Genomic DNA, 54476 nt, shown 5'->3' on the forward strand with positions numbered 1-54476 from the left:
TAAAGAGAGTGTATATGGTTCTTCACCGGCAGCGCAAGCGGCACTCCATACTTTTAATTTTCCGTTATTTTGTTCGAGTAATTTTGGTAGTGCTTTCGTCTCTAACGTTTGCCAACGTTCTTTATTTCTAAAAAACTCTGAAACGTTAATTGTAATATAGTCAATAAAACCTAAAAATAACTTTTGATCGGTACGTAAATTGCTTAGAAAACTAGTGTAGTTCTCAAAGCCCTTTCTCGAAATAAAAGCATCGATTCTACGACGCATTCTATCTTGTTTATACGAAGCGATATCCATATTGAATTGTTGTTTAAAACTCGCGATAAAATGATCATAATCTTGTTCAATTATCATATTTATAATAGGCACAATAACGATATTGTGCCTCCCCCTTTACATCATACGGATTTTTTGTTCAAAGTTTTTTTTCATCTGTTTTTCATGTAAACCTGGTAAATCATAAATAACAGCATCAATTCCTGCTTCTTTTGCAACGTCAACGGGAATGACAGATGTATGCTTATCCCCATTATAAAAACAGAGAACTAGATCGGTATCTTCGATTATTTGTTTTACAAAAAACATATAATCTGATCGGTAAATGGAGTCGGAAGGATGATCAAAAGCGACATACTCGGCTCCGTGTTTTTTTAAGTAATCAACGACCTCTTGAAATTCATCTGTTAATGCTTGTAACGGCTGTAGCGTGTAAAGGCATAAATTTTGAGCGAGTCTTTCGTTTTCGATGAAAAAACGAAGAATCTCATTTTCGATAGATTTATAACATAATATGTAAATTTTATGTTTGTGAGCATAGTCAGTTAAAAATTTTTTTATTTCTTCTTGATCTAATGCTGTTAATTGATTTGAACCACAAAGAAAAATATTCATAGATTTGTGCCACCTCATGCTAAATTGTAACATATCTTTTATAAAAAATAACTGCAAAATATTAGTGTTCAGAGTATAATTATAAATAACTGGATTTTACGATTAAGTTTAGGAAGAAATAAAAAAATAAATAGGTGATATATATGCTACGTTCGATCTCGCATAATCCAATTTTATCGCATATACCGCCTGCTACTCAAATGCCGAAAGAAGCAAATGTCAGGACAGGACTTGCATTTTCGGATAATTTGTATGCAGATCCGAAAAAAGATAAATTGCTAGAACAAATGGAAGCATTTGTTGATAACATTGGAGAAATTAAAGAGAAAATTGAAATGGAATTAACGCTTGATAATGTAATGGAATACAAAAATACAGTAAAATCATTTTTGAATTTTTACGTAGATAATGTATTGCAATATAAAGATGTCATGTCGCGTCATCCACGTTATGGCTATTCACAGAAAATGACGATTGTGAAACAGGCGGAAATGGGATTAAATGAGTTAGAAGATGTTATGAATTTAATTAATACGAAAACGGGACATTTAGAAATGTTAAATCAGATTGGAGAAATCCACGGTTTAATTGTAAATTTAGTCTTGTAAAAGGGAAGGAAACGATATGTACATACAATTATATGAAAAGCTCGTTATTATTCAAAAAGCATATGAAAACATTCAAACGCTTGGAGAACAAATATATGAGAATTTGAAACATAAAAATGTAAATGCAGTTCAAAAATTGCAAGTAGAGCAATTGCAGTACATAGATGGTTTAAAAGGATTATCAAGCTCGTTTGAAGAAATGGTTATTCAGTTTTGTAAAGAAAAGGGAATTGAGCCGTTTCGCGTAAGTGCATTATTTTCGTATTTTTCTAACGAAGAAATTAAAAAAATGGAAGAATTACAAAAAAATGTAGCTGAATTAGAAGAGAATGTAAAAATGATTCTTTTGAAAAATCAATATTACTTAAACGTACTATTAAAAACTACAGAAAGTATTGTGGATTCCGTTTCTGAATATAATTTAGAACGAAACAATAATTCACAAATCTTTATGAACGAACTATTGTAAAGGGGAAGTGAAACATTATGAGACTGTCTGATTATAATACACCGCTATCGGGTTTGTTAGCGGCACAAATGGGATTACAAACGACGAAACAAAATTTATCAAACATTCATACGCCTGGTTATGTGCGTCAAATGGTAAATTACGGATCGGCTGGAGCAAGTCAGGGCTATTCACCAGAACAAAAAATAGGTTACGGTGTACAAACGTTAGGCGTTGACCGTATTACAGATGAAGTGAAGACGAAACAGTTTAACGATCAATTATCTCAACTCTCTTACTATAACTACATGAATTCGACTTTATCACGTGTAGAATCTATGGTTGGAACGACAGGGAAAAATTCATTATCTAGTTTAATGGATGGCTTCTTTAATGCTTTTCGTGAAGTTGCAAAAAATCCAGAACAACCAAATTACTACGATACATTAATTTCTGAAACTGGGAAGTTTACAAGTCAAGTAAATCGTTTGGCAAAAAGCTTAGATACAGCAGAAGCACAAACGACAGAAGATATTGAAGCGCATGTCAATGAATTTAATCGTCTTGCTGGCAGCTTAGCGGAAGCGAATAAAAAAATTGGACAGGCAGGTACACAAGTGCCAAATCAACTTTTGGATGAACGTGATCGTATCATTACAGAAATGTCTAAGTATGCAAATATAGAAGTGTCTTATGAATCTATGAATCCTAATATCGCGAGTGTTAGAATGAATGGTGTTTTAACAGTAAATGGACAAGATACATATCCACTTCAATTAAATAAAGAAAAAGAACCAATGACTGCTGAAATTTACGGTTCGGAAATTCCTTTAACGAGTGGAGCAATCCAATCAGCGATCGATACGAAAGCGAAGATTGCTAGTTATAAGAAAAACCTTGAAGAACTAATGAGTTCTGTAAAGAATGAAGTAAACACAGTAATGGGGAAAGAGTTCTTCGTTGGAGATCAAGCGAAAGATATGAAATTAAACCCTGAATTTGCAAAAGATGTTTCGAAAATGAAAATATCAGCTGAAACAGCAAATAAACTAGCAGCAATTACAGATGGAAATTATAAAGAAGGTCTTTCTTATAAACAAGCATTAGATCAATTCGTAGTTGGCGTTGCATCTGATAAAAGTGCAGTGAATGCCTATCAAAAAATTCATGTGGATTTATTGGAGGGGATTCAGCAAGAAAAGATGGGTGTTGAAGGCGTTAATATGGAAGAAGAAATGGTTAATTTAATGGCCTTCCAAAAATATTTCGTTGCAAACTCTAAAGCTATTACAACGATGAATGAAGTGTTTGATAGTCTGTTTTCGATTATTAGATAATGAGAGGTAAAAACAAAACCCTTTTCTTTTATGTTTAAAGAGAGAGCCAGCAGAGTGAAGAAGCGGTCAGTGCCTAATAGAGGACCTATTGGTGTGAAATCAGAGATATGGGGCGGTAGAGGGATAAGTTAGGTAAGGGGAGAGCCGGAAATAATTCTGGTTTCTTCTTCAAATTAATTTGAAATAGATAAAGGAGGAGATAGAAATGAGAGTATCTACATTTCAAAATGCAAGTTGGGCAAAGAATCAGTTAATGGATTTGAATGTGCAACAACAATACCACCGAAATCAAGTAACTTCAGGGAAGAAAAACCTTTTTATGAGTGAAGATCCACTTGCAGCAAGTAAATCATTTGCGATTCAACATTCATTGGCGAATATGGAGCAAATGCAAAAAGATATAGCGGATTCGAAAAATGTATTAACACAAACTGAAACTGCTTTACAAGGTGTTTTAAAATCTGTAACAAGAGCAGATCAATTAGCGGTGCAGGCGTTAAATGGGCCAAATGGTGAAAAAGAATTGAAAGCCATCGGTGCAGAGATTGATCAAATTTTAAAACAAGTTGTATATTTAGCGAATACGAAAGAGCAAGGTCGTTATATTTTCGGTGGTGATAGTACAGAGAAACCACCATTTACAGAAGATGGTACGTATCAAGGTGGACAAAATGATGTGAACTGGCAACTAAATGACGGTTATGAATTAAAAGCATTTCGTAACGGTGAAGCGCTATTATCCCCTGTTATAAAAACGTTAAAACAGATGAGTGAAGCGATGCAAAAAGGTGACCAAAAAGCATTACAGCCGTTATTAGGAGAAAATAAGAAAAATTTAGACGGCATCATTAATCGTACAACTGAAGTTGGTTCGACAATGAATACAATGGAGACGTTTAAAACAATTTTAAGTGAACAAAATTTAGCGCTTCAAGAAAACCGTAAAGAAATTGAGGATGTTGACTTAGCGGTAGCAATTTCTGATTTAGCTTATATAAACGCAACGTATGAAGCTACGTTAAAAGCTGTTAGTACGATGAGTAAAACGAGTATTTTAGACTACATGTAATCTATAAGGAGTGAGAAATTATGGCAGGAACATTAACTGGTATCGGTGGTAGACAACAAATATGGAACCTTGGAAATAATATGATCGATACTTCTAACTTCGTCGAATTAGAAATGAATGCGTTAGATATGAGAAAAACACCGTATACAAATGAAAAGAATCAACTTTCACAAGATAAACTATTATATACAAGTTTAAAATCAGAATTTAGCTCTTTCACACAGACTTTTAAAAACTTAGCGGATTTTAAAGGGAACGAGAAAAAAGTAACGACAACGCAAGACGGATATATAAATGTAAAAGCTGATGGTGGTGCGATTGCAGGAACTTTCAATATGACGATTACACAGCTTGCGCAGCGTCATCAAATAGCCTCAAATGATATTTCTGATATAAATGCGAAGCTTCCAAGAAATGAAACGTTAAAACTAGGTGGTAAAGATCTAAAAGTAACAACTGATATGACATATAAAGATTTAATTAACAAAATTAATGATGGAGATTATGGTGTATCGGCTTATACACTTGGAACTAAAATTTTTATGTCCTCGAAAAAAGAAGGAACAGAGGGGGAAATTAAATTTGATGGGAACACATCTACGTTGTTTCAAGATATGGGTTTAGCTAAGGCGGATGGTACAGCACTCAATCTAATTAATAAAGCACAAAATGCTATATATTCTATTAATGGTATCGAAGGTAAAAGTTCTACCAATATAATTGAAGCACTTCCTGGTGTGAAAATTGAATTATTAAAGGTAACAGAGCAAACGGCAGAAGAAAAGCCAGAAGGAACAACAGATGTAGACCCAAAGACAACAGATGCAAAAGCAAAAGGTATAGATTTGAAATTTACAGTAAGTGACTCAAACGTAACAGATGCATCGAATGTTATTAAGAAGATGGTTGCGGATTATAATAAAGCTGTGAATACGGTAGATCTTTTTGCTGGTAAAGGTGGAGCTTTTCAAGGTCAAGCCGTTATGCAAAGTGTGCGTCAAGCGATGAACAATGTTGTAACATTTTCACAAGATGGTAATTATTTATTCACATTTGGTATTCAATTAAAGCAAGATGGAACGATGGAAGTTAATGACGAAGCATTAACGAAAGCGTTAAAAGAAAAACCGGATGCAGCGAAACAGTTTTTCTTTGGATCTAATGGTTTAGGGAAAATGATGGAAGAACCACTTGAAAAAATATTTGGTGATAAAGGTGTAGTTGGAGAACGAGTAAAAAACATTGATTCACGTGTAAGTGATTTAGATAAAAAGATTAAAGATATTGAGACGCAAAACTTGCAAAAACAAGATGAAATTGTGAAGAAGTATCAAAAGCTAGAGAGTACATTAGCGGCGCTTGATAGCCAATTAAAAACAATTAAAGCAATGACAAAACAAAAAAGTGATGATTAATGAAAGGTAAGGAAGTGATTGTATGCAAGCATGGCAACGTTATATGCAAAATGATATTATGACGAGTAATCCAATTAAAAATACAATTTTTATTTATGAAAGATGCATTGTAGAGTTTCGTAATTTAGAAGAACTGTTACATGCTTTTAAACTACAAGAAGGAGATGCACTTCTTGAAAAGTTAGAACGTATTTTCGAAGAATTAAAGCTTCAATTAAATCCTGAAATTACGAAAGATTTATATGATAGTTTATATGGCTTATATGATTGGATTAGCATTCAAATTCAAACAATGAAAGTAACGCGTGAAGCAAAAGACATGGATGCGATTGTGAAAGTGTTACAAGATTTAATAGACGGTTACCGCGGAGCACTTGAAAATGAACAATGATATTTATCGGACGTTTGTCGGCTGTTTTAATGAAATCGGTGAATTGCAAGTGTCAGATGAAGAGTTTGCTGAGAAGAGTGAAATGTTAAATCGCTGGATGATGACATTGGATGAGGAAACGCGTGCGCAAGTTGCAGCAGAAGTAAGTCCATTCATTATTAAGGCGGCACAGCATATTCGAGATAAGCAAAAGATTTTGGAAGAAATGATCATGACAAATGATGGGCGCATGAAAGCTAATTCATTTTACGGTAAATTTTAATGATAGAGTTTAGAAACGGATTCCCCTTTTTAAGAGGGGATCCATTCCTTAGTTTAAATGAAGACTTCCGCTGATTGAGGTTTCATTTTATGACTGTAATAAAAAAGTAGTAATCTAAATAATGTAAAAATGAACTTTAGTTTGTAGATCATAACTTTAAATGTTTCATAGATTATTGCGTGTATACAGTTTTTTTGTATTCTTTTTTATATTTTTGTATTTTTCTAAAGACAACAATGGAAAAATGGAATAAAATATGTAAGGGTACATGATTGTTAATATTTTAATAAACACATATAAGAAAATAAATAATGAAGTGAAACTTCCATCAGTGGATCATTAAGTTAAAAAAGAAAGGGTGTGGAATATGCCAGATTTAGTGAGTGATGTAGGCCATTATATGAATTATTTAGTGACGAAACGAAATACTGTTTCTAGTAATATTGCAAATGCGAATACACCCGGCTATAAAGCGCAAGATGTAACATTTGCTGAGCAAATGAATAAAAGTAGTGCACTATATAAGAACAATGCTGCAGACTTAAAGGGCAATCCAGATTTATATCAAACGAATGAAATGCACTTACCGACAGTAAATACGAAAAATACATATGCAAAGATTCAAACAAAATCAATGCAAACGAATAAAGATGGAAATAGTGTGGATGTAACGACAGAAATGCTAGATTTAATGAAAGCAAATCAGTTATACGGTATTTCAATTAACGCGATTAATACACAATATGCAATTAACCAAGCGGCACGCGGACGTTAAAAGTAGAAGGAGAGACAACGATGTTTCAGGCAATTAATGCAAGTGGCTCAGGACTAACGACAGCGAGAAAGTGGATGGAAGTTACTTCAAATAATATTGTAAATGCAAATACAACGGCGGCTCCGGGGGCAGATTTATATGAGCGTCGTAGTGTAGTGCTAGAATCAAACAATAGTTTTGCAAATATGTTAGATGGGTCTCCTACTAATGGAGTAAAAATAAAAAGTATTGAAGCAGATAAAACTGAAAACTTAGTGTATGACCCAACACATCCGCATGCAAATGAAGAAGGATATGTACGTTATCCAAATATTGATGTGACTGCTGAAATGACGAATGTAATGGTTGCCCAAAAAATGTACGAAGCAAATACAAGTGTATTAAATGCGAATAAAAAAATGCTTGATAAAGATTTAGAAATTGGCCGAGGATAAGGGGGAATATAGTAATATGAAAATCCAACCAATGTTAAATACGCAACCATTTGGAGCAATTCAGTCAATTGGTGCACCGAAAACTTCTCAAACATCAGTAGTTGAGGGGAAAAAGTTTATCGATTTATTGGAAGATATGAATCAAACACAAAACAATGCGCAAACAGCAGTATATGATTTACTAACTAAAGGGGTAGGAGAAACGCATGACGTTTTAATTCAGCAGAAGAAGGCTGAGTCTCAAATGAAGACGGCTGCTCTCGTACGTGATAATCTTATTGAAAATTATAAGTCACTAATTAATATGCAAATTTAGGAAAGTGGACGGGTGTGTTTAAATGGAAAAGATGAAAAATGTTATCCAATCGTTAAAAACGTGGCATAAGTTAGTAATCGGTGCTGCGCTTTTAGCGATTGTAACAGGAGCACTTTTATACTTCACCTTGCCAGATAAATATGTTGTTGTATATCAAAATTTAAATGATGCAGATAAGCAAGAGATTACAGCAGAATTATCAAAGTTAGGTGTAGATTATCAGTTAGCGGCCGATGGATCGATTCGTGTGCAAAAAAATGATGCTCCATGGGTACGAAAAGAAATGAATGGGTTAGGTTTACCGTTTAATTCTAAAAGCGGTGAGGAAATTTTATTAGAAAGCTCGCTCGGTTCAAGTGAGCAAGATAAAAAAATGAAGCAAGTTGTCGGTACGAAAAAGCAATTGGAGCAAGATATTGTAAGAAACTTTGCGACAGTTGAAACGGCGAATGTTCAAATTACATTACCTGAAAAAGAGACAATTTTTGATGAAGAAAAAGCAAAAGGAACAGCTGCGATTACGGTTGGTGTAAAACGTGGTCAATTATTAACTGCTGATCAAGTTGCGGGTATACAGCAAATGATTAGTGCAGCAGTTCCTGGGGTGAAAGCAGAAGAAGTAAGTGTGATTGATAGTAAAAAAGGTGTCATCTCAAAAGGGGCAGATGAAGCGCATTCTACTAGTTCCTCTTCTTATGAAAAAGAAGTAGAGATGCAGCATCAAATTGAAGGTAAATTAAAGCAAGATATTGATGCAACGTTAATGACGATGTTTAAACCAAATGAATATAAAGTGAATACGAAAGTATCTGTAAACTATGATGAAGTTACACGTCAGTCAGAAAAGTATGGTGATAAAGGTGTGCTTCGTAGTAAACAAGAGCAAGAAGAAAGCTCTACTGCACAAGAAGGAGCAGAGACGAAGCAAGGCGCTGGTATTACAGCGAATGGCGAAGTACCAAACTATGGTACGAACAATAATCAAAATGGTAAAATCGTCTACGATAATAAAAATGGTAACAAAATTGAAAACTATGAAATAGATAAAACAGTTGAAACAATTAAGAAACACCCAGAATTAACGAAAACAAATGTTGTAGTATGGGTAGACAACGATACGTTAGTAAAACGAAAAATAGATATGACTACTTTCAAAGAAGCAATCGGCACAGCTGCTGGGCTTCAAGCTGATCCGAATGGAAACTTTACAAACGGTCAAGTTAACGTTGTAACTGTTCAGTTTGATCAGCCGAAAGAAGAGAAGAAGAAAGAACCAGAAGAAAGCGGCATAAACTGGTGGTTATTCGGTGGAATTCCAGCTGGTTTATTAGCGATTGGTGGTTTAGTATGGTTCTTCTTAGCAAGACGTAAGAGAAAGAAAGAAGAAGAAGAGGAATACGAAGAATACTTAGCAGAAGAGGAAATTGCTGCAAGTAATGAAAGTATTATGGAAATTCCTGAAGAGAAAATAGTACCAGAGCCAAAACCAGAACCAGAAGAACCGAAAGAACCGACGTTAGATGAACAAGTGCAGGATGCTACGAAAGAACATGTAGAAGGAACTGCAAAAGTAATTAAAAAATGGTTAAATGGACAGTAAGGGAGGAACAACGATGTTAGATGAAATCTCCTCCAAAGAAAAAGCTGCCATCCTTATTCGTACATTAGAAGAAGGGGTGGCAGCAAAAGTCATTGAATATATGACGGCTGAGGAAAAAGAAGTATTACTTCGTGAAATCGCGAAGTTTCGTGTATATAAACCGGAAACGTTAGAAAATGTACTAGGGGAGTTCTTGTATGAATTAAATGTAAAAGAATTAAACCTAGTGACTCCAGATAAAGAATATATTCGTCGCATATTTAAAAATATGCCAGAAGACGAACTAGAAAAATTATTAGAAGATCTTTGGTATAACAAAGATAATCCGTTTGAATTCTTAAATTCACTTACAGATTTAGAACCACTTCTTACTGTACTTAATGATGAATCGCCACAAACGATTGCGATTATCGCTTCTTATATTAAACCGCAGCTTGCTTCTCAATTAATTGAGAGATTACCAGATCATAAGCGAGTAGAAACGGTAATGGGGATTGCGAAGCTAGAGCAAGTAGATGGTGAATTAATAAATCAAATTGGGGATTTATTAAAATCAAAATTAAATAATATGGCGTTTAATGCAATTAATAAAACAGATGGTTTGAAAACAATAGTAAACATTTTAAATAACGTTTCACGAGGTGTTGAAAAAACAGTCTTTCAAAAGCTGGATGAAATGGATTATGAGTTATCTGAGAGAATTAAAGAAAACATGTTTGTATTTGAAGACTTACTCGGACTTGAAGATCTCGCACTTCGTCGTGTATTAGAGGAAATTACAGATAATGGTGTTATTGCGAAAGCACTTAAAATTGCAAAAGAAGAAATTAAAGAGAAATTATTTACATGTATGTCTTCAAACCGTAAAGAGATGATTCTAGAAGAATTAGATGGCTTAGGACCGCTTAAGATGACGGATGCTGAGAAAGCACAGCAAACGATTACAGGCACAGTGAAAAAGCTAGAGAAGGAAGGAAGAATTATCGTTCAAAGAGGTGAAGATGATGTCCTTATTTAAAAACAGAATTCCGAAGAATTCTGTTTCTTTTTCTGAAGAAACGTATGAATTACAATTTCCAAAACCAATACCAGTTCAAGTAGAAGAAATACAGGTGGACCATGAAGAGCTTCTTGCACAGCAACAATCATTACATACTGAACTGAATCAACTAAGGCAAGAGCAGCAAATATTAGAACGAGAGCGCCAGCAGTTATTACATGATCAAGAACAATTTCAAATGCATGTTCAGCAGCAGATGAAAGAGATAGAGTCCGCACGTATACAGTTTCAAAAGGAACAACAAGAAACAGCATACGAATGGACAGAATTATTATGGGATCAATCTTTTCAATTAGCAGAAAAAATTGTGAATCAAGCAGTAGATTCGCGCTTACTTGATGTGTTACCCATTTTAACTGGCATCGTTCAAACGTTGCCGACTTCGTTTGAAAAATTGGTCATTACCGTACATCCAGAAACATTTGAACGCATCCAAGAAGAGAAGGAAAATACGAAAGAATATTGGTTACTACAATTAGTAGAATGGAAATATGATTTCTCCTTACAGTTCGGTGAATTTGTTCTAGAAGAAGAGAAAGAGTTCTTTGAATTTAAGTTTGCACCTATATTTGCGAAACTTCGCCAGAAATGGGAAGAAGAGAAGTTATTTGAGGAGCAAAATGTATGAATCGACTATTAATGAATGAAAACCAAAAATGGAATACATTTATTGAAACGCCGTTTTATACGAAAGTCGGTAAAGTTCATAGTGTACAAGAACAGTTTTTCGTAGCGAAAGGGCCAAAGGCGAAAATTGGAGATGTTTGTTTCGTTGGAGAACATAATGTTTTATGTGAAGTGATTGCGATTGAAAAAGAAAACAATATGTTACTCCCATTTGAACAAACAGAAAAAGTATGTTACGGAGATTCAGTTACACTAGTTTCAGAAGATGTTGTTGTACCTCGTGGTAATCACTTACTCGGAAAAGTATTAAGTGCAAATGGTGAAGTGCTAAATGAGAACGTTGAAAATATTCCATTGCAAAAAATAAAACTAGATGCCCCGCCTATTCATGCATTTGAACGTGAAGAAATTACCGATGTATTTGAAACGGGAATCAAATCTATTGATTCTATGCTAACAATTGGTATCGGTCAAAAGATTGGTATATTTGCTGGGTCAGGTGTTGGTAAATCTACTTTACTCGGAATGATTGCGAAAAACGCAAAAGCAGACATTAATGTTATTAGTTTAGTAGGAGAACGTGGCCGAGAAGTAAAAGACTTTATTCGAAAAGAATTAGGTGAAGAAGGTATGCGAAAAAGCGTCGTTGTTGTAGCGACGTCAGATGAAAATCACCTAATGCAACTTCGTGCAGCGAAGCTTGCGACATCTATTGCTGAATATTTCCGTGATCAAGGTAATAACGTACTACTTATGATGGACTCTGTTACTCGTTTTGCTGACGCGCGTAGAAGTGTTGATATTGCCGTTAAAGAGTTGCCGATTGGTGGTAAAACACTCTTAATGGAAAGTTATATGAAGAAGTTATTAGAGCGCTCTGGGAAAACACAAAAGGGATCCATAACAGGTATTTATACCGTACTCGTTGATGGGGATGATTTAAACGGACCTGTACCAGATTTAGCACGTGGTATTTTAGATGGACATATTGTATTAAAGCGTGAACTTGCAACGCTCAGTCATTACCCTGCTATTTCAGTGCTAGATTCAGTAAGTAGGATTATGGAAGAAATCGTGTCGCCAAATCACTGGCAACTTGCAAATGAAATGAGAAAAATCTTATCTGTTTATAAAGAAAATGAATTGTATTTTAAATTAGGGACGATTCAAGAAAATGCAGAAAATGCTTATATTTTTGAATGTAAAAACAAAGTAGAAGGTATAAATACGTTTTTAAAACAAGGTCGATCAGATCGTTTCCAATTTGCTGATATTGTTGAAGCGATGCACCATATCGTATAAGACCTCTGCCAAAGAGGTCTTATTTTTTTGTTTTTTAATATTTCACAGATTTTTTTGGAAAAAAACTATATAATAGAAAAAGAGAGCGTTATAATAGGAAGGGGCTATAAAAACAGGTGGATAAGCAGCAGTACGACACGATAAAGTTGCAAATAAATCAAGAAAAAGAACAGATTTTGAAAGAAGTGTATGAATTAACAGCTGAAAAAAGAAAAATAGAACAAAAAAAAGAATATGATTTATATGTAGTAAAATCGCGTAGTAAAGTCGTACAAACTGGGCAACGTATAATGGCTGGTATGCTTTCCTCACATACGTTTTCACCTGAAAGAATAGAAGAATGGAATCGGAAAATTAAAAAAACGGAAGATTTTATTCAAAAAAATGAAAGCCTTTTAGAACAAGTAAAAGAAAAAGAACGTGTCATTGATGAGATGTATCAAGAAGGTTGTAGAAAGCTTGCTAAAGTACGAGAAAAGCAGGAAGAAAAAATGCTTCTTGATTTGAAAATGTGTATGAATGGATGAGGTGAATATAGTGATACAGTCTGTATTACCGGTGCAACAAAGTTTACCTCCGCAAAAAGAAAAAGGGCTAGAAGTACAATCAAAAAGTGAAGATTCTTCATTCGATCGTACGATGAGAATGGAAAATAAAAAGCAGCCGAAAACGGAGAAAATGAAACGAGAAGAAGCACCAAAAGAAGAAAAAAAAGAATATATTCTTTCTAAACAATCAGTAACGAAAGAAGAGCCAATTGTAAAGAAAGAAGAAAAAAAAGAGACAGAACAGTTGTTATTAGCTGTATCTGAGCAAATGGTTGCAATTGAACAATTACGTGTGCAGCCAGAATTGTTATATCAATACATACAAAAAATACAAGAGCTGTATAAAGAATATGGAAATATAAAACTTAACGAATTACCTGCAGCTGAATTACAACAATTACAAGAGCTCCTTTCAAATATGAATATCAAAAATGCTATATGTTTAGAAGATACAATGCAAACGGTATTAGATAAAGTGACGATGCCAGAGCAAACGATACAAGTATTGAAAGTGGTAGAAACAGAAACTTGTAATATTGCAAAGAAACAAGAAGAGTCCAAAGAATTAGATGGAGATCTTCCGAAAGCTGAGAGCGATGATGTAAAGATAGAGTTGCCAGAAGGTGATGTATTCAACGATTCAAGTTCTGCGGGTGCGGAGTTACTAAATAGAGCAACGAGTACGGATCCAATAGGGAAATCAAATAGTGGTGCTGAGAAAGTTTCATTGCCTGACTTAGGAAAGAAGATGGAAGCACAAGTAGAAGCCTTGCAAAAATTTGTAGTGAAACAAGAACGTGTTTTATTTCAGTTAAATCCAGAAAAACTCGGTACATTAACGGTGTTTATGAAAAAACATGGGGATCAAATTGATGTTCACGTAGAAATGGAAAAACACGATGCGAAAAAACGTGTTGAAATCATTTTTGATGAATTGAGACTGAAGTTAAAAGAAAAAGAAATTAATATTCAAATTAGCTATTCAGATAAAGATGAAAATCGAAAAGAACAGCGAGAACAAGAGCAAAGGCAAAAACAAAAATTAGCAAGTACGAAACATGAAAAACAACATGCAAAAGAATTTGCGGGATTATTGGAGGAATAAAGCGTGCCAACAGTTGGATTAAATACAACGAGTACAAATCATATTCCGTTACAAGCAGGAGCACAAACAAAAAATGCATCTGTTACTGGTGCACAGTCGACAGCTCAACAAGCAAACGGAGTATCAGCAAGTACTCAAAAAACACCGGGTATTATGGATAAAGATGATTTCCTGAAACTTTTCTTAGCAAGCTTTCAACATCAAGACCCGTTTAATGCGATGGATATGAACCAAATGATGAACCAAACAGCACAGCTATCGCTTATGGAGCAAGTACAGAATATGACGAAAGCAGTAGATAAATTGCAATCAACGATGTATTCGACAGCTCTTGATGGAGGGATGAAGTTTTTAGGAAAGTACGTTAGAGGTGTAAGCAATAATGGAAAGCAAGTGACTGGTCAAGTAGAAACAGTTCGACTTGCTGAAAATAACGATGTGCAACTTATTGTTGATAATCAAGTTGTCTCACTTCGTTTCATAGAAAGGGTTTCTGATAAACCGATAACAGAAACTAATCCGGAAGATGAGAAGAAAGATGATATAGAAAAAAATGAATAGGTTAAGCCAGATTAATAAAAGGAGTGTACAAAGGTTATGATTAAAGCGTTATATACAAGTATTACAGGGATGAATGCAGCACAAAATGCATTAAGTGTTACTTCAAATAATATTGCAAATGCACAAACAGTTGGATATAAAAAGCAAAAGGCTATTTTTGATGATTTGCTATATAATAATACGGTTGGTTCACGTGGTGATGGTGCCTATGCTGGTACGAATCCAAAGAGTATTGGTAACGGTGTAAAGTTCAGTGGGACATCTACAGATTTTAGTGATGGTTCTATTACTTTAACTAGTGATAAGATGGAGACAGCGATAGAAGGAAACGGTTTGTTTTTAGTTGGTGATCGTAACGGTGGAAATGTAGAGTATACGAGAAAAGGATCTTTTGGTGTATCGAAAGATAACTATGTTACAACTACAGGTGGACAGTATGTGCTAGGTTATGGTGTGAAAAACGGAACACAAGAGGTAGATTTTTCTTCACGACCAAGCCCAATTCATATTCCAATGGGATCAGCTGTTGGTGGGATTCAAACAGATAAAGCGACAATAGGCGGAAACCTTCCTAGAAACCAAAATGCATTATCTCACGAATTCACAGTTTTTGATGCGGAAGGGAACTCATTAACGTTACGTGTAAATATTAAGCAAAAGACAGATGGTAAAGAAGTTGAAAAGCCGTTGGCAGGTGAATATACATATTCAGTTTCTGTAAGGAATGATTCTAAAAACGAAAAAGAATTTAAGCCTATTGAAGGTATGCCGGACAATAAACCTCTTATATTTGATACATTAGGGAATTTAAAGCAAACAGATGAACCTGTACAAAAAGACCCAGTAACTGGTGAAATTACTAAAGGTGGAACGATTGATATTCCTTTTGGAAAGGGATTGAAACTGGATTTAAGTGGTTTAACAAATTATCCGACAGGGAAAACTCTTTCTACAACAGAAGTAACAGGGCGTCCAGCTGCAATTGCAAATGACTATTCTATTTCTGATGGTGGTTTCGTTATGATGAAATATTCAGATGGTAGTATGAAAGTTGTAGGACAACTAGCTGTAGCTACATTCCCGAATTCAGGTGGATTAATGAAAACAGGGAATGGAAATTACGTTGCGACACCATCAGCCGGTATTCCAGGGATAGGTGTTGCTGGTGAGAATGGTGCAGGTAATGTACGAGGATCAGCAAAAGAAAGTTCAAACGTAGATTTATCTGTAGAATTTGTTGATTTAATGCTTTATCAACGTGGATTCCAAGGAAATGCGAAAGTAATTAAGGTGTCAGATGAAGTATTAAATGAAGTTGTAAACTTAATTCGATAATATATCATAAAGTAAAATTGTAATGTAGTAGAAAGGGTTTTTTATTCGTATGACGACAAGACAAGAGCGAATTTTACAATTGCCTTTTTTCGAAAATAAACGTGAACTTGCTGAGCAAGTGTTAAAAATGGAACGAGAAGAGCGTATATATTTACCTGATCAATTTGAAATTAAGCAAGTACCTCCATATTCATTTGGCGAAAAGCAATCAATCATTGGCCGTATTCATGAGTTTTATTTCGTAAGTGTTGGTAGCGAAGGAGAATGGAAGTATCAACTGTTTAAGGACGAGATGAAGTGCCGTGAGTTTTTTGTTACACTATCAGGGATAACGGATCAGCAGATTGCATTTTGGTTCAATAACATCGAGTTATTGAAAAGCTCTTAAAAAGCTTTTAAAAGCCCTAAAAAGACCTTAAAGGCCCTTTTTGAGTTTTAAGAGAGGACCCGGCGATATATGGTAGCGGTTAGTGCCTAATAGATTCTCGACCGGTGTTTAAAAGCCCAGAGATATGTAGAGTTACTAGGGTAGTTTAAATAGATTTAAGCGAAGTGTAGTATGAATAATGCTTGTGGTCTTAACGTGTTTGATGGACTAATAAGTTTATTTGTGGCGATAGATTTTTATAAAAGGAGAGGTGAGGAGGATGGTGCAGAATAAGTATCGCGTTACATTCATTTCGCCAAGTGAGGTTGAGCAGCGGACTGTTATGGCGGCGAGTAGTTTGCCAGATTTAATTCGTAAAGTAGAGAGTATTATTACAGATCCGAACGGTTATTTTGTAAATGATAAAAAAAATAATTGCTATTTTAAAGTGATTAAAGATAATGTTACGTTTATTCAATATGAGTTACTATTTTCGGATAAGGAAATTCATATTGAAAAATTAAAACATATAGCACCAGCTATATTGAAACAATTATTTAAAAAAATAAATGATCCAGAATTATATGCACTTGCGCTACTTGATGTTGATATAGCGACGAAAGAATATGTGCTAGAAATAATGAATACAGAGTTAAGAATAAGAGTCGAAACAGAGCTTTCGAAAAAGTGGGAAGCAATGCCGACAGAAATTGTAGGAGCACAAGAAGTGTTGTTAGAGGCACTTGCTTCGTTTATACAAGATTAATTGTCTTTTTAAATAAATGAATCGTCCAACTATCTATATTTTTTATATAGATAGTTGACTTTTTCGTTTTAATAAAGCTTAATAAATAGATATACGGAATTAATGGAAGGGGAGCGACACCTTTATGTCACAAGCACAAAGTATTTTATTAGAAAGCGGAACAAATGAATTAGAGATTGTTACATATACTGTTGGTGAAAACCTATTCAGTATTAACGTAATGAAAGTACGTGAAATCATTAATCCATTCCCTGTTACAACTGTGCCAGAATCTCATCATGCAGTTGAAGGTGTTGTTCAAGTACGCGGTGAAATTTTACCTGTTATTAACTTAGCGACAGCTCTTAATTTAAAATCGACAAAGCCACTTGATCAAACGAAATTTATTATTTCAGAATTAAATCAAATGAAAGTTATTTTCCGTGTTGATGAAGTGCATCGTATTCAACGTATTTCATGGGAACAAATTGATGAACCAGCTTCATTGTCTATGGGACTAGAAGAAACGACATCTGGTATTGTAAAGCTAGATGGGCAAATTATTTTGCTATTAGATTATGAAAAAATTGTATGTGAAATTAGTGGTACTGGTTATGACAATAAATCACTTGCAGGTTTAGAACAGAAAACAGATCGAGCTGAAAAAGTGATTTATATTGCAGAAGATTCAGCAATGCTCCGCCAAATATTAGAAGAAACATTATCATCAGCTGGATATACGAAAATGAACTTCTTCAGCAATGGTGCAGAAGCGTTAGCACAAATTGAAAAATTAGCGAAAGAGCAAGGGGAAAAAATGTTTGAGCATATTCACTTGCTAATTACTGATATTGAAATGCCGAAAATGGATGGACATCATTTAACGAAAGTTGTTAAGGATAGTGAAGTAATGAGTCGTTTACCGGTCATTATTTTCTCTTCATTAATTACAAATGAATTATTCCATAAAGGCGAAGCTGTAGGAGCAAATGCTCAAGTAAGTAAGCCAGATATTCAAGAGTTAATTGGTTTAGTAGATAAGTTAGTGCTGTAAAAGAGATTTAAAAGTTTTTTTAGCTGGAATAGAAACTCTAGCCATGCTTGGTGGCGGTCAGTGCCTAATAGAGCCCCATGCCATGTTAAGACCAGAGATATGTAGCGGTTTTTTAGGTAAGTGGAAGAAGTGGGACATTGAGAGTGGGGATGGCGGTTAGTGCTTAATAGAGCCACACGCGATGTGAGGTTTCAATTGAAGATTTATAGATTTCTACTTATAACTCTATTCTTTTAGTGGAGAGAAGGGAACTAACCGTGTGTAATATTGGTTAGTTCCTTTTTAGTGTTCTATATTCTGTATAGGTGGAAAGATGGAGCGTTTTTGGAGTATTTGTGATTGTATGTATGAAAAATCTTTATTTGAAGATTTTTTGTTTAAAAATATAAAAATGTATCTTTGGATTATTTTAGTAATTTTTTGTGATAACGCAAATTTTTTCGGTGAAATTACATTCTAAATACCATATAATATAATTAAAAGTGATTCATATGCAATTATGCATATGAATGAAAAAATCTTTTTCTATTTCTATACTTTCTATACATTTTTGTATGTTTATTATTTGACAGATAATTTCGAAATGTTATAATATGGATATGTAAAATTTTCTATTTTCTGAATGGACATGGGAGTCTGATGAGAATTGTGAAAGGATGAGGGGGAGTGGCACAGATTATGTATCACCACACAGCAATCAATGTATTAAGTCTTTTACAAAACATGTCAAATAATAAAATGAACGATATGCAACTAGAAGCGGAATTTAAAAAAATAGAAAAACAATTCCAAGTAAAATATGAAGAACTAGTTGATTTATATAATAGAATGGTATTATTTCAAATAGATATAGAAAAACATGGCGGGATGCGAGCATATGAAAAATCAGCGATTACATGGCTGAAGTCTGAGCTAGAGTTACTGTATGAAGTGTATCAATTTTCCCAACGTCACGGTTTAAACATTATTAATATTTCAAAATACGTTAGTAAAAAAGAACTAAATCTTTTTCCAAAAACAGAAAGTCAATTGCAAAATACGTATTACAAATTAAAAAAATGTGAAATACCGTTTGAAAATATTGAAAAACAAAAACCAGGACGAAAGCGAAAATATACACCTGTAAAAGAACCGATTGTTGAGATGAAAATAGAAAACAAGCAAGAGTTAAGAGAAGAAGTTCTAAATACAGAGAATGAAAAAAGCCTTGTAACAGTTATATCTGGTATTGTTGATAATTTTGAGACGATAAGCCATTGTAGTGAAAGGAAAGAGCATGAACTACATCAGTTTATGGAAGGAATCTATAAGCTTTCTAGCATGGCTGCAGAGCGTTCAAAAGATGAAAAGAATGCTCGTGGTCTCGAAGGTGAATTACATGTATTACGAGCTGAAAATGAAAGGATCAAGCGAGAAAAGGAAGAGCTTGTTCATGATATAAAAGAAATGACGCATCATTTAATTCATTTCATTACGAGTTCTGATATCGATCAAATTCGCACATTACCTTTCTTTGTAAAAGAATGTAAACAAGATTTGCATAAATTAGGGTTATATAACGCACAAGACGGTAAAATGAAAATTATGGTTGATCGTAGTGGGCAGGTTATGACTGTAACGCAGTAATAAAATTTGGGTACAAAATAAAAGGGAGATACATAGTTTATATGTATTTCCCTTTTGTTTTGTATGGAATCGTTTCAAAGAAGAAAGATGATTTTTTAAGATTGTAGTAACTTAGAAACCATTTGCGGTATTTGATTTGCTTGTGAAACCATACTAAGTGCAACTTCAGTTAACAATTTAAACTTTAAAAAATCGCTCATTTCCTGCGCCATATCCGCATCTTCAATTCGAGATGCAGCATCTGTTAGGGCCATACTTTGGCTATTTAAATTTTCAATATTAAACTGTAAACGATTCATCATAGCCCCGAGGTCAGCGCGGTGAAGTGATACATTTTGTAAAGCTTCTTCAATTTTACGAATCGCCGCTCTTGCTTCTTGTTCTGTTGAAATGTTGATGTCATGTTGTGTAGGGGAAGGGGAGATATGTTTCGTTACATTTACCGTATGACCAATATCATCTAACGTAACAGGTCGGTTTTGTCCGTCAAACACGGATAAATCATTAAATTCAGTCGTCTCATCAATATAGCCAATTTGTTCTATTAAAGACTGAAACTCTTTATTTAACGAATCACAGTTTTTATTTGAATTTGTACCATTTGCAGATTGAAGAGCTAAATCGCGCATACGCTGTAAAATATTCGTTACAGTTTGAAGAGCAGCTTCCGCTGTCCGAAGCATTGATAGCGCATCCTCATTATTACGAATTGCCACGCGCATACCACTCGCTCGTGCATGTATACGAGTCACAATTGCAATATTGGCTGGATTATCAGAAGCATGGTTTAACTTCTTACCAGTCGCTAAATGTTCCATCGCAACATTCATACGCTTCTCATTCTCATACAACGACTGCCTAGCATTCATACTCAAAACATTCGTACCAATACGCATAATAGACACTCCTTATAGATTGATATAGTCGGTAACTCTAAATCTAATAAACGGTTATGGAAGGATAAAGGGCTTATGCTTATTTGCTATTTGTGTTTTAACATAAGAGGGGATCAAGATAAGTAATGACCGCTTCTATGCACCGCAGATGCTCTCTTCCACCTAAAAAAAGAAAAGTTTTACAAAAAATAAACCTCTCCGCAAGCAGAGAGGTTTATTCATGAAGCTAACTCAAATGGATTATTGTAATAATTTAGAAACCATTTGTGGAGTTTGGTTTGCTTGAGAAAGCATGCTGATACCAGCTTCGTTCAAGATTTTGAACTTAGTCATTTCAGACATTTCTTTCGCCATGTCAGCGTCTTCGATTTGAGAAGCAGAAGCTGCCATAGAGTTTTCTTGGCTCTTAAGATTTGTTACGTTAAAGTCAAGACGGTTTAAAGTTGCACCAAGGTCAGCGCGGCTAGTAGCAATGCTTTCAAGTGCTTTGTCGATTTGTTTTACAGCGTCTAAAGCTGCTGGTTTACCTGTAGCTGGAGCACCTGATGTTGATGCAGGTGTAAGTTTAGCAAATCCCTCTTTAATTGCTGTATATGCAGCATCTTTGTCAACTGTAGTTGCATAGTCAGTTAAAGCTGTTTCAAAGTCTGTAATAGTAGCAGCATCAAAATTAGCTTTATTAGCATTCCATGCAGCTTTTAAAGTGTCGACAGCTGTATTTCTCTCACCAGGATCTGTTGTAGCATCAAATGCATTTTTAAAAGTACCAAATGCAGTATTCATTGCTGAAACATCAGCAGTTCCGCCGCCAGTTCCACCAGTTGCAGAAGTACCTTCAATTGATAATGTATCAAGTCCTAAAGCTTTAGCTGTAGCACTACCTAATTTAATGTCAAGTTGTTTACCAGCATCATCAGAATCTAATGTTTGGATTTTAATTGTAATATTACCAACTTGTGTATCGCCTTCACCGCTAAGTAGTGCTTTATCATTGAATTGTGTATTTTTTGAAATGTAATCAATTTGATCTTTTAATGCAGAGAACTCTTTTTGCAGAGCAGATTGGTTTTTTTCCGTGTTAGTGCCAGTTGCAGATTGGTTTGCAAGGTCACGCATACGAAGTAAGATATTTGAAACAGAATTTAGAGCAGAATCAGCTGTACGAATTAAAGAGATTCCGTCTTGTGTGTTACGAGAAGCAACGTTTAGGCCGCCTTCACGTGCTTTCATACGAGTTGCGATTGCAAGACCTGCTGCATCGTCAGAAGCGTTGTTGATACGTTTACCGCTTGATAAACGGTCCATAGCGTTACTCATTTTAGCTTGGTTTTGGCGCATGTACTCTTGTGTACGCATGCTATTAATGTTTGTATTAATTCTCATGATTAAGAACCCCCATTTTTTTATATTGACTTTTCTGCAAATTGAAAAACGGTAATATGCGAAAAAATCAATTTCGAGATTTATTGTAATCCCTGTCATAGCGGGTGTCAACTAAAAATTCGAATTAATAAATATAAAAAAATAACAGTTTAACAATATATTCATTTTTTTATTACAATATTATTAAAAGGATTATTGCAAACTTTAAAAAAAAACTCTAATATTAGATTATCTTTGTTTACCGAAAAGGTGATATTATGATAGTTGGAAATATAGTAAAAGAAGTGCTTGCATATAAGAAAGGACAAATTCAGCAAAAGCTAAGTAGTCCACAGGCATTCGTTAGTAGTCGTTTTCAAGAGAAGTTGCAGAGTGAACCTGCGAAGGAGACGAAGGGTACTACGCAGCCGGCAAAGGTAGAGGATATGAGTCAGCCGGTACAATCTACAAAAATAGAAACGGTCGTAAATAAACCGGAACAATCTATTCATAAAGTAGAGGAAGCGAGTAAGCCGGAAGAAAAGGCTGAAACGAAGAACGTAGATGAAGTGCAAGTCGCACAAAAAGAGTTTGAACGACGTTTCCCAGAAACGAAAAATGAGGCTGCTGATACGTGGGGATTAACGAAGAAGTATAATATTCAAAAAATACGTTCTTCTAATGAAGGGAAGTATGAGGATATTATAGATCGTGTAAGTCATACATACGGAATTCCGAAAACGTTAATTCAAAAAATGATTGAAGTAGAATCTGATTTTAATCCGAAAACGGTGTCACATGCAGGTGCGAAGGGTCTTATGCAGCTTATGCCAGCGAATGTGAAAGAGATGGGTATAAAAAATCCATTTTCACCAGCTGAAAGTATTGAGGGCGGCGTGAAAGAGTTAAGCGGTTATTTAAAGAAAAATAACGGCGATCTCGTACTAGCGCTTGCATCTTATAATGCAGGTCCTGGTAATGTGAGAAAGTACGGAGGCGTACCACCATTTAAAGAAACGCAAGGATATATTAAAAAAATATTAAATATCGACGTTTCAAAATAAGAAGTTTCATATATAGAGAGAACATGAAATTTTCGTGAACATGATATGGGAGTTGGCTAGATTTGAAATTACAAGATGATATTCCGTTAACAATTTATTTTGAAATCGGAAATACGAAAAAGAAAATTGAAGATTTGCTTCATATTACGAAAGGTACATTGTATCGTCTTGAAAATTCAACGAAAAATACGGTACGTCTTATGCTTGAGAATGAAGAGATTGGAACCGGAAAGATTTTGACGAAAAACGGGAAGATGTACGTTGAAATCGTTGAATTGAAAAGGTAGGGAAGGGGATTGTCATGAGTGGCGAAAAATTAAGCCAAGAGCAAATTGATGCCCTGCTGAAGGCGGTAAATGAAGGCGAGGAAATGCCAGCTTTCGCACAAGAAGCAGGAAAGCAAGAGAAATTTCAAGAGTATGATTTTAATAGACCGGAGAAGTTCGGTGTTGAACATTTACGTAGTTTGCAAGCAATTGCTTCTACATTTGGTAAACAGACGTCACAGACGTTGTCAGCGCGTATGCGTATTCCGATTGAGTTAGAGCCTTCTACGGTTGAGCAAGTTCCGTTTACGAGTGAGTATGTGGAGAAAATGCCGAAAGATTATTATTTATATTGTGTTATTGATCTTGGCCTTCCAGAGCTTGGGGAAATTGTTATTGAGATTGATTTAGCATTCGTTATTTATATTCATGAATGTTGGCTTGGCGGAGATAGTAAGCGTAACTTTACGATGCGCAGACCACTTACCGCATTTGAGTTTTTAACACTGGATAATATTTTTATGCTCCTTTGTAAAAATTTAGAGCAATCATTTGAAAGCGTTGTTGCGATTGAACCGAAATTTGTAACGACAGAGACAGATCCGAATGCATTAAAGATTACGACAGCGAGTGATATCATTTCATTACTAAACGTAAATATGAAAACGGATTTTTGGAACACGACGGTGCGTATCGGTATTCCATTCTTATCTGTTGAAGAAATTATGGATAAGTTAACGTCTGAAAATATTGTTGAACATTCTTCGGATAAGCGTAAAAAGTATACTTCAGAAGTGGAAGCGAAAGTAAATCAAGTGTACAAACCTGTTCACGTTGCAATTGGTGAGCAAAAGATGACAATGGGTGAGATTGAACAAATTGAAGAAGGCGATATAATTCCGCTCCATACGAAAGTTTCGGATGAATTACTTGGTTATGTAGATGGAAAGCATAAATTTAATTGTTTTATTGGAAAAGATGGAACGCGTAAGGCGCTCTTATTTAAAAGTTTTGTAGAGTAGGAGGATCCATATGAAGCATGAAGTATCTCCTGTGTCATTAATGGGATTAGAAGATTTTGCAGGAAAGCGAAATGAAGCAAGTAAAGCACATATTGATACTGTTTCAGATATTTCGATTGAGCTTGGTGTAAAGCTTGGAAAGGCATCTATTACGCTTGGTGACGTGAAGCAATTAAAAGTTGGCGATGTTCTGGAAGTAGAGAAAAACTTAGGACATAAAGTAGATGTATATTTAAGTAATATGAAAGTCGGCATCGGGGAAGCAATCGTAATGGATGAGAAGTTCGGTATTATTATTTCTGAAATTGAAGCTGACAAGAAGCAAGCTGCGCTTATGAAAGCGCAAAGTCAAATGCAAGATAAAGAGTAGAGGAGGAGTCATATGTCGTATATGACGACCTTATTTCAAGTCGTTTTACTGTTTGGTGCGCTCGGCTACGGTGCATATTATATGACGAAAAAGACGCGCAAGCAGCAGTTTTTTAAACAAGGTGAAAATGGCCACATTCAAGTGAAGGACGGCGTTTATTTAAATCATCAAACGAGCGCCTTTTTATTTGAAGTAGACGGCAAGCAAGTGTTCACTGTTATTAGTAATAACGGTGTACAGTCTGTGCAATTAACAGGAACAGGAAATCAGTTTCAACAAGCGCTAGAAGACGCGGTGAAGAGTGAAACGAAAAAAGTAGAGGATCCATCATGAGAATAAAGAAACAGTTATCGTTATTAGCCGTTATTTTCGTATTTTCTATCGTTTTTTCAATTATTTTTGTAAATCCAGCGTATGCAGCCCAAAACGGTTTTATTAATTTCGAAAATGGAAAAGAGTTTACGAGTAATTCAAGTGTGCAGTTATTTGCGCTCGTTACCCTTTTATCATTATCTTCATCTATCGTTCTATTATTTACACACTTTACTTATTTTATGATCGTTCTTGGGATTACACGTCAAGGACTTGGGGTAATGAATTTACCACCAAACCAAGTGCTCGTTGGACTTGCCTTATTTTTATCACTCTTTACGATGCAGCCTGTACTTGGGCAGCTAAAGAGCGATGTGTGGGATCCGATGACGAAAGAGAAAATAACAGTAAGTCAGGCTGCGGAAACGACAGCGCCGATTATGAAAGAGTATATGTCAAAGCATACGTATAAGCATGATTTAAAAATGATGCTGAAAGTGCGCGGAGAAGAATTACCGAAAGATTTAAAAGATCTTTCACTATTTACGCTCGTACCATCCTTTACGTTAACGCAAATCCAAAAGGGATTGTTAACAGGGATGTTCATTTATTTAGCGTTTGTATTTATAGATTTGATTATTAGTACACTTTTAATGTACCTCGGGATGATGATGGTACCGCCGATGATTTTAAGTTTACCGTTTAAAATACTCGTTTTCGTATATTTAGGTGGATATACAAAAATCGTCGACATTATGTTTAAAACGGTCGCCTGAAGCGTTTGATGCTATGTGATAGGAGTCATATAAATGAATACGTCACCAATTATAGATATTTTTCAAACCTTTTTTTATAAAGGGGTTATGATTTTAATGCCGGTTGCCGGCGTTAGTATGATTGTCGTTATTATCATCGCTGTCATTATGGCAATGATGCAAATTCAAGAACAAACGCTGACGTTTTTACCGAAAATGGCGAGTATTGTACTCGTTATTATCATTTTAGGTCCGTGGATGTTTCAAGAGTTAACGACGCTTATTTTAGATTTATTTGATAAAATTCCATCGCTATTGCGTTCGTACTAAGATAGGGGAACTGAAATGAATATGGAATTATGGGCGGCGACGTTTTTTGCGTTTTGCCGCATTACTTCATTTTTATATTTTTTACCGTTTTTCTCAGGTCGATCCATTCCAGCGATGGCGAAGGTTACAGTTGGACTTGCTCTTTCCATTACTGTTGCCGATCAAGTTGATGTCTCTCACATAAAAACAACTTGGGACGTTGCAGCTTATGCTGGTACGCAAATTGTAATTGGATTATCACTTTCAAAAATTGTAGAAATGCTATGGAACATTCCGAAAATGGCCGGTCATATTTTAGACTTTGATATCGGTTTATCACAAGCAAGTTTGTTTGATGTAAACGCAGGTTCACAGTCTACTTTACTATCAACCATTTTTGATATATTTTTTCTCATTATTTTTATTTCACTTGGCGGCATTAATTATTTCGTTGCCACGATTTTAAAGTCGTTTCAATATACAGAGGCGATTTCAAAATTGCTGACGACTAGTTTTTTAGATAGTCTACTCGCAACGTTATTATTTGCGATCACATCAGCGGTTGAAATTGCTCTCCCGCTTATGGGAAGTTTATTCATCATTAACTTTGTTTTAATTTTAATCGCAAAAAACGCTCCGCAATTAAACGTTTTTATGAATGCGTATGTGATTAAAATTACATGTGGTATTTTGTTTATTGCGATGAGTGTACCGATGCTCGGTTATGTGTTTAAAAATATGACGGATGTATTGCTTGAGGAATATACGAAACTATTTAACTTTTTCTTAACGAAGTAGGGGGACGCGCATGGCAAAGGATAATAAAACAGAAAAGGCCACCCCGCAGAAGCGTAAAAAATCGCGTGAAGAAGGGAATATTGCCCGGAGTAAAGATTTAAATAATTTATTTTCCATACTTGTATTAGCAGTTGTCGTTTACTTTTTCGGAGATTGGCTCGGGTTTGAGATTGCCAATTCTGTATCGGTGCTGTTTGATCAAATTGGAAAAAATACAGATTCAACCGAGTATTTTTATATGATGGGGATTTTACTACTAAAAGTATCAGCTCCGATATTAATACTCGTATACGCTTTTCATTTATTCAATTATATGATTCAAGTCGGTTTCTTATTTTCTTCTAAAGTCATTAAGCCGAAAGCTTCGCGTATTAACCCGAAAAACTATTTTACGAGATTGTTTAGTCGTAAAAGTTTAGTAGATATTTTGAAATCACTGTTTTATATGGGGTTAATTGGTTATGTCGCTTACGTTCTCTTTAAAAAGAATTTAGAGAAAATCGTGAGTATGATTGGATTTAACTGGACGGCGTCACTTACTGAAATTATTAGGCAAATTAAATTTATCTTTTTAGCTATTTTAATTATATTAATCGTTCTTTCTATTATTGATTTTATTTATCAAAAATGGGAGTACGAACAAGATATTAAGATGAAAAAAGAAGAAGTAAAACAAGAGCATAAAGATAATGAAGGGGACCCGCAAGTAAAAGGGAAACGAAAAAACTTTATGCACGCCATATTGCAAGGAACAATTGCGAAGAAGATGGATGGCGCAACGTTTATTGTAAACAATCCGACTCATATTTCGGTCGTACTCAGGTACAATAAACACGTTGATGCAGCACCAATTGTCGTTGCAAAAGGGGAAGATGAGCTCGCATTATATATACGAACGCTTGCCCGTGAACAAGAAATACCAATGGTGGAAAACCGTCCGCTTGCTCGTTCTTTATATTATCAAGTCGAGGAAGATGAGACGATTCCAGAAGATTTATACGTAGCTGTAATTGAAGTTATGCGCTATTTAATTCAAACGAATGAACTTGAAGTATAATAGCGCGTTTGGAGGAGATCTCTTTGTTTAAGATAGATTCTGCAAGAACCTATTTTTCTATCTTTTTAGCAGCGTCATTCGTAGTGGCGCTCTTAATTCCACTTCCACCATTTATACTTGATATTATTATCGTTTTTCTACTAAGTATGTCAGTGCTTATTTATATGCGAGCGACAAGTATTAACGAGTGGGATGAATTAAAATCATTTCCGACGATGTTGTTATTAATCGGGATTTTCCGCGTATCGATTAACGTATCGACGACGCGAGCGATTTTGACAAACGGAAATGCCGGTCATGTTATTGAAGAGTTCGGTCAGTTCGTAATTGGCGGGAACTTATTAATTGGTATCGTTATTTTTACAGTATTAATCATATTCCAGTTTATCGTTGCAAACGGTGCATCTCGTACAGCTGAAGTCGCAGCTCGTTTTACACTTGATTCTTTACCAGGGAAACAAATGTCAATCGATGCTGATTTAAACCAGCGTATTATTTCAGAAAAAGATGCACAAGCAAAACGAAAAAAATTAAATATGGAAACAGAGTTTTACGGAGCGATGGATGGTGCCGGGAAGTTCATTAAAGGGGACGTTATTTTCGGGATTGTCATTTTATTCGTAAACATTATTTTCGGCTTAATTGTCGGAATGATGCAGCAAGGAATGAGCTTTGGTGAAGCTGCTCTTCATTACACACAGTTAACTGTCGGTGACGGAATCGTAAACCAAATTGGTTCGTTAATGCTTGCGATTTCAACAGGTATTATCGTAACGCGTGTATTTGACGGTTCACCGGATACGGTAACGGAAGGAATCTTTAAAGAGTTATTAGCACATGAAGTTGTTGTATATGCACTCGGTGGTTTATTTATCGCAATGGGTATTTTTACTCCGCTACCGTTTCTACCGTTCGCACTCGTTGGTGGAACAATTATCTTCTTAGGAATTCGAAATAAAAACCGAATGAAGAAAGAAAAAGAAGATGAGCTTCAAAAAGAATTAGAAATGATTCAAGGCGAAGATGAGCAACTGCAACAAGTGGAAGATTCATTTGGCGTATTTACAGATAAATATCCAATTATTGTAGAACTCGGCTTAGATTTAGCAGCACTTGTAAAGCAGAAAATTAACGGGGAAACAGCTCGTGATAAAGTAGTTCTTATGAGGAAGTCGATTATTACCGATCTTGGTATTAACGTTCCTGGAATTAACTTTAAAGATAATACGAGTTTTAGACCACGTGGACGTTACATTATTCGTATTAAAGGTGCGAAGGCAGCTGAAGGTGTTTTAAAATCAGGATACTTATTAGCACTGAAAACACCGAACGTAATGGCCGATTTAGATGCAGAACCAGCGAAAGATCCGATTTTTGGCGAGGATGGATATTGGATTTTAGAACATATGGTACAAGATGCACAAATGAAAGGCTATCAAGTATTAGAGCCACTTAGCATATTAATTACGCATTTAGATGTTGTCGTTAGACGTAATCTTCATGAGTTAATTCAGCGTCAACATGTAAAAGACTTAATTAACTCCCTTGAAAATGATAACGGCGTTTTATTAGAAGAGATTAAGAAGAAAGAAATCGACTTATCACTCGTTCAAAATGTTATTAAACAATTGCTAAAAGAAGGTATTTCTATTCGTGATTTACCAACCATTATTGAAGGTATTATTGACGGAAAGGAAATTTATCAAAACCATGTTGACGGCGTAACGTCATTCGTCCGTGAATGTATTTCAAAAGTGATTTGTGAAAATGCGAAAAATCCTGACGGGAAAATATATGCGGCGCTCTTCTCAGATTCAATCGAGTTAGATGCAGACGTTGTGAACAATTCTTATCAAGGTTATTTATTAAACTGGGATTTAGACTTAGAAACGCGAGTCGTTGAACAAGTACAACGCGTATTGAAACAAGCGAGGTTAATGGGAAGAGAACCAGTATTATTAACGCGTAGAAAAGATTTCAGGTTTGCGATTGTAAGACTTCTTGAGCGTTATCAAGTAGAAGCGCAAGTACTTTGTATTAGCGAATTAGCACCAGAAATTGTTGTGGATCAAATTGCCTATATTGAATAGTAGGGGGTGAAGTAATGGAAAGTACAGAAAAGAAAGAAGCGTTAATGCGAATAAAAGCAGCTTCGAAAAATGAATTGTATCGAAAGTTATTTGACCAATATGGTACAGATTATTATTACGTTGTCGATGAAAGTGTAAAACGAAATATCCCGTTTTTTTGGAAAAAGAATTATGAAATGTTAGTTGCTTTTCCAGAGGATAAACAGGAAGAAGTAAATGAAGGTACAGCTCAATTTCATGAACAATTAATGGATGTTGTAAATGATCCTTCAGAACAAATTGTGAAGGCGAACGGAATTCAATCGGTACTGCACAATTTAGAAAACGTGACGACTCCTATGTCATACGCGGCGATGCAAACAGGAAATAGTGAAGAATGGGCAAGAAAGAAAGAGAAACTATTAAAGCTGTTTGAAAAAGGTATCGTCGTTGTGAAACAGACAGAAGAAACGAAAGTAACGAAAAAGCAAAAAGCTGTGAAGAAAGTCGTTCCTGTCAAAAAAGAAGAAGTAGTTGTAAAGAAAGAAAAGCAAGAATCTGTACCATTTATTATTCAAAAAGTAATTCGCATGCTAGAACAAAACGATGTAGAACAATACTTCATTCATGCATATGCTGAAAAGTTAAAAGTGAAGTTTGAAAATGCAACGATGATTACAGAAGAAGAAGTAATCGAATATATATTGGAAGATATGAGATCTCATTTCAATACGGAAAATGTATTTGAAAAAGAAGTACAAACAATTGCATTAATCGGTCCAACTGGTGTTGGAAAAACGACGACACTTGCGAAAATGGCGTGGCAGTTTCACGGTAAGAAAAAAACGGTTGGTTTTATTACGACCGACCATTCTCGCATTGGGACAGTTCAGCAACTGCAAGATTACGTAAAGACAATTGGATTTGAAGTAATCGCTGTGCGTGATGAAGCTGCAATGACAAGAGCGCTTACGTATTTTAGAGAAGAAGCGCGCGTTGATTATATTTTAATTGATACAGCTGGAAAAAATTATCGTGCGTCAGAAACAGTGGAAGAAATGATTGAAACGATGGGACAAGTAGAGCCAGATTATATTTGTTTAACGTTATCAGCTTCGATGAAAAGTAAAGATATGATCGAAATCATTACGAACTTTAAAGATATTCATATTGATGGTATCGTATTTACGAAATTTGATGAAACAGCAAGTAGTGGTGAATTGTTGAAAATTCCAGCAGTATCATCAGCTCCCATTGTATTAATGACAGACGGACAAGACGTAAAGAAAAACATACATATCGCTACAGCGGAACATTTAGCGAAACAAATGTTGCAAACATCATAGAAAAGAGGTGAAGAATAAGGCAATTGCCTTATTCAATCGAGTATGAACGGTCTTTATATAGGTTCAATGGGTATGATGAATTACATGCAGCGCATTAATGTTCATTCGAATAACGTTGCAAATGCCCAAACGACAGGATTTAAAGCAGAAAATATGACTTCTAAAGTATTTGATGTACAAGACACATATCGCCGCGGTGACGGAGCGGTAACAAATATTGGCTCAGTCGATTACGCTGTAGTACCAGCCGCAACGCATGTGAACTTAGTACAAGGAAATATACAAATGACAAATAGTGATACAGATTTCCTTTTAGATGACGGAACTGCTGGCACAGCTTCGTTTTTCGTTACATCTAAAAATAATGAAACGTTTTTAACGAGAGACGGTAGTTTTACATTAAATAGTGATCGTTATTTACAAACAACTTCAGGTGCTTTCGTAATGGGAGAGAATAATGAACGTATTCGTATTCCAGAAGGAGCAAAAGTAGCTGTACAAGCAGACGGTACGTTATATGATGCAGTAACACAAAACAATATTGCTCGCTTGCAAACAAAAACAGTAGGTGCAGAAGCGAATAATCGTCTCGTACAAAGAGAGAACAAAAGTTTTACACTAGCAGAAGGGAACATTGCTGATTTACCGAACGGAACAGGGACAGTAAAAAATCATATGCTAGAAAATTCAAATGTAGATATGACGAAAGAGATGGCTGATCTTATGACGGATCAAAAAATGATTTCAGCATCACAACGCGTTATGACTTCATTTGATAAAATTTATGAAAAAGAAGCGAATGAAATATTGAGATAGGGGACTTCCGTTAGCGGAAGTCTTTTTTGTTTTTGATTTAAATTTCAGAATTATCAATTGACTTTGTAGAGCTTCTTTTTTATATTAGTAGGTATAACTATAACTACTAAAGAGGTGAGAGTATGACAACGGCATTATATTTAGAAGATGCATACAAAACGAGTTGCGAAACAGAAGTGATAAAAGTAGAAGGAAATAAAGTATTTGTAAAAGAAACAGTTTTTTATCCAACTGGTGGAGGGCAGGAATGTGATACGGGTGTCATTGTACAAGATGGGTCTGTATTTGAAGTTGAAAAAGTAAAGAAGGAGCAGGGAGAAATAATTCACTATATAAAAGATGGAGCTCAAGTAAATTTAGGTCCAGTTAAATTAGAGATTAATTGGGAAAGACGTCATAACTTAATGCGTCATCATTCTTTACTGCATCTTATCGGAGCTGTCGTTTATGAAAAGTATGGAGCTCTATGCACTGGAAATCAAATCTATCCTGACAAAGCACGTATCGATTTTAATGAGTTACAAGAGTTATCGAGCGTGGAAGTAGAAGAAATTGTTAAGGAAGTGAATAAACTTATTCAACAAAATAAAGAAATTTCCACTCGTTATATGAGCCGCGAAGAAGCAGAAAATGCTGTAGGAATGATTAAAACAGCCATAAACCTCCTGCCAACTACTATACAAGAAATCCGCATTGTTACAATTGAAAATTTAGACGAACAAGCTTGTGGAGGCACACATGTGAAAAATACGAGTGAAATAGGAACACTTGTTATTGATAAAGTAAAAAGTAAAGGTAAGCAAAATCGTCGCTTTGAAGTTAGAGCGATTTAGATTGTGAGGAGTACTAATGGATGAAATTATAAAAGAATTACAAAAGTTAGGTTTTTCCCAGTACGAATGTAAAGCGTATATTGGATTACTAAAACATTCCCCAGTAACTGGGTATGAAGTGAGTAAACAAACAGGAGTACCTCGTTCTATGATTTACGAGGTACTCGGTAAGTTAATGGATAAAGGAGCAGTACATATTGTACCTTCTGAACCAGTTAAATATGTACCAGTACCAGCTACTGAATTAATGAATCGAATGCGAAAAGACTTTGAAAAGTCCTTTGAATTTTTAGATGAGAAATTAAATGGTTTAGAACAAGAGCGACAAATAGATGTAATTTCGCATATTCGCTCAAATGATCGTGTTTTAAAAGAAATTTGCAATATAATTAATAGAGCAAAGGAAGAGTTATGGATTTCTGTATGGGAAGATCAAGTGCATGAAATTGAGCCATACATTCATCAAAAAGAAGAGGAAGGCGTACATATATTTTCAATCTTATTTGGCGCGCCAGAAACAAAAATAGGCGCGACGTTTCACCATAATTATATGACACCTCACGTTGTTGAAAAGAGAATGGGTGGTCATTTAACTGTTATTGCTCGTGATGGAGAGGAAGTATTAATTGCGAACTTCTCAAATGATAGCACTTCGTGGGCTGTTACAACGTATGACCCAGCGCTAGTTCTCGTTGCTACAGAGTATGTGCGCCACGATATTATGGTTGAAGAAATCACGAAGGAATTTGGAGCTGATAAGTTAGATATGTTGTGGCGTGAAAATATAGATTTAGTTCATGTCGTAACAGGAAAACGAACTATGGAAGGAATGGAGGATGATAAGGATGAGTAAAGCTGAGGCACATGTAGCTTTGCAGAGCGATGATACATTTCAGCAAGGAGTAAAAGATTGTTTACCAACTGTATTTGGTTATTTAAGCATCGGTATAGCAGCTGGTGTAATTGCAAAAACAGCTGGTTTCTCCATTATTGAAATTGCGTTTATGTCCACTTTAATTTATGCAGGTTCTGCCCAATTTATATTAGCTGGTATGTATGCAGCTGGTGCACCTGCTTCCGCAATTATTTTTACTGTATTTTTTGTTAACTTGCGCCACCTTCTTATGAGTGCTGCACTTGCGCCGTATTTTACGAAACTGCCTCTATTTAAAAACTTACTAATCGGTTCGCAAATTACAGATGAAACGTTTGGCGTTGCAGTACAGCATGCGGCGCAAAAAGGATATTTAGGTGAAAAATGGATGATCGGGCTTAACGTAACAGCGTATTTAAATTGGATTCTTGCTACTATTATCGGCGGGCTGTTTGGTGAGTGGATACCAGACCCGCATACGTACGGGATGGATTATGCATTACCAGCAATGTTTATCGGGTTATTTGTACTTCAGCTTATAAGTAGTAAACCGAAGCTAGCAATTCATCTTACTGTTGCAATTGTAGCAATTATCATCGCATATGTTTCACACTTATTTATGCCAGATAGTATAGCGGTTATTATCGCAACATTACTAGCTGCGCCGATTGGAGTGATGATTGAAAAATGGAAATGAGATTAGACGTATTATTACTTTTATTAGCAGCGGGAGCTGTCACACTCGTGCCACGTATTTTACCTCTACTCGTATTTAGTAAACTACAAATTCCAGACTGGGGTTTAAAATGGTTAAATTACATACCAATCGCGATATTAGCAGCACTTTTAGCGCAAGTTTTATTTATGCATGAGACGATGCAGTGGGATTACCTTATCGCAGCAATTCCAACATTTCTTGTCGCAATATATACTCGTAGTTTATTAGGTACAGTATTAACTGGCGTGATTGTGATTATTTTGTTACGTTTCTTTTTCTAAAAAGGATTACGGTCATATCATAGCGAAAAGTGTAATAACATGAAAAATATAGGGGTGGTGTTATGATACTTTTAACGATAGGAGCAATTTTGTTAACGTTGTTTATTTTCTTTATTATCGGCTTCATTACGTTTATGATGTTTGTTGATAAGGCGACACCTCAAATATATTATACACCTTGTGAATCAGTGACAGTGAAAGCTAAAGGTAAACATAAAAGGAAGAAAAGTTGAATGTTGGCTTTTCTTCCTTTTTACTATTTGGGTGTATTGTATATTGCTTATGCTTAAATTTTATAATTCCATGTATAATACAATATAAAAAGATTGAGAGATGTTCCAAAGATAGCTGAGTAACTATTTTTGGAACATCCATTTTTGTCCGCCGTTCGTAAATACGTGTGTTTGTATTAATTTTAAAGACCAAATTATATAGACTGGTCGTTCGTTTCATAAATATATCTTAAAAAGGAATTCAATTTAATATCAAATTTGTGTATAAATGCTCTATACACAAGGGTAAAACCCTTTGATATACCGTATCCTAAAATTACACCCATACAATTAAATATTACATCGTTTATATCGACATATCGAAAAGTGAATCCGGCATAAAGTGCTGATAAAAGTTGTAGAGTTTCTAATAAGACTCCTAATGCAATTCCTAATAAAACAACCTGTTTGAAATTCGTCTTTTTTATATAAGGAAAACCAAAGCCAAAAGGAATGGTTAGTAGTATATTAAGTATTGATGTTGTTATAGCAAAATGGTCCGTGTTAAATGGTATAAAATTAGCATCTCTCCATACATTTTGTCCAATTTCTTTTTTCATATTTTCATCTATAATAATTGGGAATTGGGTATAATTAAATACTACACAAAGATACAAATAAAATATTGAAAAAAATAGTAAGTACATGCTTCTCTTTTTTAGGTGTAACTTAAAAAAGAGAAGTAAAAATAACAACATAATAAACGCTCCAATAAGAATAAAACCATCAAAGTCAATTAGCATGTGTAAAACCCTCATAGTTTAGTGGTGATATTTTAATTAGATATTTTCCCATTTCCTCTTATATTTTGTCCATCGTCATTTGTTTTCCAAATAAATAAGTAGTATTCATTTGAATTTTTATCAACATTATATGCACCAGAGAAAGATCTATTTATGCCACCATTAACAGTTCCACGAACCCCATGCAGATCTATATAGAGTATAATTTACATCGTAAGGCCCCACAGCTCCTCCATCAGTAGAATATACATATGCACTCCCATTGATATATACACTACCTTTAGAAAGTGTGTGGAATTGTTTGTTTTTACTACCATCTACCACTCGATGATCCATTTTAAAACTGTAACTACTAGATGCTGCTAATGTTGGTATAGCGAAACATGTTAGTAAGGTTAAAGCAGTGATAATAGAAAAAATTTTGTTTTCATATGTTTCTCCCTTGTTAATTTATTATTGAGAGGCCTTATCAATAAAGAGGATAATGTATTTAATTGAACACGTAAATAATAAAGTATAAAGATTAATAATTTTTAACATTGGTTTTACGATTATTAAGAAAATGCCATATAGTTTCAATTTGTTTAAAAGAAGAGAGTTTAATTGTTGAAAATAAGTAGAAAATTAATTGAAATCGATATGATTTATTATACGACTTCAAAAGTATATTGAGGAGAATGACGGGGCCGGGCAGTTCTTTAGCACCATGGATGTAATAATCATATAAAGATTAAGAGGAAATTAAAAGACCCAAACTTGATATTATACCAAGTTCAGGTCAAAGCTGTTAATGAAAGAATGTAATTAGGTCTTTACTCTCATTTCATAGCTACATTCCCGCAAGAAGTAAAAAAAACAGCCCAAATAAAAAACTAATAAAGGAAAGAAAACCGATACATATGGAGAATACACGGTTGTTTCTCCATTCGCGCCAGAAAGCGATAAAGCCTAATATGCAAAGGAAAAACCAAATGGGCAGGAATAGTAACTCGCTAATTTTTTCGGGAAGTAACGCATAAAAGGTTGATAAATATAAGATCCAATTTGTAAAAAATAAAATGTAAACGATAATAGATTGTAAGTAGGGACGTTTGGAAAACTCCCCCTTTTTTACGGTTACTAAAATAATAGTTAGCGCTGAGAAAAAGGCAATGAATATGAAAATCAGTAAGAGTAATGTAAGTGTCATTTACATCTCCTTTATAAGAGTGTTTTTTACAAGAAATGACTCTATTAAATTATATGCTTGATTTGTAGAGTGCCCGTTATATTTTTCAGTGTACGGATTTAGAAAACCATGTTCACCGTGTAGTTGGTGTGTTTCTAATAAAGGATTTTTTTGTTGCTGCAATGTTTGAATGAAAGAGGATACTGAAAAACTAGCTTCTTTTTCAGGGAATATAAGTAAGGTAGCACATGTTGGTTTCATATGAATATAGTCACGTATACGGGAACCGTAGCATCCGATAATAAAATCTATTTTCGGATTGTTACTACATAGCCATGAGATGGTAGCACCAACACTAAAGCCGATAAGTCCAATATGTGTGTAACGACTAGAAAGATGAGTAATGAATGTTTCAATTTGCTTTTTTCCATCTTCAAATCCAATATGATTCATAAAAAAATGATATGCTTTTTCTTCATCACTATAATGAAATGCATGTTGTGATTGTAGCAGATTAGGACAGAATACATCTATATGAGATGAAGTAAAGTGATGGATAACGTGATGCATATGGTCGTTCACACCATATATTTCATGAACAGCAATGAGAGCTAATTTTTTCTTCATCGTTATACAGTACCTTTATGAAACTTAAATTCTTTTTCAACAAGGCAGATGCGAAGGTGGAAGTTTTCATACCATTGCTCACGACCTCTTTTTTTCGCTTCTCTATGTAAGGCATTCCGTTTCCAATTTTCAATCGCCTCAAGTGATTCCCAATAAGAAATTGTGATTCCGAGCCCTGAATGATCTCGCGCACTTTCTACACCTAGAAATCCAGGTTGCTGCTTTGCAAGTTCCTCCATTTTGTCGGCAACATCACTATAATCTGTTGTATTATTTGATAAATTAGAAGTGAATATAACTGCATAATAAGACTTGTTTTTTTCTAAATTAGATGCCATTATTTTTCCCCCTTCATGTATAGTGTGAATAATTAATCCATAGTTTGTATTTTAGCAGGTCACAAAAAGAAAAGAAGTGGAAAATTATTATTTTTTCGACTTCTATAAGATAAAAGAAATTTATAATAAGTAATCTAAAAAAAGAAAAATGCCACTTCAAAATTGAAGTGGCATTTTTTATATTTCCTCTAAGCTATTAACTGGAACCGTTAATTCGCGTCCTGGATTTTTAACTTCATATATGCGGGCGGTTTCGTTGCTTTCGTCGACGTGTTGAATTGTAACAGGCATGCCTTGAAAACTGACATTCGCTTGTTCAGATGACACAGAAAGCTCTTTTGCACGTTGAATATTCATTTATATTCCTCCCATCATTATTATCTTTGCTAAAAAAGAGGAATAATATACCATTTCGAGACATTCTTAAAGTTTTTGTATTATTTGTAATGTTTCTTTAATAAATGAAGAGAAAATAGAATCCGGATACGATTGTATTATTTCATTTGCTTTTGTTGCTTCTTCAAGAGCTCTTTTTTTATCATTCAGTTTGACGTAACAAAGTGCACGATATGCACCTGCCGTTGTAAGCCACGCTTGATCCAGTGGATGGTTCATATAATCCGGTATAATGCCACGTTCCAATGCTTGTAAAGCTTCTTCGTAACGTTTTAATCCGTATAAAGATTTTCCTTTTTCAAGATAATACAATCCGTCGTCTTGAAAAATGGGCTGATTTTTTAGTTTTTCTCGATATTGTTCTAGATGTTTTAATGCGATTGTATATTCATTAGTAATGGTGTTGTAGTAGTAAGCTTTTAAAATATTAGTCATCGCAATGGATAGAGTATCTTCTGTAAAAATGGCAAATTGTTCAGATTTTTTTATGTAATATAAATAACGCTCTTTATCAACTGTAATGACTTTTTGGTAAGATAAAATCCGGTAAAATACATCTGTTTTATAATACACTTGATGTTTTTTTGAAAATGCGAGTGTCTCTAATATCGTTTCTTCACATTTTTCATAATCGCCACATGCTAGTAATATGATGGCTTCATATAAACATAAATCAATGTGTATAATAAGATCCATTTCTAAATGTTTCTCTTCATAATCATTTCTAATATTAGAAATAAGTTGTAAACATTCTGCATACTTTTTACGTGTGAATATCGCAAAAGATAATTTTAATTTTGTTTCCGTACTTTCTCGGTATAACTTATATTTTTCGAAAATAGAAACAGCTTTTTCTACGTAAGATTCAATGTTGTAATCTTTCATAATCACCGCAGCAGTTACGAATTGTTTGTATATACGAGCCGTATTTAAAGTAGAAGGGAGCTCTTTTTGAACGATAGGTAGTAAAGTCTCGTACACTTCATCACATTTATTTTCTTTTATGAGTTGCTCCATTTTTGTAATGAGTTCTACAATTTCTCCATCATCATCTTCTAATAAAAAACTCGCTTCACATTCAAGTTTTTCAGCGATATATTGTAATGTTTTCATGGATGGTGTAGCTTTTCCATTTTCAATTTGACTAAGCATACTTTTTGTAAGTTTCGAACCTGCCAGCTCTGTTTGTGTAAGTTTTTTTTCTTTACGTAACGCTTTAATTTTTTCACCGAGAGTTGCCATATTATTGCTCCTTTATAATTAAAAAGTTAAATTGTATTTAACTTTTTGTTGTAATAATTGGAAAGCTGATTATATAATAAGTTTAACACAATTTAACTTTTAAGGGGAGAGTGTCAGAATGGAAGATGTAAGTATAGGTCAAACTGATTCAAGAATGAAGATTGCAACGAGAAATATCATTTTAATGATGATTGGAAAAATGACGTCTTTATTAGGCGCAGGTATTTATACGTTTGCAATGGGGTTATACGTACTAAAGACAACAGGTTCAGGAATGGGGTTTGCTACTACGCTCGTTTGCGGGTCGCTTCCAAGGATGATTTGTGGTCCGATTGCAGGTGCTGTAGCAGACCGTGTGAATCGAAGATGGCTTGTCATTGGTACGGATTTATTAAGTAGTTTAACGATGCTTATTATGTTTATCCTTGCTACTATATTTGGACCATCGCTTCTTTTTATTTATGTTTCAGCAGCAGTATTATCAATTTGTGCAAGTTTTTATTCTGTAGCATTAACTTCATCTATTCCGAGTTTAGTAGACGAAGGACGTATTCAAAAAGCGAGTGCTTTAAATCAAACGGCGGCTTCTTTATCAAATATTTTAGGGCCGATTATTGGCGGAGTCGTATTTGGTTTCTTTTCAATTCAGTCGTTCTTTTTGTTAAATAGCATTACGTTCTTTTTAGCGGTTATTTTGCAATTATTTATCGTATTTGATTTATATAAAAAAGAAGTGGCTGAGAGTAAAGAGCATTTCTTGATGAGTATAAAAGAAGGTTTTTCATATGTAAAACGACAACATGAAATATATGGTTTAATGAAAATAGCATTGTGGGTAAACTTTTTTGCTTGTGGGCTAACCGTTGCACTTCCATACATTATCGTCCATACATTGCATTTATCTTCAAAGCAACTCGGTACTGTAGAGGGAATGTTAGCAGTCGGGATGCTAATGGGTGCGATTGCTTTATCTGTGCGTAAAGAAGTGAATAATCCGTTTCGTTCTATTTATACTGGATTGTTTTTATTTGCGGGGTTAAGTTTATGTACAGTCTTTCCGTTGTTAGTTATTATTCCAAAAGTAGCGAGTTTTATTTACTATATTGCTTTTATGATGTTAACGGGTATAGCAATTATGGTTGTCAATATTCCGATGCAAGTACATATGCAAAAAACGACAGATCCGAGCTACTTAGGGCGTGTATTTGGCCTACTTGAAACAATTGCGACTGCAATCGCACCGCTCGGTATGATTGTATATGGATTATTATTAGATATGTTACCAACTAGCATTGTTATGATGACAATAGGTGGAGGTTTATTGTTAGTTGTATTAATTGGAGTAAGGCAACATATGGCGAAGAAGCAAGTGGATGTGTCGGCTTAAAAATAATAAAATAATAAAAATTTGACTTATCATTATAAAAATGACCAAATCAGTATTTTAGTTTTTGAAACTCTTTTTCATGTATGTTAAAGTAAAGTGAGCAGGCAAAGAAAAGGAGAAAACATCATGAAAAAATTAAGTTTTGTTATGCTTTTTCTGTTAGTCGTAATGGCTGGATGTAGTAATTATGACACATATATTGAAACAGGTATGCAATCATTGAAAGATGAAAAATATAGTGATGCAACAATGTGGTTTGAAAAAGCAGAAAAAGAGAAATCGGGAAATGAAGCGAAATCATATAAAGAAATGGCCGAGAAAATGGATCACGGAGCGACAGCATTAAAAGACGGTAAGTATTTAGAAGCGAAAGACATTGCAAATGAAGTGTTACAAATGAAAAAAGACGATGTACTTGAAACAGCTGTAACATCAAATGCGGAGAATATGCTTCAAAAAGCAAAAGATGTAGAAGAGAAAGTAAATGAAAGAGTAGCAAAACGGAGAAAAGTAGAAGAAGAAGGAATTGATAAACTCATTAAAGCTGTAGATAGTATAGATGATGTGAAAGAAAAAGAGAAAATAGTTTCAGAAGCATTAGATAAGGCTGAAGAGGCGCAAGCAAAAATTGAAGCGAAGAAAAATAAATAGAGTTATAGTGTAAAAGACTGTCGTGTAAAACGACAGTCTTTTAATTTTTTGTTGCATAAGAAGTAATGCTATGTAGTAAAAAAGAAATAATTTTAGAATTCCATCTGTCCTCATGATGAATCGTATAAATGTTACGTTGAAATTCAAATTCAGGGATGGGTATGTAGCGTAGTTCATTTCGTTGTACTTCTTGTTCAATAGCAAGTTTAGAAATAAAGGCAACCCCATTACCGTATTTTAAAATTTGTTTCATCGTTTCTAATGAATCTAATTCAATTTCGGATTGGAATATAATGTTATGAGCTAACATCCATTTTGTAAGTAAATCTCTCGTTGTAGATGGATTACGATGCAATATTATACGTTCTTTTTCAATATCTTGTAGTGATACATTTTCTTTTTTGGAAAAATGATGTTCTTTGGAGAAAGCAAGAACAAGTGTATCAGGCATTACATTCGTCTGTTTTAAAAGTGATTCATCAAACGGTGCTGCTGAAATTACACCGAGATCAATTTCATGATTTTGTAGCATCGTTCGAATTTCAGGAGCTGTTTTTACCATAAGTGTTATTTTTATATTTGGAAATTCACATTGAAATTGATGAACAATTTCTGGTAAAAGATATGTCGCTGGTACATAACTAGCGCCAATTGTTATAGCACCTTTATGAAAATCTTTAAATTCTTGCGTGACCCGCCTAGCTTCCTTCATCAGTGCGTCTATTTTACAAGCATAATGATGTAATGCCTCACCAGCCTCTGTTAAGAAATATCTTCCAGAACGTAATTCAAATAAAGGAACACCGAGTTCCTCTTCTAAGCTTTTTATATGGAATGTAATAGTAGGTTGTTTAACTCCAAGCTGTTCTGCAACAATCGTGAGTTTTTTGTATTTCTTAATAAGCACTACAATTTCTAATTTTAAGAGATTCATGGCAAGTTGCCCCTTTTTCTTCTAACTATAGAAAAAATCTATAGAAATAAATAGTTTATTAGAAGTTTTTTAATTTAATCTTTACAGTACATTAACATTCAGTATAAATCTTCCATATAGAATGAAAGCAGGTTAAGAGTGAGGGGAGAGAGGTGAAACGATGGATATTAAAATTAGTGGATTAGAAAAATCATTTGGAAAAGTACAAGCGTTAAAGCCGTTACAAATTGTGATGAAACAAGGTGAATTCACCACACTTTTAGGGCCTTCGGGATGCGGGAAAACGACATTACTCAGAATGATTGCAGGACTGGAAGAGCCAGATAAAGGTGAAATATATTTTGGAGATACGTGCATGTATTCTTCTTCTAAAAAAATAAAAACATCTCCTCATGAACGTAATATCGGTATGGTATTTCAAGATTTTGCTTTATGGCCACACATGACTGTATTTGAAAATGTTGCATTTGGTTTAAGAGCTACAAAGCAAACGAATCAATTACGGGAAAAAGTAGAAGAGGCAATAAAGCGAGTTCGCTTGCAAGGAATGGAGAAAAGATATCCGCATGAACTCTCTGGCGGACAGCAGCAACGTGTCGCATTTGCGAGAGCAATTGTAACGAAACCACATTTCATTTTGTTTGATGAACCGCTCAGTGCACTCGATGCAATTTTGCGAGAAGAAATGCGATTAGAGCTTATGGATATCGTTCATTCTATTGGTTTAACGGCATTGTATGTTACTCACGATCAAACAGAAGCGATGTCAATGTCAGACCAAATTATTGTCATGAAACAAGGAGAAGTATTACAAAAAGGAACACCAGAAGACATTTATGGGAAGCCATCTCATGAATTTGTTGCAAAATTTGTTGGTAAGGCAAATTGGCTTGTAGAGGGGGAAAAAATGGTTCGCCCAGAGCATATAAGTTGGACAAAAAATGAAGTGTGCGAAATGTATACAGGTGAAGTTCAGCACGTTACATATGTAGGAGAACGCTATGAAGTGAAAGTAAATATGGGGGCCATCGGAATATGGACAGCTTATCACAATAGTAAGATAAGCATCGGAAAGCCAGTATCGTTATATGTACCGAAAAAATGTATTCATCATATAGGGGGAGAATCGTATGAAGAAATTCAGTTCGCTTAAGTCGTTATTTGTATGTACTTTATTATTTTCTGCCGTAGTAACAGGGTGTAGTTCAAAGACAGGTAATGCAGATGCAAAAGGTAAAACTACGAATGAAAAGAAGATTGTTGTATATAGTGCAGGACCAAAAGGATTAGCAGAAAAAATTCAAAAGGACTTTGAAAAGAAAACGGGTATAAAAGTGGAAATGTTTCAAGGAACAACAGGTAAGATTTTAGCGCGAATGGAAGCCGAAAAGAAAAATCCAGTCGTTGACGTAGTAGTACTTGCATCTTTACCAGCGATGGAAGGATTAAAAAAGGATGGACAAACGTTAGCTTATAAAGAAGCGAAACAAGCTGATAAGCTTCGTTCTGAATGGTCGGATGATAAAGGACATTATTTTGGATATAGTGCTTCAGCGTTAGGAATTGTGTATAACACAAAAAATGTGAAGACAGCGCCTGAAGATTGGAACGATATAACAAAAGGAGAATGGAAAGGGAAAGTGAATCTTCCAGATCCAGCACTTTCAGGTTCAGCTTTAGACTTTGTAACAGGATATGTGAAAAAGAATGGAAAAGATGGATGGAATTTATTTGAACAGCTTAAGAAAAATGAAGTTACAGTAGCAGGGGCAAATCAAGAAGCGTTAGATCCAGTTGTAACAGGAGCAAAAGATATGGTCATTGCGGGTGTTGATTATATGACGTACAGTGCAAAAGCAAAGGGTGAACCAGTTGATATTGTTTATCCAAAAAGCGGAACAGTTATTAGCCCACGTGCAGCAGGTATTATGAAGGATAGTAAAAATGTAGAAGGTGCAAAAGAGTTTATTGATTATTTATTATCAGATGATGTACAAAAACAAATTTCTAAAGCATATTTATTACCTGGTAGAACAGATATAAAAGCTGAAAATAGACCAAATGTGGAAGAGATTCCAGTATTAAATATTGATTGGAAAACAGTTGAGAAAGAACAAGATGAAATAGGAAAACAATTTAAGAAAGTATTTCAATAAGATGGTGATTACATGGTAAATCGATTTGGATCAGTAAGGCAAGTTGGGATGACGGTAGCGTTGTTACTTGTGGCGATGTTAATCGTCATCCCGCTTTTTCTCATTTTACTTTCTAGTGTATATGAAAATAGTAGTTGGAATTTTTTAAAGCCGTTTGAAGTGATGCAGAGTGGTGGATTAGCTGGTATTTTTCTAAACTCAATGCTTCTAGGTGTACTCGTAGTAATAGGAGCAACCATCTTTGCATTTCCACTAGCTTTCATTATGAGCAAAACAGATGTCGGAAAGCATAGTAAGTTAGATATTGTTTTTATGATTCCATTTATGACTCCGCCGTATATTGGATCGATGGGCTGGATTTTGTTCATGCAACCGAACGGCTATTTTGAACAGTTTTTTCCGATGCTAAAGACGATTTCATCTTCGTTCTTTAGCTTAGGAGGTATGGTTTTAATTATGAGTCTGCATTTATTCCCATTTCTTTACTTCATGTTGAAGAATACATTACTTCAAATTGGGAGTAGTAAAGAAGAAGCGGCAGCAGTTCATGGTGGAAGCTTTTTCTATCGTTTAAAAAAAATAATATTGCCGTTATTAGTATCAAGTTATGTAATGGGTGCTTTACTCATTTTCGTAAAGACGATTGCTGAATTTGGAACACCGGCTACATTTGGACGAAGAATAGGATTTCATGTGTTAACATCAGAGATTCATAAATTCATTTCGAGTTGGCCAATTGATTTTAGTAGTGCAACAGCATTATCTTCTTTATTACTTAGTGCATGTATGCTCATTTGGTATATGCAAAACGTATTAAATCGAAAGTATTCATACGCAATGGTTAGTGGAAAAGGTGTGAAATCTAAAAGGTATACATTGTCTATATTTACGCGCATTGTAGCGTGGTTTTATGTAATTGGTTTATTAATCGTATCAATTGGAATCCCGTATTTTTCTATACTGATTGCTTCATTATCAAAACTAAGAGGTGGTGGCCTACATGTAAATAACTTTACAACAAGCCATTATGAAGCATTATTTACAATCGGATCTCCGGGATTAGAGGCCTTATGGAACAGCTTTCTTTTTTCACTTATAACAGCGATTATTGCTGTTATGATTGGCGTCTTTTTAGCACTTATGATTCGAAAGGGGAAAAAGCCCTCTGAAAAATGGCTTGATATGTGCGGTATGTTACCGAATATGGTACCAGGAATCGTGATGGTTGTAGGGCTTATTTTATTTTGGAATTCACCCTATATGCCTCTGTCCATTTACAATACACCAGTCATGGTAATCGTAACGTACGTTGTTCTTTTTTTACCTTATACGGTGCAGTATGTAAAAGCATCGCTCGGGCAAATTGATGATTCTCTTGTGCAGGCAGGAAGTATTTTTTCTGGGAATTATATGTATATTTTCAGAAAAATAATATTACCTCTTATTATCCCGGGCATTCTTGCTGGATGGGCGATGACATTTACAATCTCAATAAGAGAGTTAGTAGCATCGCTTCTCGTACTACCCCCATCGGTAGAAACGTCAGCAACATTTATTTTTGCTCAATTTGAACAAGGAGAAGTATCTATTGGAATGGCGATGGGTGTCGTTTCAGTTGGACTTACAACACTATGTTTATTACTTCTGCAACATATGGAGCAAAAACGAAAAGGGGTAGTATGATGAGGATAGAAGTATGGGGAGGAGCGGGAGAATACGGTCGCTCCTGCTACTTTGTAAAAAATAAAGAGACGAAAATATTATTTGATTGTGGTATTAATCGATCATATGAGGATAGTTATCCAAAAATAGAACGGGAATTTGTACCGTTTTTAGATGCAGTATTTTTGTCACATATTCATGAAGATCATACGATGGGCTTACCTTTATTAGCGAAGTATGGATATAAGAAAAAAATATGGACAACTCGTTATACGAAGGAGCAACTCCCAGCTTACTATGAAAAATGGAGAAACTACAATTTGGCGCAAGGATGGCATGTACCTTATACCGATCAACATGTGAAAGATTTAAATTATGTATATATTGATGAGATTAGCAATCCGAATGAATGGGTACAGATTACCCCTACATTGCGTTTTCAATGGGGGTATAGTGGGCATGTATTAGGAGCTGTTTGGTTTTTAGTGGATATGAGTCATACATATGTATTTTATTCTGGCGATTACTCAGCAGAGTCTAACATACTACGAGCTAATTTACCTGAGAAGTTGCACGGCGATATAAAAGTCGCAATCGTAGATGCCGCTTATCATACTGATGATGTTTCGCAACATGAACGAATAAAAGAACTATGTACAGAAATTGAACGCGCCGCCGGGAATAAAGGGATAACATTACTACCATTGCCACCCCTTGGTAGGGCGCAAGATCTCGTATTGTATTTATATAAAAAATATAAAGAACTCCCCATTATAGTAGATCAAGAAATTTTGGATGGATTCCAACAGATGTTCGCATATAAAGATTGGATCAAAAATAATGAAGAACTTGAAGAGCTTATGGAGAGTTTAAAAAGAAACATAATAGTTATGGATGATGACAGCGGTACGCAACATAGTTATGGAATAGTTGTAATGAGTGATGCAAATATGCAAACGAAGCGAGCGCAGTTATATTATGAACAACTCCGGAATGAAGAACGAAATTCTATTATCTTTACTGGACATATTGCGAAAGGGAGTTTTGCAGAAAAAGTTTTGAAGGAACGTGTAGGTAAAGAATGTAGGGTGAAGCGAGTTCCATATAAAGTTCACCAAAGTATAAGAGATGTGAAAGAGATGTTAAATACATTATCACCAGAACATACGGTATTAGTACACGCATTGAAAGAGGATACGGATCGATTACAGAAAAAGCTTAGCACCGCAGGGTATGAAAATGTATATTCACTTACTATGGAACGTATAGAAGTCATTTGAAATGTAAAGGGGATAGGTATATGAAAAAAGTATTTGTATTCGTAAGTATTTTCTTTTGTTGTTTCCTTTATAACGTTAAAGAAGGGTTTGCTGCCAGTCCAATGACACCTAGTTTTGAAGTGAAGTTATTATTAAAGCCAGAACAAGTATTAGGTTATAAAAAAGAGATAAATCAAGAGGTACTAGAATATTTCCAGGCTGGTACAAATTATGAAAGAATACAAGTGCAATTTTTAGATACGGCAAATAAAAATTTAAGTAATGAAGGCTGGTTTGCCAGAATTCGAAAGAAAGAATTTAGTAAAGATTTTGAGCTAACATATAAAAAAAGATATCCCATTCAAAATGGTGTCATTCAAGATGCACTAGAAGTGGCTAAAAATGATGGGTTTGATAGTAAAACCGATAACTATGAGGCGGAAATAGATTGGGGATTTGAGAAGAAAACGTTAAGTATTTCAAATAAGAAAAGCTACAGCGCGAAAGGATATGGAGTACTTGATTTACCAAACGAACGAGCTGCTCAAAACATGTTAATAGAAAAGTTACCAGGGAAAATGAACAAATGGTTGTATACGAATTGGGGAGAAGAAATGCTCAAGAATTCTCGCATTTATGGCCCTGTATTAATGAAAAGGTATACAGCGGGATTTGAAAATATTAAAACGAATATTGAAGTTTGGCAACTAAGTAATACAGGGAAAATAGAAGATGATTTCGTAATAGAAGTGTCGTTTAAAACAAAAGAGGAAAGTATTGCAAAAGAACAAAGAGAATTATTAATGCAGAGTTTAGATCAAAAAGGATGGCTGTTACCGAAAGATAGTTTGAAGACAGAGCTTATTTTTCAGTAAATAGTAAAAAGGAATTCATATGCCATGAATTCCTTTTTATATTTGAGTATTAAGCTAAATCAGCTGATACGAACATATCACTATTTTGAAGATTTTTAGAGCGTAAACTATAAGCAACTACTTTCTTTTTATGTTGCTTGACAACATCAACATGCTCTTCATGACTATAAATATAAAATGTAAAATCTTTTTTGCCGCGTTTTGCATTAATAATTAAAGGAGTACCCTCATTATGTGGCGGTGCATAATAGCGATCTAAAAATAAACCTTCGTTAAAATCATGAATAATTTTGGATTTTTGTTCGCCTTCTAAGTTATTTCCATTGATTGTAACAGTCGCATTCTCTTCTTCCAGTTGCGGATGTGTTTCGTACTTGCTAATAATGGATTCAATAACAGTGTTAGGAAGGCTCGAAACGATAATTTTAAATGCCCCAAATACAACTAACATAACAATAAACCAAGTCGTCATAGTATATCATCCCCTTTTTCCTATTAAATAATATAACTCATATGGTAATAGTACATATGGTGAACTTTTGTATAATTTGTGAAAAATTTTCCTAGTTTTGAACGTTTTTCAACAAATAGAGCTTTGTAAAGAATGAGAGGGAATATTTGGTATGATAAAAAGTGTAGAAGCTTTCTATATATTATAAGGGGGTTATGAAATGGGGAAATTAGATGGTAAGGTTGCTTTTGTTACAGGAGCTGCGATGGGGAACGGAGCTGGAATTGCTCATGTATTTGCAGAGCTAGGGGCGAAAGTATTACTTGTTGATATTTCAGAGACAGTTCATGAGACAGCCAAAAATATTGTAAGTAAAGGGTTAGATGCTGCAAGTTATGTAGTCGATGTAGCTGATATGGATGCTGTAAAAGAAGTAGCGAAAGATGCATATGAGAAGTACGGAAAGATTGATGTGTTAGTAAATAACGCCGGTGTTATTCGACTTGCAAATTTTTTAGATATGTCAGATGAAATGCGTGATTTTCAATTTCAAGTAAATATTAATGGGGTATGGAATTTTTCTAAAGCGGTATTGCCATATATGGTTGAGAAAAATTACGGAAAGATTGTAAATATGTCTTCTGTAACAGGAACATTGGTTGCTGATGAAGGGGAAACTGCATATGCAACGACGAAAGCAGCAATTTGGGGATTTACAAAAGCGTTAGCACGAGAAGTTGCAAAACATCATATTACCGTAAATGCAATTTGTCCAGGTTACATTATGACACCAATGGCAGAGCAAATAGCAAATGAATCTGATCCAAATGAGCCGAGTAATGTAATCGATGGAATTGCTTCAGGTGTTCCTTTAGGACGTTTAGGGAAAATTGAAGAAGTAGGTCAGTTAGCAGGTTTTTTAGCATCCGATGAATCAAGCTACATAACAGGTACACACATTGTCATTGATGGTGGTAGTACATTGCCAGAAACGGTTTCAGTCGGTGTAAAGTAAAAGGATTATGAATGAGAGTTTTAGTTCTTTGAATTATAACGCTAGAAGAAATCTGAAAGAGATTTCTTCTAGCATTATCATGTTATGTAATATTATTATTAGAAAAATCAATTTTGTTACAAAAAGTTGAAATTGAAGTATTTTAAAAGAAAAAGGTTTATAATAAAAATATAACTAATAACCACATTACTAATTATAAGGAAGTGTAACTATGAGTACTGTAACAATCGTGTATGGTATTATTCTTTCCACAATTATCGTTTTATTTTTCGTTGGGGTTTCACGTTATATTCATAAATGGAAAGAAGGCGTTGCGAAATTAAATCACATTGAAGAAGAACTTAGTGATTTAATGTTACATCATGGTAAGTAAAAAGTTTATTTTTAGCTAAATAATGTGAAAAATATCACAAAACATGCTCTCCTTATGAAGGCATGTTTTTTTGTTATGTGAATGATTAGGCACATTCATACATTTTTTCCATACGATACAGTGTGAAGATGGAAATGTTCGGAGTGGAAAAGAGGGATAAAATGAGTAGTTCAGGTTATGTTCCAGATAATAAAAATTTAAAGAAAAGCTCAGGAACTCCAAACCTTTTCTTTGATTCGAGAAAAAATATCTTTTTTAAAAGGGATGAGAAAAACGTTGCATATGAAGTTACGTCAACGCAGTTACCAGCCATGATAGGAGGAGCGTTTGTTGATTTATTTATGACAAAAGGGCATATGCGGGAACCACATTGGCATCCGAATGCGTGGGAGTTAGATGTTGTAGTATCAGGAGAAGCAGTTACATCCATTTTAAATCCGGAAACGAATCAATTGCAAAATTATCATATGAAAGCGGGGCAAACTGTCTTTATTCCAATGGGATGGTGGCATTGGATCACAGCGGTAACAGAAGAAGTACAATTACATTTGTTCTTCAATAACGATCAGTTTGAAACAGCAGAAGGATCAGACATACTTAGATTAACACCACCAGAAGTATTTCAAGCGGCATACGGTGTAAGTGCGGAAAAATTAGGGAAAGACCTTTCGCCAATTAAGGAGTCAGTTGTAATTGGTCCCTCTAACTTAAATCGAATAAAAGGTGTTAAAGAAAGTGGCGACTCAAATATAGTGGTTACGTTAAATGGGCAAATAACTTCATGTGAAATAGAATAACTCTTTCTTTTTTAGGAAGAGTTATTCTATTTTGTATAATTTTGTAATTAGATTCGCTATAATTATAATATAGAAGGGAATGTATGAGAGGGGGTATATTGTGAACATATTAAAAATTATAGGAATTGTTGCAGGAGTCATTATAGTAGCCGTTATAGCTTTCTTTGTCATTACGAAGTACTATTTGTCAAAAGAAGATCCTAATTACGTATTACAGTACATAAAAGAACATAAAGGTGATAAAACATGTTCATTATTAATTAGGAAAAATGGGGAAGTAGTAATATCCATAAATGAAAATGTAAAATTACCATTAGCGAGTATGGCAAAAATCGTAATAGCAGTTGAATTTGCTAAGCAAGTGTCAGAAGGAAAAATAAGCCGAGATGAACAAATTTCATTACAGGATCTAGAAAAATATTACGTTAAAAACACTGATGGTGGAGCGCATCCTGACTGGTTAGAAGACGCTGAAGCTAGAAAGTTAGTGAAAAATGGACAAATCGCTTTAGAAGAAGTCGCTAAAGGTATGATTCATTATAGTTCTAATGCAAATACGACATATTTGTTAGAAAAGCTTGGAATAGAAAGAGTAAATGAAAGTATAAAAGAGTTAGAGCTTACTAGTCATGATAAGTTTACTTCTTATACGGCTGCACTATATATGAGAGGATACGTAGAAAAAGAACTTCATGTGCCAGAAAATCAGTCATTAAAAACGTTACGTAACATGTCAAAAGATGAATATAATAAGCATGTGTTACAAATACAGGAATGGATGAAAGATGAAGAAGAATGGAAAAAACGGGATATTCCATTAAAGGTAGATATGGAATTTCAGCGAATTTGGTCAGATCGATTAGTGGGAGCAAACGCTAAAGATTATATGAGTATAATGGAAAAGATAAATAGTAGAAAGTATTTTCCAAAATCAATGCAAGAAGAAATCGAGAACATTTTCAAAGGAACAGTTAAAAATAGTAAGTTTGAATATGCTGGTCAAAAAGGTGGCTCTACCGCATTCGTATTGACAAAAAGTTTGTATAGTACAGATAAGAAAGGGAATAAAGTAGAAGTTGTCATTATGTTTAACGATATAGAAGATCAAATTGCATATCAAAAGTTGAAAAATAATGTAGACTATTTTATTCGAGATATTATAACAAGTGAGGAATTTAGAAATAAATTATAATAGAATAATTTTATTATGTAAACAAGATGCTATTAAAGGTAGGTGTTGAGATGAGGTTGAAGGAGTATATGCTTGAAACGTTTCCCAATTTAGAACTTAGACCACCTCTATTTTATAGTTGGGCTATTGGTATTCGCTTTAAATTAGGTATGAACTATGATTACAATAACATTTATGAAAACTGCCCATATTTAGAAGGCGTTTATAATAGAGCCATTACTTTATTTCAGTCTTTACATTCCGAAACAGACGATATGTATATTGTAGTGGATGTAGATGACTATGCAGACGGTGAAACTTTCAAACACAAATTGAATATCTTTTCTAAGTATGTAAAAGAGAAGTCTGATTTGTTTAAGTTACAGAAAAATACAATCCCTTATGTTTTTCCAGAAGACGATGAAGACGGGGTATATAAAACACATAGATATACTTTGAAATGTAAAGTTTCAGACTTGAAATACATTCCTATGATAAAAGCAATTTGTAATCAAGATATGGGAATAAAACCGCGTATTTTTCATAGGGTGTATTTCATAAATATTAATAAGAATACTATATTTCACATTTATGATGATAGAGGTTGTGATGTATTAGCTACCTCTCCTAATACAATTAGGAATATGTATCATACATATAATGATTGGATATTAGAATACGACAGAAATAAAATTGATAAAGTATTTAATTGAATGTAGTCTATTTTAAATGAGGGAAATACCATAGAGGTGTTTCCTTTTATTAATATGAAAACCAACATTTAAATTTGAAAGCACTTATTATAAAGATAAAGGGATTTGATGGTAATGTATTGAATTTGGGTAGAAACGGAAAAAGGAGATGAATAAATGACAACAATATATTTCGTTCGCCATGCCCATTCTACCTATACAAAAGAAGAACGGGAGCGTCCTTTATCTGAAAAAGGACACTTGGATGCAGAGAATGTAACAAGCTTATTAAAAGATAAACATATTGATGTAGTGATTTCTAGCCCGTACAAAAGAGCAGTTCAAACTGTACAAGGAATTGCGAATACATATCATGTATCGATACAAATAGAAGAAGATTTACGAGAAAGGTTATTAAGTTCAGAGCCAGTAGCAGATTTTAATGATGCGGTCCAAAAGGTGTGGGAAGATTGGGATTTTGCACACGAAGGCGGAGAATCGAATGATGTAGCGCAAAGGCGTGCTGTAATATGTATGCAAAATATATTAAAAACATATGAAGATAAGAATATTGTAATAGGAACTCATGGGAATATTATGGTATTACTCATGAATTATTTTGATTCAAAATATGATTTTCGATTTTGGAAAACAATTCGTATGCCCGATATATTTAAGTTGAATTTTCATAATGAGGATTTAGTTTCTGCCGAAAGGATAGAGAATACGGGTCATCAGATAAATAATTTGTAAAAGTTTATCAAAAAAAGAGGAAAGAGAGATATTATTGTAGAAGTATGACTTTGTAACATAAAAAATATGTTAAAGGAGGCTGTTTACATGTTTGAGAAAGAGAAAGAAGGGCTTATTGAAGTTCACAACGTATATGAAATTGTACCACCAGATGGAACAATTATTGGTATGGCAACGGAAGAAGAAATGGAAATTGCTGCTGAACTAGAGCTGCAGTACTATGCCCATTCTCGTTTGTTAGAAACAAATATTCAGTTAGACGGTTCCTCCTACAAAGAGTTACTTCAGGAGTTCCAGGAGTACGAAAGAAAATCAATGAGCTTTTGGCGAGCAATACATAAGCGTTTAGCTGTGCCGTGGGCATGGGTATTACGTATTGATGTTGCGAATGGCCCTATATATGTAAGTAATGGTAATGCGTATTACGAAGAAATCGATGATGAAGAAGATTATGAATAGATAAGTAAGGAAGCAGCTTTAGTTGCTTCCT

Annotated in this window: 65 protein-coding genes and 1 pseudogene (1 of these 66 only partly in view); 53 read left to right on the forward strand and 13 right to left on the reverse strand. The window is 34.6% G+C overall.

The annotated features are described in order from the left end of the window. Together cheR and MR079_RS03010 are read right to left on the reverse strand one after the other, a co-directional pair. A protein-coding gene (gene cheR / locus MR079_RS03005) for a CheR family methyltransferase (RefSeq protein WP_242293483.1) crosses the window boundary here: on the reverse strand, window positions 1-354 show its beginning. 429 nt of this gene lie to the left of the window's left edge; the window shows 354 of its 783 coding nt (coding positions 1-354); its start codon is at window positions 352-354; its stop codon lies off the left edge, out of view. 39 nt (window positions 355-393) lie between these two features. Continuing rightward, entirely contained in the window at window positions 394-891 is a 498-nt protein-coding gene (locus MR079_RS03010; RefSeq protein ID WP_001020094.1) for a hypothetical protein, read from the reverse strand. 143 nt (window positions 892-1034) lie between these two features. Here MR079_RS03010 and MR079_RS03015 point away from each other — a divergent pair, with 143 nt between their 5' ends. From MR079_RS03015 to MR079_RS03120, 22 genes are all read left to right on the forward strand, one after another. Next, on the forward strand, window positions 1035-1499 hold the full coding sequence (locus MR079_RS03015) for a YaaR family protein (RefSeq protein WP_242293484.1): 465 nt from the start codon (window positions 1035-1037) through the stop codon (window positions 1497-1499). 16 nt (window positions 1500-1515) lie between these two features. Beyond that, a complete protein-coding gene (locus tag MR079_RS03020) occupies window positions 1516-1968 on the forward strand; it encodes a hypothetical protein (protein WP_070172697.1) in 453 nt (150 codons plus the stop codon). A gap of 17 nt (window positions 1969-1985) precedes the next feature. Continuing rightward, a complete protein-coding gene (gene flgK / locus MR079_RS03025; RefSeq protein ID WP_001239681.1) occupies window positions 1986-3284 on the forward strand; it encodes a flagellar hook-associated protein FlgK in 1299 nt (432 codons plus the stop codon). Window positions 3285-3489: 205 nt separating this feature from the next. Then, window positions 3490-4353 (forward strand): flagellar hook-associated protein 3, encoded by an 864-nt coding sequence (locus tag MR079_RS03030; protein WP_242293485.1) that lies wholly within the window; start codon window positions 3490-3492, stop codon window positions 4351-4353. A gap of 20 nt (window positions 4354-4373) precedes the next feature. After that, window positions 4374-5768 carry a flagellar hook-associated protein 2 gene (locus tag MR079_RS03035; RefSeq protein ID WP_211479935.1) on the forward strand — a complete coding sequence of 465 codons (1395 nt, stop codon included), beginning with the start codon at window positions 4374-4376 and terminating at the stop codon, window positions 5766-5768. Between the two features lie 22 nt (window positions 5769-5790). Continuing rightward, window positions 5791-6159, forward strand: coding sequence for a flagellar export chaperone FliS (locus tag MR079_RS03040; RefSeq protein WP_001149510.1), 369 nt, complete (start codon window positions 5791-5793; stop codon window positions 6157-6159). Continuing rightward, window positions 6149-6421 (forward strand): hypothetical protein, encoded by a 273-nt coding sequence (locus MR079_RS03045; protein ID WP_001058076.1) that lies wholly within the window; start codon window positions 6149-6151, stop codon window positions 6419-6421. Before MR079_RS03040 ends, MR079_RS03045 begins: the two co-directional genes overlap by 11 nt. A 367-nt stretch (window positions 6422-6788) precedes the next feature. Then, window positions 6789-7196, forward strand: coding sequence for a flagellar basal body rod protein FlgB (flgB, locus tag MR079_RS03050; protein ID WP_002020944.1), 408 nt, complete (start codon window positions 6789-6791; stop codon window positions 7194-7196). Window positions 7197-7216: 20 nt separating this feature from the next. Then, complete coding sequence (gene flgC / locus MR079_RS03055) at window positions 7217-7630, forward strand: flagellar basal body rod protein FlgC (protein WP_000484673.1); 414 nt, start codon at window positions 7217-7219, stop codon at window positions 7628-7630. Window positions 7631-7646: 16 nt separating this feature from the next. Continuing rightward, window positions 7647-7946 carry a flagellar hook-basal body complex protein FliE gene (gene fliE, locus MR079_RS03060; RefSeq protein ID WP_000701682.1) on the forward strand — a complete coding sequence of 100 codons (300 nt, stop codon included), beginning with the start codon at window positions 7647-7649 and terminating at the stop codon, window positions 7944-7946. Between the two features lie 22 nt (window positions 7947-7968). Continuing rightward, the gene (locus MR079_RS03065) at window positions 7969-9546 is read left to right on the forward strand and encodes a flagellar M-ring protein FliF C-terminal domain-containing protein (RefSeq protein WP_208752446.1); all 1578 of its coding nucleotides are present in this window, start codon (window positions 7969-7971) and stop codon (window positions 9544-9546) included. Window positions 9547-9559: 13 nt separating this feature from the next. After that, a complete protein-coding gene (locus MR079_RS03070; protein ID WP_000883362.1) occupies window positions 9560-10564 on the forward strand; it encodes a flagellar motor switch protein FliG in 1005 nt (334 codons plus the stop codon). Continuing rightward, on the forward strand, window positions 10551-11234 hold the full coding sequence (locus MR079_RS03075) for a FliH/SctL family protein (protein WP_074570244.1): 684 nt from the start codon (window positions 10551-10553) through the stop codon (window positions 11232-11234). Before MR079_RS03070 ends, MR079_RS03075 begins: the two co-directional genes overlap by 14 nt. Next, a complete protein-coding gene (gene fliI, locus MR079_RS03080; protein ID WP_242293486.1) occupies window positions 11231-12535 on the forward strand; it encodes a flagellar protein export ATPase FliI in 1305 nt (434 codons plus the stop codon). The genes MR079_RS03075 and fliI overlap by 4 nt, the downstream gene beginning before the upstream one ends. A 116-nt stretch (window positions 12536-12651) precedes the next feature. Continuing rightward, the gene (locus tag MR079_RS03085; protein WP_070168636.1) at window positions 12652-13062 is read left to right on the forward strand and encodes a cytoplasmic protein; all 411 of its coding nucleotides are present in this window, start codon (window positions 12652-12654) and stop codon (window positions 13060-13062) included. 10 nt (window positions 13063-13072) lie between these two features. Beyond that, window positions 13073-14188 carry a flagellar hook-length control protein FliK gene (locus MR079_RS03090; RefSeq protein ID WP_242293487.1) on the forward strand — a complete coding sequence of 372 codons (1116 nt, stop codon included), beginning with the start codon at window positions 13073-13075 and terminating at the stop codon, window positions 14186-14188. Between the two features lie 3 nt (window positions 14189-14191). Then, window positions 14192-14749 carry a flagellar hook assembly protein FlgD gene (locus MR079_RS03095; protein WP_242293488.1) on the forward strand — a complete coding sequence of 186 codons (558 nt, stop codon included), beginning with the start codon at window positions 14192-14194 and terminating at the stop codon, window positions 14747-14749. A gap of 36 nt (window positions 14750-14785) precedes the next feature. Beyond that, window positions 14786-16084, forward strand: coding sequence for a flagellar hook protein FlgE (flgE, locus tag MR079_RS03100; RefSeq protein WP_242293489.1), 1299 nt, complete (start codon window positions 14786-14788; stop codon window positions 16082-16084). 49 nt (window positions 16085-16133) lie between these two features. Next, on the forward strand, window positions 16134-16472 hold the full coding sequence (locus MR079_RS03105; RefSeq protein ID WP_242293490.1) for a DUF3964 family protein: 339 nt from the start codon (window positions 16134-16136) through the stop codon (window positions 16470-16472). A 259-nt stretch (window positions 16473-16731) separates the two neighbouring features. Then, window positions 16732-17217 carry a LysR family transcriptional regulator gene (locus MR079_RS03110; RefSeq protein ID WP_242293491.1) on the forward strand — a complete coding sequence of 162 codons (486 nt, stop codon included), beginning with the start codon at window positions 16732-16734 and terminating at the stop codon, window positions 17215-17217. A 124-nt stretch (window positions 17218-17341) separates the two neighbouring features. Beyond that, window positions 17342-18250: a chemotaxis protein gene (locus MR079_RS03115; RefSeq protein ID WP_000075959.1), complete on the forward strand. Its 909-nt coding sequence runs from the start codon at window positions 17342-17344 to the stop codon at window positions 18248-18250. A gap of 678 nt (window positions 18251-18928) precedes the next feature. Continuing rightward, window positions 18929-19876 carry a DNA-binding domain-containing protein gene (locus MR079_RS03120; protein WP_242293513.1) on the forward strand — a complete coding sequence of 316 codons (948 nt, stop codon included), beginning with the start codon at window positions 18929-18931 and terminating at the stop codon, window positions 19874-19876. A 95-nt stretch (window positions 19877-19971) separates the two neighbouring features. Here MR079_RS03120 and MR079_RS03125 read toward each other — a convergent pair whose 3' ends face one another. Together MR079_RS03125 and MR079_RS03130 are read right to left on the reverse strand one after the other, a co-directional pair. Continuing rightward, a complete protein-coding gene (locus MR079_RS03125; RefSeq protein ID WP_242293492.1) occupies window positions 19972-20772 on the reverse strand; it encodes a flagellin N-terminal helical domain-containing protein in 801 nt (266 codons plus the stop codon). 240 nt (window positions 20773-21012) lie between these two features. Continuing rightward, complete coding sequence (locus tag MR079_RS03130) at window positions 21013-22155, reverse strand: flagellin N-terminal helical domain-containing protein (protein WP_242293493.1); 1143 nt, start codon at window positions 22153-22155, stop codon at window positions 21013-21015. Between the two features lie 257 nt (window positions 22156-22412). On the opposite strand from MR079_RS03130, the gene MR079_RS03135 reads away from it, so the two are divergent. From MR079_RS03135 to MR079_RS03215, 17 genes are all read left to right on the forward strand, one after another. Continuing rightward, window positions 22413-23198, forward strand: coding sequence for a lytic transglycosylase domain-containing protein (locus tag MR079_RS03135; protein WP_071742659.1), 786 nt, complete (start codon window positions 22413-22415; stop codon window positions 23196-23198). 62 nt (window positions 23199-23260) lie between these two features. Next, complete coding sequence (locus MR079_RS03140) at window positions 23261-23485, forward strand: flagellar motor switch protein FliN (RefSeq protein WP_000775712.1); 225 nt, start codon at window positions 23261-23263, stop codon at window positions 23483-23485. Between the two features lie 14 nt (window positions 23486-23499). Further along, the gene (gene fliM / locus MR079_RS03145; RefSeq protein ID WP_000012364.1) at window positions 23500-24486 is read left to right on the forward strand and encodes a flagellar motor switch protein FliM; all 987 of its coding nucleotides are present in this window, start codon (window positions 23500-23502) and stop codon (window positions 24484-24486) included. A gap of 10 nt (window positions 24487-24496) precedes the next feature. After that, window positions 24497-24856, forward strand: coding sequence for a flagellar motor switch protein FliN (fliN, locus tag MR079_RS03150; protein ID WP_000680012.1), 360 nt, complete (start codon window positions 24497-24499; stop codon window positions 24854-24856). Window positions 24857-24868: 12 nt separating this feature from the next. Further along, on the forward strand, window positions 24869-25189 hold the full coding sequence (locus MR079_RS03155; RefSeq protein WP_000121176.1) for a hypothetical protein: 321 nt from the start codon (window positions 24869-24871) through the stop codon (window positions 25187-25189). Beyond that, complete coding sequence (locus tag MR079_RS03160) at window positions 25186-25944, forward strand: flagellar type III secretion system pore protein FliP (protein WP_001220586.1); 759 nt, start codon at window positions 25186-25188, stop codon at window positions 25942-25944. The genes MR079_RS03155 and MR079_RS03160 overlap by 4 nt, the downstream gene beginning before the upstream one ends. 33 nt (window positions 25945-25977) lie before the next feature. Then, window positions 25978-26253, forward strand: a complete 276-nt coding sequence (locus MR079_RS03165) for a flagellar biosynthetic protein FliQ (RefSeq protein WP_001098085.1) — start codon at window positions 25978-25980, stop codon at window positions 26251-26253. 15 nt (window positions 26254-26268) lie between these two features. Next, window positions 26269-27030: a flagellar biosynthetic protein FliR gene (locus MR079_RS03170; protein WP_001055716.1), complete on the forward strand. Its 762-nt coding sequence runs from the start codon at window positions 26269-26271 to the stop codon at window positions 27028-27030. A 10-nt stretch (window positions 27031-27040) separates the two neighbouring features. After that, entirely contained in the window at window positions 27041-28087 is a 1047-nt protein-coding gene (gene flhB / locus MR079_RS03175; protein WP_001030104.1) for a flagellar type III secretion system protein FlhB, read from the forward strand. A 23-nt stretch (window positions 28088-28110) separates the two neighbouring features. Further along, window positions 28111-30177 carry a flagellar biosynthesis protein FlhA gene (gene flhA, locus MR079_RS03180; RefSeq protein ID WP_000472544.1) on the forward strand — a complete coding sequence of 689 codons (2067 nt, stop codon included), beginning with the start codon at window positions 28111-28113 and terminating at the stop codon, window positions 30175-30177. Between the two features lie 14 nt (window positions 30178-30191). Then, window positions 30192-31502 (forward strand): flagellar biosynthesis GTPase FlhF, encoded by a 1311-nt coding sequence (flhF, locus tag MR079_RS03185; protein WP_242293494.1) that lies wholly within the window; start codon window positions 30192-30194, stop codon window positions 31500-31502. Between the two features lie 42 nt (window positions 31503-31544). Continuing rightward, window positions 31545-32318, forward strand: a complete 774-nt coding sequence (locus MR079_RS03190; RefSeq protein ID WP_270699881.1) for a flagellar basal-body rod protein FlgG — start codon at window positions 31545-31547, stop codon at window positions 32316-32318. 122 nt (window positions 32319-32440) lie between these two features. After that, window positions 32441-33151, forward strand: a complete 711-nt coding sequence (locus tag MR079_RS03195; RefSeq protein ID WP_242293496.1) for an alanyl-tRNA editing protein — start codon at window positions 32441-32443, stop codon at window positions 33149-33151. A 16-nt stretch (window positions 33152-33167) separates the two neighbouring features. Next, on the forward strand, window positions 33168-34004 hold the full coding sequence (locus MR079_RS03200; protein WP_061131089.1) for a TrmB family transcriptional regulator: 837 nt from the start codon (window positions 33168-33170) through the stop codon (window positions 34002-34004). Next, window positions 33997-34722, forward strand: coding sequence for an AzlC family ABC transporter permease (locus MR079_RS03205; protein ID WP_242293497.1), 726 nt, complete (start codon window positions 33997-33999; stop codon window positions 34720-34722). Before MR079_RS03200 ends, MR079_RS03205 begins: the two co-directional genes overlap by 8 nt. Beyond that, complete coding sequence (locus MR079_RS03210) at window positions 34713-35024, forward strand: AzlD domain-containing protein (RefSeq protein WP_000425942.1); 312 nt, start codon at window positions 34713-34715, stop codon at window positions 35022-35024. The genes MR079_RS03205 and MR079_RS03210 overlap by 10 nt, the downstream gene beginning before the upstream one ends. 62 nt (window positions 35025-35086) lie before the next feature. Then, entirely contained in the window at window positions 35087-35257 is a 171-nt protein-coding gene (locus MR079_RS03215) for a DUF3951 domain-containing protein (protein ID WP_000602230.1), read from the forward strand. A 194-nt stretch (window positions 35258-35451) separates the two neighbouring features. On the opposite strand, the gene MR079_RS03220 is transcribed toward MR079_RS03215, so the two are convergent. The 7 genes and pseudogenes from MR079_RS03220 to MR079_RS03245 form a co-directional block, all read right to left on the reverse strand. Then, a complete protein-coding gene (locus MR079_RS03220; RefSeq protein ID WP_242293498.1) occupies window positions 35452-36039 on the reverse strand; it encodes a VanZ family protein in 588 nt (195 codons plus the stop codon). 32 nt (window positions 36040-36071) lie between these two features. Then, a pseudogene (locus MR079_RS29320) lies at window positions 36072-36489 on the reverse strand (hypothetical protein). 379 nt (window positions 36490-36868) lie between these two features. Further along, on the reverse strand, window positions 36869-37228 hold the full coding sequence (locus MR079_RS03225; RefSeq protein WP_242293499.1) for a hypothetical protein: 360 nt from the start codon (window positions 37226-37228) through the stop codon (window positions 36869-36871). Then, window positions 37229-37834: a dienelactone hydrolase family protein gene (locus MR079_RS03230; protein WP_242293500.1), complete on the reverse strand. Its 606-nt coding sequence runs from the start codon at window positions 37832-37834 to the stop codon at window positions 37229-37231. 2 nt (window positions 37835-37836) lie between these two features. Next, complete coding sequence (locus MR079_RS03235) at window positions 37837-38172, reverse strand: antibiotic biosynthesis monooxygenase family protein (protein WP_242293501.1); 336 nt, start codon at window positions 38170-38172, stop codon at window positions 37837-37839. Between the two features lie 177 nt (window positions 38173-38349). Further along, on the reverse strand, window positions 38350-38529 hold the full coding sequence (locus MR079_RS03240) for an H-type small acid-soluble spore protein (protein ID WP_071723071.1): 180 nt from the start codon (window positions 38527-38529) through the stop codon (window positions 38350-38352). Window positions 38530-38595: 66 nt separating this feature from the next. Further along, window positions 38596-39810 (reverse strand): helix-turn-helix domain-containing protein, encoded by a 1215-nt coding sequence (locus tag MR079_RS03245; protein ID WP_242293502.1) that lies wholly within the window; start codon window positions 39808-39810, stop codon window positions 38596-38598. Between the two features lie 118 nt (window positions 39811-39928). Between MR079_RS03245 and MR079_RS03250 the strand changes: the two genes are divergently transcribed. Together MR079_RS03250 and MR079_RS03255 are read left to right on the forward strand one after the other, a co-directional pair. Then, the gene (locus MR079_RS03250) at window positions 39929-41197 is read left to right on the forward strand and encodes an MFS transporter (RefSeq protein WP_242293503.1); all 1269 of its coding nucleotides are present in this window, start codon (window positions 39929-39931) and stop codon (window positions 41195-41197) included. A 126-nt stretch (window positions 41198-41323) separates the two neighbouring features. Beyond that, window positions 41324-41848, forward strand: a complete 525-nt coding sequence (locus tag MR079_RS03255) for a COG3014 family protein (RefSeq protein ID WP_242293504.1) — start codon at window positions 41324-41326, stop codon at window positions 41846-41848. 40 nt (window positions 41849-41888) lie between these two features. Here the strand turns inward: MR079_RS03255 and MR079_RS03260 are convergent, their stop codons facing one another. Then, window positions 41889-42782 (reverse strand): LysR family transcriptional regulator, encoded by an 894-nt coding sequence (locus tag MR079_RS03260; RefSeq protein ID WP_139867903.1) that lies wholly within the window; start codon window positions 42780-42782, stop codon window positions 41889-41891. Window positions 42783-42942: 160 nt separating this feature from the next. Between MR079_RS03260 and MR079_RS03265 the strand changes: the two genes are divergently transcribed. From MR079_RS03265 to MR079_RS03285, 5 genes are read left to right on the forward strand one after another with little or no spacing between them, the layout of a single operon-like run. Continuing rightward, a complete protein-coding gene (locus MR079_RS03265; RefSeq protein ID WP_242293505.1) occupies window positions 42943-43935 on the forward strand; it encodes an ABC transporter ATP-binding protein in 993 nt (330 codons plus the stop codon). After that, window positions 43913-44938, forward strand: a complete 1026-nt coding sequence (locus tag MR079_RS03270; RefSeq protein ID WP_242293506.1) for an ABC transporter substrate-binding protein — start codon at window positions 43913-43915, stop codon at window positions 44936-44938. Before MR079_RS03265 ends, MR079_RS03270 begins: the two co-directional genes overlap by 23 nt. A gap of 12 nt (window positions 44939-44950) precedes the next feature. Then, window positions 44951-46621, forward strand: coding sequence for an ABC transporter permease (locus MR079_RS03275; protein ID WP_242293507.1), 1671 nt, complete (start codon window positions 44951-44953; stop codon window positions 46619-46621). Further along, window positions 46618-47880, forward strand: coding sequence for an MBL fold metallo-hydrolase (locus tag MR079_RS03280; protein WP_242293508.1), 1263 nt, complete (start codon window positions 46618-46620; stop codon window positions 47878-47880). Before MR079_RS03275 ends, MR079_RS03280 begins: the two co-directional genes overlap by 4 nt. Window positions 47881-47900: 20 nt before the next feature. Beyond that, entirely contained in the window at window positions 47901-48734 is an 834-nt protein-coding gene (locus tag MR079_RS03285; RefSeq protein ID WP_242293509.1) for a hypothetical protein, read from the forward strand. A gap of 49 nt (window positions 48735-48783) precedes the next feature. On the opposite strand, the gene MR079_RS03290 is transcribed toward MR079_RS03285, so the two are convergent. Further along, window positions 48784-49206 (reverse strand): YfmQ family protein, encoded by a 423-nt coding sequence (locus MR079_RS03290; RefSeq protein WP_139867891.1) that lies wholly within the window; start codon window positions 49204-49206, stop codon window positions 48784-48786. A gap of 199 nt (window positions 49207-49405) precedes the next feature. On the opposite strand from MR079_RS03290, the gene ucpA reads away from it, so the two are divergent. The 7 genes from ucpA (at window position 49406) to MR079_RS03325 (ending at window position 54445) form a co-directional block, all read left to right on the forward strand. Further along, entirely contained in the window at window positions 49406-50200 is a 795-nt protein-coding gene (ucpA, locus tag MR079_RS03295; RefSeq protein WP_000517016.1) for an SDR family oxidoreductase UcpA, read from the forward strand. A 211-nt stretch (window positions 50201-50411) separates the two neighbouring features. Then, entirely contained in the window at window positions 50412-50573 is a 162-nt protein-coding gene (locus MR079_RS03300; RefSeq protein ID WP_000109006.1) for a hypothetical protein, read from the forward strand. Between the two features lie 161 nt (window positions 50574-50734). Further along, window positions 50735-51370 (forward strand): cupin domain-containing protein, encoded by a 636-nt coding sequence (locus MR079_RS03305; protein ID WP_139867889.1) that lies wholly within the window; start codon window positions 50735-50737, stop codon window positions 51368-51370. A gap of 100 nt (window positions 51371-51470) precedes the next feature. Then, window positions 51471-52562 carry a serine hydrolase gene (locus tag MR079_RS03310; protein ID WP_242293510.1) on the forward strand — a complete coding sequence of 364 codons (1092 nt, stop codon included), beginning with the start codon at window positions 51471-51473 and terminating at the stop codon, window positions 52560-52562. 50 nt (window positions 52563-52612) lie between these two features. Next, on the forward strand, window positions 52613-53254 hold the full coding sequence (locus MR079_RS03315) for a DUF3885 domain-containing protein (protein ID WP_242293511.1): 642 nt from the start codon (window positions 52613-52615) through the stop codon (window positions 53252-53254). A gap of 156 nt (window positions 53255-53410) precedes the next feature. Beyond that, entirely contained in the window at window positions 53411-53986 is a 576-nt protein-coding gene (locus MR079_RS03320) for a histidine phosphatase family protein (protein ID WP_242293512.1), read from the forward strand. Window positions 53987-54073: 87 nt separating this feature from the next. Continuing rightward, window positions 54074-54445 (forward strand): hypothetical protein, encoded by a 372-nt coding sequence (locus MR079_RS03325; RefSeq protein WP_098921463.1) that lies wholly within the window; start codon window positions 54074-54076, stop codon window positions 54443-54445. Window positions 54446-54476 lie beyond the last annotated feature (31 nt).

This window comes from Bacillus cereus group sp. BfR-BA-01381, from assembly GCF_022663555.1.
Classification (GTDB): Bacteria; Bacillota; Bacilli; order Bacillales; family Bacillaceae_G; genus Bacillus_A; species Bacillus_A pacificus.

What these genes read in the sequence shown, in the direction of transcription:
- MR079_RS03325 (WP_098921463.1), top strand. Translation starts at nt 54,074, where the DNA reads ATGTTTGAGAAAGAGAAAGAAGGGCTTATTGAAGTTCACAACGTATAT.
- MR079_RS03190 (WP_270699881.1), top strand. Translation starts at nt 31,545, where the DNA reads ATGAACGGTCTTTATATAGGTTCAATGGGTATGATGAATTACATGCAG.
- MR079_RS03215 (WP_000602230.1), top strand. Translation starts at nt 35,087, where the DNA reads ATGATACTTTTAACGATAGGAGCAATTTTGTTAACGTTGTTTATTTTC.
- flgC (WP_000484673.1), top strand. Translation starts at nt 7,217, where the DNA reads ATGTTTCAGGCAATTAATGCAAGTGGCTCAGGACTAACGACAGCGAGA.
- MR079_RS03235 (WP_242293501.1), bottom strand. Translation starts at nt 38,172, where the DNA reads ATGGCATCTAATTTAGAAAAAAACAAGTCTTATTATGCAGTTATATTC.
- MR079_RS03230 (WP_242293500.1), bottom strand. Translation starts at nt 37,834, where the DNA reads ATGAAGAAAAAATTAGCTCTCATTGCTGTTCATGAAATATATGGTGTG.
- MR079_RS03165 (WP_001098085.1), top strand. Translation starts at nt 25,978, where the DNA reads ATGAATACGTCACCAATTATAGATATTTTTCAAACCTTTTTTTATAAA.
- MR079_RS03275 (WP_242293507.1), top strand. Translation starts at nt 44,951, where the DNA reads ATGGTAAATCGATTTGGATCAGTAAGGCAAGTTGGGATGACGGTAGCG.
- MR079_RS03135 (WP_071742659.1), top strand. Translation starts at nt 22,413, where the DNA reads ATGATAGTTGGAAATATAGTAAAAGAAGTGCTTGCATATAAGAAAGGA.
- MR079_RS03130 (WP_242293493.1), bottom strand. Translation starts at nt 22,155, where the DNA reads ATGAGAATTAATACAAACATTAATAGCATGCGTACACAAGAGTACATG.
- MR079_RS03155 (WP_000121176.1), top strand. Translation starts at nt 24,869, where the DNA reads ATGTCGTATATGACGACCTTATTTCAAGTCGTTTTACTGTTTGGTGCG.
- MR079_RS03290 (WP_139867891.1), bottom strand. Translation starts at nt 49,206, where the DNA reads ATGACGACTTGGTTTATTGTTATGTTAGTTGTATTTGGGGCATTTAAA.
- MR079_RS03070 (WP_000883362.1), top strand. Translation starts at nt 9,560, where the DNA reads ATGTTAGATGAAATCTCCTCCAAAGAAAAAGCTGCCATCCTTATTCGT.
- MR079_RS03220 (WP_242293498.1), bottom strand. Translation starts at nt 36,039, where the DNA reads ATGCTAATTGACTTTGATGGTTTTATTCTTATTGGAGCGTTTATTATG.
- MR079_RS03260 (WP_139867903.1), bottom strand. Translation starts at nt 42,782, where the DNA reads ATGAATCTCTTAAAATTAGAAATTGTAGTGCTTATTAAGAAATACAAA.
- flhB (WP_001030104.1), top strand. Translation starts at nt 27,041, where the DNA reads ATGGCAAAGGATAATAAAACAGAAAAGGCCACCCCGCAGAAGCGTAAA.
- MR079_RS03305 (WP_139867889.1), top strand. Translation starts at nt 50,735, where the DNA reads ATGAGTAGTTCAGGTTATGTTCCAGATAATAAAAATTTAAAGAAAAGC.
- MR079_RS03225 (WP_242293499.1), bottom strand. Translation starts at nt 37,228, where the DNA reads ATGACACTTACATTACTCTTACTGATTTTCATATTCATTGCCTTTTTC.
- MR079_RS03105 (WP_242293490.1), top strand. Translation starts at nt 16,134, where the DNA reads ATGACGACAAGACAAGAGCGAATTTTACAATTGCCTTTTTTCGAAAAT.
- MR079_RS03040 (WP_001149510.1), top strand. Translation starts at nt 5,791, where the DNA reads ATGCAAGCATGGCAACGTTATATGCAAAATGATATTATGACGAGTAAT.
- MR079_RS03015 (WP_242293484.1), top strand. Translation starts at nt 1,035, where the DNA reads ATGCTACGTTCGATCTCGCATAATCCAATTTTATCGCATATACCGCCT.
- MR079_RS03200 (WP_061131089.1), top strand. Translation starts at nt 33,168, where the DNA reads ATGGATGAAATTATAAAAGAATTACAAAAGTTAGGTTTTTCCCAGTAC.
- flgB (WP_002020944.1), top strand. Translation starts at nt 6,789, where the DNA reads ATGCCAGATTTAGTGAGTGATGTAGGCCATTATATGAATTATTTAGTG.
- MR079_RS03075 (WP_074570244.1), top strand. Translation starts at nt 10,551, where the DNA reads ATGTCCTTATTTAAAAACAGAATTCCGAAGAATTCTGTTTCTTTTTCT.
- MR079_RS03035 (WP_211479935.1), top strand. Translation starts at nt 4,374, where the DNA reads ATGGCAGGAACATTAACTGGTATCGGTGGTAGACAACAAATATGGAAC.
- flhF (WP_242293494.1), top strand. Translation starts at nt 30,192, where the DNA reads ATGGAAAGTACAGAAAAGAAAGAAGCGTTAATGCGAATAAAAGCAGCT.
- MR079_RS03170 (WP_001055716.1), top strand. Translation starts at nt 26,269, where the DNA reads ATGAATATGGAATTATGGGCGGCGACGTTTTTTGCGTTTTGCCGCATT.
- MR079_RS03195 (WP_242293496.1), top strand. Translation starts at nt 32,441, where the DNA reads ATGACAACGGCATTATATTTAGAAGATGCATACAAAACGAGTTGCGAA.
- flgE (WP_242293489.1), top strand. Translation starts at nt 14,786, where the DNA reads ATGATTAAAGCGTTATATACAAGTATTACAGGGATGAATGCAGCACAA.
- MR079_RS03030 (WP_242293485.1), top strand. Translation starts at nt 3,490, where the DNA reads ATGAGAGTATCTACATTTCAAAATGCAAGTTGGGCAAAGAATCAGTTA.
- ucpA (WP_000517016.1), top strand. Translation starts at nt 49,406, where the DNA reads ATGGGGAAATTAGATGGTAAGGTTGCTTTTGTTACAGGAGCTGCGATG.
- MR079_RS03020 (WP_070172697.1), top strand. Translation starts at nt 1,516, where the DNA reads ATGTACATACAATTATATGAAAAGCTCGTTATTATTCAAAAAGCATAT.
- MR079_RS03285 (WP_242293509.1), top strand. Translation starts at nt 47,901, where the DNA reads ATGAAAAAAGTATTTGTATTCGTAAGTATTTTCTTTTGTTGTTTCCTT.
- MR079_RS03010 (WP_001020094.1), bottom strand. Translation starts at nt 891, where the DNA reads ATGAATATTTTTCTTTGTGGTTCAAATCAATTAACAGCATTAGATCAA.
- MR079_RS03110 (WP_242293491.1), top strand. Translation starts at nt 16,732, where the DNA reads ATGGTGCAGAATAAGTATCGCGTTACATTCATTTCGCCAAGTGAGGTT.
- MR079_RS03320 (WP_242293512.1), top strand. Translation starts at nt 53,411, where the DNA reads ATGACAACAATATATTTCGTTCGCCATGCCCATTCTACCTATACAAAA.
- MR079_RS03125 (WP_242293492.1), bottom strand. Translation starts at nt 20,772, where the DNA reads ATGCGTATTGGTACGAATGTTTTGAGTATGAATGCTAGGCAGTCGTTG.
- fliE (WP_000701682.1), top strand. Translation starts at nt 7,647, where the DNA reads ATGAAAATCCAACCAATGTTAAATACGCAACCATTTGGAGCAATTCAG.
- flgK (WP_001239681.1), top strand. Translation starts at nt 1,986, where the DNA reads ATGAGACTGTCTGATTATAATACACCGCTATCGGGTTTGTTAGCGGCA.
- MR079_RS03245 (WP_242293502.1), bottom strand. Translation starts at nt 39,810, where the DNA reads ATGGCAACTCTCGGTGAAAAAATTAAAGCGTTACGTAAAGAAAAAAAA.
- MR079_RS03240 (WP_071723071.1), bottom strand. Translation starts at nt 38,529, where the DNA reads ATGAATATTCAACGTGCAAAAGAGCTTTCTGTGTCATCTGAACAAGCG.
- MR079_RS03120 (WP_242293513.1), top strand. Translation starts at nt 18,929, where the DNA reads ATGTATCACCACACAGCAATCAATGTATTAAGTCTTTTACAAAACATG.
- MR079_RS03045 (WP_001058076.1), top strand. Translation starts at nt 6,149, where the DNA reads ATGAACAATGATATTTATCGGACGTTTGTCGGCTGTTTTAATGAAATC.
- MR079_RS03115 (WP_000075959.1), top strand. Translation starts at nt 17,342, where the DNA reads ATGTCACAAGCACAAAGTATTTTATTAGAAAGCGGAACAAATGAATTA.
- fliM (WP_000012364.1), top strand. Translation starts at nt 23,500, where the DNA reads ATGAGTGGCGAAAAATTAAGCCAAGAGCAAATTGATGCCCTGCTGAAG.
- MR079_RS03160 (WP_001220586.1), top strand. Translation starts at nt 25,186, where the DNA reads ATGAGAATAAAGAAACAGTTATCGTTATTAGCCGTTATTTTCGTATTT.
- MR079_RS03205 (WP_242293497.1), top strand. Translation starts at nt 33,997, where the DNA reads ATGAGTAAAGCTGAGGCACATGTAGCTTTGCAGAGCGATGATACATTT.
- MR079_RS03250 (WP_242293503.1), top strand. Translation starts at nt 39,929, where the DNA reads ATGGAAGATGTAAGTATAGGTCAAACTGATTCAAGAATGAAGATTGCA.
- MR079_RS03280 (WP_242293508.1), top strand. Translation starts at nt 46,618, where the DNA reads ATGATGAGGATAGAAGTATGGGGAGGAGCGGGAGAATACGGTCGCTCC.
- fliN (WP_000680012.1), top strand. Translation starts at nt 24,497, where the DNA reads ATGAAGCATGAAGTATCTCCTGTGTCATTAATGGGATTAGAAGATTTT.
- MR079_RS03265 (WP_242293505.1), top strand. Translation starts at nt 42,943, where the DNA reads ATGGATATTAAAATTAGTGGATTAGAAAAATCATTTGGAAAAGTACAA.
- fliI (WP_242293486.1), top strand. Translation starts at nt 11,231, where the DNA reads ATGAATCGACTATTAATGAATGAAAACCAAAAATGGAATACATTTATT.
- MR079_RS03300 (WP_000109006.1), top strand. Translation starts at nt 50,412, where the DNA reads ATGAGTACTGTAACAATCGTGTATGGTATTATTCTTTCCACAATTATC.
- MR079_RS03270 (WP_242293506.1), top strand. Translation starts at nt 43,913, where the DNA reads ATGAAGAAATTCAGTTCGCTTAAGTCGTTATTTGTATGTACTTTATTA.
- MR079_RS03255 (WP_242293504.1), top strand. Translation starts at nt 41,324, where the DNA reads ATGAAAAAATTAAGTTTTGTTATGCTTTTTCTGTTAGTCGTAATGGCT.
- MR079_RS03065 (WP_208752446.1), top strand. Translation starts at nt 7,969, where the DNA reads ATGGAAAAGATGAAAAATGTTATCCAATCGTTAAAAACGTGGCATAAG.
- MR079_RS03315 (WP_242293511.1), top strand. Translation starts at nt 52,613, where the DNA reads ATGAGGTTGAAGGAGTATATGCTTGAAACGTTTCCCAATTTAGAACTT.
- MR079_RS03210 (WP_000425942.1), top strand. Translation starts at nt 34,713, where the DNA reads ATGGAAATGAGATTAGACGTATTATTACTTTTATTAGCAGCGGGAGCT.